Origin of the sequence: Compostibacter hankyongensis (assembly GCF_039541075.1) — a bacterium.
Taxonomy (GTDB): domain Bacteria; phylum Bacteroidota; class Bacteroidia; order Chitinophagales; family Chitinophagaceae; genus Compostibacter; species Compostibacter hankyongensis.
The window spans coordinates 1-57,671 of record NZ_BAABFN010000006.1 but is presented as its reverse complement, the minus strand read 5'-3'; the positions used below and the strand labels follow the sequence as shown (position 1 = coordinate 57,671).

General features: G+C 55.7%; 41 protein-coding genes and 1 tRNA gene (1 of these 42 running past the window's edge). 28 read left to right on the top strand and 14 right to left on the bottom strand.

All coding sequences use genetic code 11. From position 1 onward, the window contains the following. The 8 genes from ABD851_RS12680 to ABD851_RS12645 all read left to right on the top strand — a co-directional run. Nucleotides 1-136: the end of a hypothetical protein gene (locus ABD851_RS12680; protein WP_344979832.1), read on the top strand. 356 nt of this gene lie to the left of the window's left edge; the window shows 136 of its 492 coding nt (coding positions 357-492); its start codon lies beyond the left edge, outside the window; it ends in the stop codon at nt 134-136. Nucleotides 137-277: 141 nt separating this feature from the next. Next, nucleotides 278-724 (top strand): hypothetical protein, encoded by a 447-nt coding sequence (locus tag ABD851_RS12675; RefSeq protein ID WP_344979830.1) that lies wholly within the window; start codon nt 278-280, stop codon nt 722-724. A 401-nt stretch (nt 725-1,125) separates the two neighbouring features. Beyond that, entirely contained in the window at nt 1,126-1,824 is a 699-nt protein-coding gene (locus tag ABD851_RS12670; RefSeq protein WP_344979828.1) for an SGNH/GDSL hydrolase family protein, read from the top strand. Between the two features lie 250 nt (nt 1,825-2,074). Continuing rightward, nucleotides 2,075-2,869: an SDR family NAD(P)-dependent oxidoreductase gene (locus ABD851_RS12665; protein WP_344979826.1), complete on the top strand. Its 795-nt coding sequence runs from the start codon at nt 2,075-2,077 to the stop codon at nt 2,867-2,869. Between the two features lie 2 nt (nt 2,870-2,871). Next, complete coding sequence (locus ABD851_RS12660; RefSeq protein WP_344979824.1) at nt 2,872-3,798, top strand: ROK family protein; 927 nt, start codon at nt 2,872-2,874, stop codon at nt 3,796-3,798. Nucleotides 3,799-3,823: 25 nt separating this feature from the next. Then, on the top strand, nt 3,824-4,630 hold the full coding sequence (locus ABD851_RS12655) for a sugar isomerase domain-containing protein (protein ID WP_344979822.1): 807 nt from the start codon (nt 3,824-3,826) through the stop codon (nt 4,628-4,630). Nucleotides 4,631-4,680: 50 nt separating this feature from the next. Beyond that, nucleotides 4,681-6,060 (top strand): FAD-dependent oxidoreductase, encoded by a 1,380-nt coding sequence (locus tag ABD851_RS12650; protein WP_344979820.1) that lies wholly within the window; start codon nt 4,681-4,683, stop codon nt 6,058-6,060. A 12-nt stretch (nt 6,061-6,072) separates the two neighbouring features. Further along, a complete protein-coding gene (locus tag ABD851_RS12645; RefSeq protein ID WP_344979818.1) occupies nt 6,073-7,035 on the top strand; it encodes a phosphotriesterase family protein in 963 nt (320 codons plus the stop codon). On the opposite strand, the gene ABD851_RS12640 is transcribed toward ABD851_RS12645, so the two are convergent. After that, entirely contained in the window at nt 7,020-7,913 is an 894-nt protein-coding gene (locus tag ABD851_RS12640; protein WP_344979816.1) for an AraC family transcriptional regulator, read from the bottom strand. The two genes, ABD851_RS12645 and ABD851_RS12640, sit on opposite strands and share 16 nt — an antisense overlap. 281 nt (nt 7,914-8,194) lie before the next feature. Here ABD851_RS12640 and ABD851_RS12635 point away from each other — a divergent pair, with 281 nt between their 5' ends. The 5 genes from ABD851_RS12635 to ABD851_RS12615 all read left to right on the top strand — a co-directional run bounded on the left by ABD851_RS12635 (nt 8,195) and on the right by ABD851_RS12615 (nt 17,800). After that, on the top strand, nt 8,195-9,079 hold the full coding sequence (locus tag ABD851_RS12635; RefSeq protein WP_344979814.1) for a sugar phosphate isomerase/epimerase family protein: 885 nt from the start codon (nt 8,195-8,197) through the stop codon (nt 9,077-9,079). 51 nt (nt 9,080-9,130) lie between these two features. Beyond that, complete coding sequence (locus ABD851_RS12630; RefSeq protein WP_344979812.1) at nt 9,131-12,019, top strand: PVC-type heme-binding CxxCH protein; 2,889 nt, start codon at nt 9,131-9,133, stop codon at nt 12,017-12,019. Nucleotides 12,020-12,187: 168 nt separating this feature from the next. Beyond that, a complete protein-coding gene (locus ABD851_RS12625; protein ID WP_344979811.1) occupies nt 12,188-15,250 on the top strand; it encodes a SusC/RagA family TonB-linked outer membrane protein in 3,063 nt (1,020 codons plus the stop codon). A gap of 18 nt (nt 15,251-15,268) precedes the next feature. Next, nucleotides 15,269-16,942 (top strand): RagB/SusD family nutrient uptake outer membrane protein, encoded by a 1,674-nt coding sequence (locus ABD851_RS12620; protein WP_344979809.1) that lies wholly within the window; start codon nt 15,269-15,271, stop codon nt 16,940-16,942. A gap of 96 nt (nt 16,943-17,038) precedes the next feature. Further along, entirely contained in the window at nt 17,039-17,800 is a 762-nt protein-coding gene (locus tag ABD851_RS12615) for a 3-keto-disaccharide hydrolase (RefSeq protein ID WP_344979807.1), read from the top strand. 94 nt (nt 17,801-17,894) lie between these two features. Here the strand turns inward: ABD851_RS12615 and lgt are convergent, their stop codons facing one another. Continuing rightward, on the bottom strand, nt 17,895-18,752 hold the full coding sequence (lgt, locus tag ABD851_RS12610; protein ID WP_344979805.1) for a prolipoprotein diacylglyceryl transferase: 858 nt from the start codon (nt 18,750-18,752) through the stop codon (nt 17,895-17,897). A gap of 26 nt (nt 18,753-18,778) precedes the next feature. Next, nucleotides 18,779-19,981: a GTP-binding protein gene (locus ABD851_RS12605; protein ID WP_344979803.1), complete on the bottom strand. Its 1,203-nt coding sequence runs from the start codon at nt 19,979-19,981 to the stop codon at nt 18,779-18,781. 147 nt (nt 19,982-20,128) lie between these two features. Here ABD851_RS12605 and ABD851_RS12600 point away from each other — a divergent pair, with 147 nt between their 5' ends. The 5 genes from ABD851_RS12600 (at nt 20,129) to ABD851_RS12580 (ending at nt 25,214) form a co-directional block, all read left to right on the top strand. After that, nucleotides 20,129-20,569 (top strand): Fur family transcriptional regulator, encoded by a 441-nt coding sequence (locus tag ABD851_RS12600; protein ID WP_344979801.1) that lies wholly within the window; start codon nt 20,129-20,131, stop codon nt 20,567-20,569. Between the two features lie 87 nt (nt 20,570-20,656). Further along, nucleotides 20,657-21,793: a glycoside hydrolase family 5 protein gene (locus ABD851_RS12595; protein WP_344979799.1), complete on the top strand. Its 1,137-nt coding sequence runs from the start codon at nt 20,657-20,659 to the stop codon at nt 21,791-21,793. Between the two features lie 54 nt (nt 21,794-21,847). Continuing rightward, nucleotides 21,848-22,903 carry an NAD(P)/FAD-dependent oxidoreductase gene (locus ABD851_RS12590; protein ID WP_344979797.1) on the top strand — a complete coding sequence of 352 codons (1,056 nt, stop codon included), beginning with the start codon at nt 21,848-21,850 and terminating at the stop codon, nt 22,901-22,903. A gap of 13 nt (nt 22,904-22,916) precedes the next feature. Next, entirely contained in the window at nt 22,917-23,582 is a 666-nt protein-coding gene (gene mnmC2 / locus ABD851_RS12585; RefSeq protein ID WP_344979795.1) for a tRNA (5-methylaminomethyl-2-thiouridine)(34)-methyltransferase MnmC2, read from the top strand. Nucleotides 23,583-23,693: 111 nt separating this feature from the next. After that, nucleotides 23,694-25,214 carry a gluconokinase gene (locus ABD851_RS12580; RefSeq protein WP_344979793.1) on the top strand — a complete coding sequence of 507 codons (1,521 nt, stop codon included), beginning with the start codon at nt 23,694-23,696 and terminating at the stop codon, nt 25,212-25,214. A gap of 52 nt (nt 25,215-25,266) precedes the next feature. Here ABD851_RS12580 and ABD851_RS12575 read toward each other — a convergent pair whose 3' ends face one another. Both ABD851_RS12575 and ABD851_RS12570 read right to left on the bottom strand, forming a co-directional pair. Then, complete coding sequence (locus ABD851_RS12575) at nt 25,267-26,694, bottom strand: Gfo/Idh/MocA family protein (protein WP_344979791.1); 1,428 nt, start codon at nt 26,692-26,694, stop codon at nt 25,267-25,269. Nucleotides 26,695-26,780: 86 nt separating this feature from the next. Next, entirely contained in the window at nt 26,781-29,150 is a 2,370-nt protein-coding gene (locus ABD851_RS12570; protein ID WP_344979789.1) for a TonB-dependent siderophore receptor, read from the bottom strand. 215 nt (nt 29,151-29,365) lie between these two features. Between ABD851_RS12570 and ABD851_RS12565 the strand changes: the two genes are divergently transcribed. Together ABD851_RS12565 and ABD851_RS12560 are read left to right on the top strand one after the other, a co-directional pair. Beyond that, nucleotides 29,366-30,430: a winged helix DNA-binding domain-containing protein gene (locus tag ABD851_RS12565; RefSeq protein WP_344979786.1), complete on the top strand. Its 1,065-nt coding sequence runs from the start codon at nt 29,366-29,368 to the stop codon at nt 30,428-30,430. A 57-nt stretch (nt 30,431-30,487) separates the two neighbouring features. Further along, entirely contained in the window at nt 30,488-31,531 is a 1,044-nt protein-coding gene (locus ABD851_RS12560; RefSeq protein ID WP_344979784.1) for a hypothetical protein, read from the top strand. Between the two features lie 28 nt (nt 31,532-31,559). Here ABD851_RS12560 and ABD851_RS12555 read toward each other — a convergent pair whose 3' ends face one another. Together ABD851_RS12555 and ABD851_RS12550 are read right to left on the bottom strand one after the other, a co-directional pair. After that, entirely contained in the window at nt 31,560-32,678 is a 1,119-nt protein-coding gene (locus ABD851_RS12555; RefSeq protein WP_344979782.1) for a Gfo/Idh/MocA family protein, read from the bottom strand. Nucleotides 32,679-32,740: 62 nt separating this feature from the next. Further along, nucleotides 32,741-35,740, bottom strand: a complete 3,000-nt coding sequence (locus ABD851_RS12550; protein ID WP_344979780.1) for a PVC-type heme-binding CxxCH protein — start codon at nt 35,738-35,740, stop codon at nt 32,741-32,743. Nucleotides 35,741-35,871: 131 nt separating this feature from the next. Here ABD851_RS12550 and ABD851_RS12545 point away from each other — a divergent pair, with 131 nt between their 5' ends. Beyond that, nucleotides 35,872-36,750: an AraC family transcriptional regulator gene (locus ABD851_RS12545; protein ID WP_344979778.1), complete on the top strand. Its 879-nt coding sequence runs from the start codon at nt 35,872-35,874 to the stop codon at nt 36,748-36,750. Nucleotides 36,751-36,755: 5 nt separating this feature from the next. On the opposite strand, the gene ABD851_RS12540 is transcribed toward ABD851_RS12545, so the two are convergent. The 4 genes from ABD851_RS12540 to ABD851_RS12525 form a co-directional block, all read right to left on the bottom strand. Next, nucleotides 36,756-38,189 (bottom strand): DUF1501 domain-containing protein, encoded by a 1,434-nt coding sequence (locus ABD851_RS12540; protein ID WP_344979776.1) that lies wholly within the window; start codon nt 38,187-38,189, stop codon nt 36,756-36,758. A gap of 18 nt (nt 38,190-38,207) precedes the next feature. Continuing rightward, nucleotides 38,208-40,625, bottom strand: coding sequence for a DUF1549 domain-containing protein (locus ABD851_RS12535; protein WP_344979774.1), 2,418 nt, complete (start codon nt 40,623-40,625; stop codon nt 38,208-38,210). Between the two features lie 243 nt (nt 40,626-40,868). Beyond that, a complete protein-coding gene (locus ABD851_RS12530) occupies nt 40,869-42,806 on the bottom strand; it encodes a glycoside hydrolase family 172 protein (RefSeq protein WP_344979772.1) in 1,938 nt (645 codons plus the stop codon). A 158-nt stretch (nt 42,807-42,964) separates the two neighbouring features. Then, on the bottom strand, nt 42,965-43,828 hold the full coding sequence (locus ABD851_RS12525; RefSeq protein WP_344979770.1) for an alpha/beta hydrolase: 864 nt from the start codon (nt 43,826-43,828) through the stop codon (nt 42,965-42,967). A 424-nt stretch (nt 43,829-44,252) separates the two neighbouring features. On the opposite strand from ABD851_RS12525, the gene ABD851_RS12520 reads away from it, so the two are divergent. The 7 genes from ABD851_RS12520 to ABD851_RS12490 all read left to right on the top strand — a co-directional run bounded on the left by ABD851_RS12520 (nt 44,253) and on the right by ABD851_RS12490 (nt 53,277). Then, a tRNA-Cys gene (locus ABD851_RS12520) sits at nt 44,253-44,323 on the top strand. Between the two features lie 33 nt (nt 44,324-44,356). Next, nucleotides 44,357-44,683, top strand: coding sequence for a hypothetical protein (locus ABD851_RS12515; protein ID WP_344979768.1), 327 nt, complete (start codon nt 44,357-44,359; stop codon nt 44,681-44,683). A 125-nt stretch (nt 44,684-44,808) separates the two neighbouring features. Next, nucleotides 44,809-45,402, top strand: coding sequence for an RNA polymerase sigma factor (locus ABD851_RS12510; protein ID WP_344979766.1), 594 nt, complete (start codon nt 44,809-44,811; stop codon nt 45,400-45,402). 121 nt (nt 45,403-45,523) lie between these two features. Then, a complete protein-coding gene (locus tag ABD851_RS12505) occupies nt 45,524-46,705 on the top strand; it encodes a FecR family protein (RefSeq protein WP_344979764.1) in 1,182 nt (393 codons plus the stop codon). 95 nt (nt 46,706-46,800) lie between these two features. Further along, the gene (locus tag ABD851_RS12500) at nt 46,801-50,259 is read left to right on the top strand and encodes a TonB-dependent receptor (protein ID WP_344979762.1); all 3,459 of its coding nucleotides are present in this window, start codon (nt 46,801-46,803) and stop codon (nt 50,257-50,259) included. Between the two features lie 26 nt (nt 50,260-50,285). Continuing rightward, nucleotides 50,286-51,803, top strand: a complete 1,518-nt coding sequence (locus tag ABD851_RS12495) for a RagB/SusD family nutrient uptake outer membrane protein (RefSeq protein ID WP_344979759.1) — start codon at nt 50,286-50,288, stop codon at nt 51,801-51,803. A gap of 40 nt (nt 51,804-51,843) precedes the next feature. Then, complete coding sequence (locus ABD851_RS12490; protein WP_344979757.1) at nt 51,844-53,277, top strand: sulfatase family protein; 1,434 nt, start codon at nt 51,844-51,846, stop codon at nt 53,275-53,277. Between the two features lie 81 nt (nt 53,278-53,358). Here the strand turns inward: ABD851_RS12490 and ABD851_RS12485 are convergent, their stop codons facing one another. From ABD851_RS12485 to ABD851_RS12475, 3 genes are read right to left on the bottom strand one after another with little or no spacing between them, the layout of a single operon-like run. After that, nucleotides 53,359-55,773: a glycoside hydrolase family 95 protein gene (locus tag ABD851_RS12485; protein ID WP_344979755.1), complete on the bottom strand. Its 2,415-nt coding sequence runs from the start codon at nt 55,771-55,773 to the stop codon at nt 53,359-53,361. Between the two features lie 22 nt (nt 55,774-55,795). Next, nucleotides 55,796-57,004, bottom strand: coding sequence for a hypothetical protein (locus ABD851_RS12480; protein ID WP_344979753.1), 1,209 nt, complete (start codon nt 57,002-57,004; stop codon nt 55,796-55,798). Then, nucleotides 57,004-57,552: an NADPH-dependent FMN reductase gene (locus ABD851_RS12475; RefSeq protein WP_344979751.1), complete on the bottom strand. Its 549-nt coding sequence runs from the start codon at nt 57,550-57,552 to the stop codon at nt 57,004-57,006. The genes ABD851_RS12480 and ABD851_RS12475 overlap by 1 nt, the downstream gene beginning before the upstream one ends. Between the last annotated feature and the right edge of the window lie 119 nt (nt 57,553-57,671).

Here is a 57,671-nt window from a genome sequence, read left to right as displayed (position 1 = left end):
GATAATTTTTATTCAAAAAGACGGAACAGAACAAACCCTGTGTGTAGGTCGGCTTGTAAGTTCTTATAAAGGAATAAATTTTATCAATACGAAAAATTTTATTCCTGATATTTTGAAAGGATTGAATAAGAAATGAGATGGTTTCATTTAACTAAATTGGATGTGGGATTAAAAAACGATTTTTAAGCTTTAGCCTGCCTTGTTAGTAATGGCCCGATTCTATAGTTTAGCCTGCTTCAAAATATGGGAGGAGGTCAGATTTTAAATTTAAATAATCATGAAAGTTCGTTGTTTATATGATAAAGGAGGGGCTTTAAGACCTTACGAATATGAACCATTAAGTAAAGATATGATGGGGAGATTTGGTGTTACAGGGTATTCTGAATATGGCGGTTTGACCATTGGTCAGGAATATTTGGTAATGGGTTTGATAATTTTTCAAATCTACCAAGCCTATTTGATAGATGACAACGGGTTCATTTCTGCGTGCCCGTGTCAATTGTTCGAAATTACTGATAGCAAATTAGATTCAAATTGGCATTTTAGATTAATCGAAAGAGATGAAGATATTTATCCTTTTGTACAAGCTGTTTTCGGTTATTATGAACTATGCTTTGATAAAAAAACATATGAAAATCTCATTGTAGAAAAAGACGAAGAATCTCAACGAATTTATTTCAGGCGAAAGATAGAATTGGAAAAAGAATTAAAAGAACAGCAATAACCTATAGTCCGGGCTTTTTTCAGCGGTTTTTGGGGGAAAGGATAAAATTTATGTGATTAATAGGCCCCTCACCATACGGATTATTAGTATTTTCTATCTCCACCTTGTTTATATAAGTGATAAAAGTGGCAGGAGCCGTGTTGGCATATTCCCGGTGAATGGTAAGATTAGTAGCGATTTTTCCGAATATATAGTCGGTCATCATAGCGTTTTAAATTGTTTATCCCAGCCAACGCATCTATCTTCTTTACCTAGCAGCAGAGCTACAGCGAGGATTTTAATCACTTCTTAAACTGACCTCCACAATAGACCAGACACCCCCCTCACCAAATTTGCAAAAGCAGCCGATTATTTATATTATTGTTGGGAATTCCTGTATTTTCAGCGCTATTGTAAAACGTATGTCCAGACACATCATTCTCCCGGCTGTATTTGCCCTTGCCGCGCTTACCTTTTGCCAGACCGCCGGAGCCCAAAGTAAAAGCATAAACGAAGATATCGAATGGTCGCACACCTGGATAACCAGCACCGGGAAGACCGATCTGCCCCATGTGCTGGTGATCGGCGACTCGCATGTGGAAGCCTATTACCCTTCCGTCGCGAAAGCGCTGGAAGGAAAAGCGTATCCCTGTAAGTTCACGACCTCAAAAAGCATGGGCGACCCGGTGCTGCTGGAGCAGCTTGAGCAGGTGCTCAAACATTACCGGTTCGACGTGATCAGCTTTAACAACGGCCTGCATGGACGGGAATACACCGCCGAGCAATATGCCGCCTATATCCCCAAGGTGTATAAGCTGCTGCGCAAATACGGTCATCCCAGGATACAATGGGTGAACACCACGGCCGAACGAAATAAGGACGACCTGCAGCAAGTGGATGACTTTAACGCCAATGTCGTAAAGCGCAACCGCTACGTAAAAGACTTCACCACGAAGGAACATATTCCCATGATTGATAATTATGCGCTGTCCGAGGCCCATCCCGAATTTTACCGGGAGGACGGCGTGCATTTTAAACCGGACGGCGTGGCCGCGGAAAGCAAAAGCGTAACGGAAGGCATCCTGTCGCTGCTGAAGGTCGCTCTCGGGGAAGCGCCCTGACTTATCCCTGCAATCTTATTTTCAGCTGATCAGCATGCGCGCCGCTGTTCAGGAAACGATCTCATAGAGAAGCAACCCTGCCCGACTGCGGCAGGGTTAATTTTTTTGTATGAACTGATCAGAAAGTATCAAATAACGGATGATGATCTTTTAAGTTTGCGCTGTATGACTGCTCTCCAAAATGGCAGTTTGAATGGCGATTGTATTATGCAAGAAATGAACCCTGAACAGTGATGAAAACTCGGTTTTGATGTTACGCAACAAGCATATCGTAGTTATGGGCGGAACAGCTGGTATCGGGCTGTCGGCAGCCCGGGCTTTTATCCGCCAGGGGGCCAGGGTGGTGGTCGTGGGGCGCAGTGCCGCTTCGGCCGGAAAAGCCCGGCAGGAGCTGGGCGGATCGGCGCTGGTCCTCGAAGGGGATGCAGCCCGGGAAGGTACTGCCGAACAGGCCATAGCGCTGTGCTGTGAGCAATGGGGCAGCTTCGATGGTCTTTATCATGTGGCCGGCGGCAGCGGCAGGAAGATGGGCGACGGGCCTTTGCATGAGATCACGCTGGAAGGATGGCAGCAAACGCTGGAGCTGAACCTGACCTCGGTCATGCTGTCCAACCGGGCGGCGGTAAGGGTGTTCCTAAAGGTGGGAAAAGGAGGCGTTATCCTGAACACCGGATCGGCGCTCGGCAATTCACCGGTCCCGCAGTATTTCTCCACGCATGCTTATGCGGCCGCCAAGGCGGCCATCGTCGGGTTTTCCCGGTCGCTCGCCGCCTGCTATGCCCGGGACAATATCCGCGTCAATGTGCTTGCCCCGGCTTTGGTGGAGACAGCCATGTCCCGCCGGGCGGCAGGCGACGCCGCTATTATGGATTATATCAGGACCAAACAACCGCTGGATGGCGGCAGGATCGGCAGCCCCGGAGATCTGGACGGAGCGGCCTGCTATTTCATGTCCGATCTTTCGGCCTTTACCACCGGCCAGGTGCTGTCGGTGGATGGCGGCTGGGCAGTGAGCGAAGGCACGGTACAGGCAAAGGTTAAATGAATATGATGACAGCTATCGGTATTGATCTGGGCGGCACCAATATCAAAGGGGTGCTGCTGGATGCAGCAGGCAGGATCATTGATCAATGTATGGAAACCACAAAACCGGAGCAGGGGGGAGGCGACCGTAACGGAGCGCATTGGAAACAAGCCGTCTCCCATATGATCGGGAGATTAAGATCGAAGAGCGCCGGTACCGTAACCGCTATCGGGCTGGCCGCGCCCGGTCTTCCGGATGAATCCAATACGGCGATCCGGGTAATGCCCGGACGGCTGAACGGCCTGGAAGACCTCAGATGGTCCGATTATCTGCATGAAAAAACAGTGTGGGTGCTGAATGACGCGCATGCCGCTTTAACGGCAGAAGCTAAGTTCGGGGCCGGGCAGGAGGTAAAGAACATTGTCATGCTGACCTGGGGTACCGGCGTGGGAGGAGGGATACTGATCAACGGGGAGCTGTACGCGGGCAATGGCCAGAAGGCGGGCCATCTCGGGCATATGGTGCTGGATATCGACAGGGAGGAGCGGGGTATTACCGGTATGCCGGGGACGCTGGAGAACGCCATTGGAGACGCCACTATCCTGCAACGGTCTTTCGGCCGGTTCGCATCGACGCATGACCTGGTAAAAGGGTATAAACAGGGCGATGTCTTTGCTACCTATATATGGCTCAACACCGTAAGGAAGCTTGCGCTGGGGCTTTGCTCTCTTTGTAACCTCCTCTCTCCCGATCTGATCATCCTGGGCGGGGGTATCACAAAAGCGGGAGATGCGCTGTATAAGCCCCTGTCCGATTTTATCGCCCTGTATGAGTGGAAGATCGCCGGTAAGACAACGCCGATACGGCAGGCGCATTACAGCGATATGGCCGGCGCGGTGGGCGCTGCGGGATTTGCGCTGGGCAGGACCCTGTCGGCGCAAAGGGCATGACCCATAATACCATAACGATTTTAACATGATAGATGTAACCCGTGATTACCTGGATAAATGCCGCCGGATGATAGCGACGGTAGAAAAACAGTCGGAAGATATCAGGAAGGCTGCAGGATGGTTTGCCGCCAGTATTCTCGCCGGCCGCATGGTGCATGTCTTCGGCTCGGGGCACAGCCGGATCATGGTGGAGGAAATGTGGCCGCGCTACGGTTCGTTCCCCGGATTCAATCCAATCGTGGAGCTGTCGCTCACCTTTCATAACCTGGTGGTCGGGGCCAATGGGCAGCGGCAGGCGATGTTTCTGGAAAATGTCCCGGGACTGGCCGCAAGGATACTGCGCAACTTCGATCTGTCGGCCCGGGATACGGCGTTTATCATTTCATCCAGCGGCTGTAATGTAGTGCCCATAGAGATGGCGGAACGCTTCCGGCAACAGGGCATCAGGGTAGTGGCATTGCTGACCCGTGAACATGCCGCACAGAGCATCAGCAAGAGACAGGATGGGAAAAAGCTGGGCGACTTCGCCGACCTTATCCTGGATACCGGTGCGCCCGCAGGGGATGCCATGATAAGGATACCCGGTCTGGATACGCCGGTATCTCCCGGTTCCACGGTAGGGGGCGCCATGGTCGTCAACGCGGTCAAGGCCGAAGTGGCCCGGCTGCTGACCGAAGCCGGGCATCCGCCCAAGGTGCTGAGCGGGGCTGCTGTGGTGGGGGAGGAAAGGGCCGCCCAACTGTTCGAGCAGGCTTACGACGAGCATGCGCATCGCCTGGCTGAGCTGTACCGCCGGGTGGGAGACTCTCCGGCAGCAGCGGCCGGGAGATAACATAGCCGCATATCATGGATTAATTATACCATCGTATTAACTGTGCCGTCATGTGGGATTTTATCAATCATCACCGGATACCGTTGCTGGCCGAAACCGATATCCTTGTGGTAGGCGCCGGTTCTGCCGGCTGCATAGCGGCCATAGCCGCCGCCGGCTCCGGCCGGTACCGGGTCATGCTGGCGGAGCGGTACGGGTTCCCGGGTGGCACATCCACCCAGATGCTGGATACGTTTTATGGTTTCTTCACGCCCGGAGAAAGCCCCCGGAAGATCGTGGCAGGCTTGCCCGATACCATCGTGGACGCGCTGCAGCAAACCGGGGACATCTTTTTACGACCCAACACCTACGGGGCGGGGACCGGGGTCAACTATAATCCCGAACGGCTGAAATATGTCTGGGATCAGCAGATCCTGGCCGCAGGGGTGCAGCTGCTGCTGCATACCGTCCTTGTGGATGTGATCATGGAGGCGACAGGACAGGTTATCTGCGTCTTCTGGAATAAAGGTGGATTCTGCAAGGTCACCGCCAGGCGGGTTATCGATGCATCGGGGGATGCCGATCTCTGTCATCTGGCCGGGTTCCGCTATGAAGTGGCCGGCGAATCGGACCCGGCCCAGAGCATGACCACGACTTTCCGTATGAGCAATGTGGACCTGGAAAAGTTCAAACGTGCCGGCGGGAAGCAGATGCTGAAGGAAAAGATGAGCAGGGCCTATGAAACGGGGAGTCACCCGCTGCCCCGCAGGGAAGGATCGGCGCATGAAATGTGCCAGCAGGGATGTATCTCCACGGTAGCCGTGAAGGTGGCGGACCGGCGGGCCCTGGATCCCATGGAGCTGACGATGGCCGAAGTGGAAGGTCGGAAGCAGGCGTTCATCTTTGAACGGTTCTTCCGCGAGGAGATACCCGGCTACGAGGGATCGAAGATTATCGGGCTTTCCCACCAGATCGGGGTAAGGGAAACCCGCCGCGTATACGGGATGTCCCGGCTTACCAAAGAAGACTGCCTGTCCGGGCATATCCCGTCCGGCAGCGTGCTGCTCTGCGGAGCGCCTATTGAGGACCACCGGAAAGGGTCGGCGGGTGAGACGGAGACCTTCTGGCAATATATTCCGGATAACGGCGTATATGGGGTACCGTATGGTACCCTTGTCCCGGAAGGCAGCGCCGTTGTGTGGGTAGTGGGTCGCTGTTTTTCCGCTACCCACGATGCTCATGCTTCCTGCCGCTCGATGGCCCAGACCATGGCCATGGGGCAGGCTGCGGGTCTGGCGGCGGTGCAATCGCTGGATAGTGATACCGCTGCTGCGGAGCTGGATGTCGCCGCGCTGCAGTCGAAGCTGGTGGAGACCGGCGCCATACTGGAGGTTCCGGTTGCCGCGGCGGATACTTCCAGAGACGGATGGGAAAATAACCGAGCGCACTAAAACATTTACATTATGGAAAAACCTTCCGGCAGCCGCTTTGTCCGTACCGTCCTGGGCGATCTTGCCCCGGAGGAGATCGGGCTCACTTATGCTCATGAGCATATCATCATTGAAGAAAGTTATCCTACGCTGGGGAATCCTTTGTTCCTGCTCAACGATGTGGACCGGGCCGTTGAGGAGCTGCGCCGGTTTTATGAAGCGGGGGGAAGGACCATGGTCGATACCATGCCCGCCGATTGCGGCCGGAATATCCTGAAGCTGGCGGAGGTGTCGCGCAGGAGCGGGGTGAATATTGTGGCGCCCACAGGGATCCACCTCGAGATGTATTATCTGCCCAATCACTGGCGTTATGCCTATACGGAAGAACAGCTGACCCGGTTGTTTATAGCGGATGTGACGACCGGCATTGACGCCAATGACTATAACGGTCCTTTTGTGGACCGGACTCCCCATAAGGCGGGAATGGTGAAGCTGGCCACAGGCGATGAAAAGATCACCCCGCACCAGGAAAAGATCTTCCATGCCGTGGTCAATACGCACCGGGAAACAGGCGTCCCGATACTGACCCATACCAATTCCGGCCTACAGGCCATTGAACAGGTAAAGCGGTTCGAAAAGCTGGGTGCCGATCTGCGGCATGTGGTCATTTCTCATGTAGACCGTTACCAGGATATCGGTTATAACCGGGAACTCCTGCAGACAGGGGTGAACGTGGAATATGACAGCGCATTCCGTTGGAAGGAGAAGGAAAACTGGACCTATAAGCTGCTGGCGGCATTGTTGCCCGACTTCCCCGATCAGATCACCATGGGTATGGATGCCGCAAAGCATGTATACTGGAAATCCTACGGCGGGGAGCCCGGGCTCAATTTTTTACTGACCACCTTTAAGGAAGACCTCCGGAAAATGGGCCTGGAGCATTACTATGAGAATATCTTTTTTAAGAACCCTGCCCGGCTTTATACATTTGCCTGAAGCCCTTCCGCTTTTTTAAGCAGTTTTTGCCGGTACTGGATGGGGGATTTTCCTTTTATTTTTTTGAACTGCCGGTTGAAGTTCGACACATTGTTGAACCCGCTCTCATAACAGATCTGCGAGATGTTGCGTCTGTCTTCCAACAGCAGCCTGCAGGCATAGCCGACCCTTATCTCATTGAGGAAATGGGAAAAGCCTTTACGGGTACAGGCCTTGAAGAACCGGCAAAAAGAAGGTACGGACATGTTGGCTACCCCGGCTACCTCAGACAGCGGGATATCCCTTTTGAAGTTCTTTACGATATAGGCATGGACCCTGGCGATCGGGTCGTTATGGGGCACGGTGTGGTGCTGAACAAAGCCGGGACTGGCCAGGGGCTGCAGCTCTCCCGATAAAGAAAGCATCCCCAGGATGGACAGCAACTGGGTGATCCGGCTGTGGTCATTCATGTGCAGCATGTCCAGCATCATATCCGAAACCTGTTGCCGTGTGTTTCCCAGTATTTTCAATCCGAATTTTGCCTGTTCAAAAAGCTGGCTGATATGGATCATTTCGGGCAGGCTGAAGAAAGTTTTGCCCAGGAAATCTTCCCTGAAATGGATAACGATGGCTTCCGCCGTCAAGGTGGTATCCCCCCGGTAATAAGCGGGATCGTTCTGGTAGGCATGCGGCAGGTTGGGGCCCAGGAACACCAGGTCTCCGTCCGAAAAGCGGGCCACGTGGTCTCCTACCGTCCGTTCCCCCGAACTCTTTACCACCAGCACCAGTTCATATTCGGGATGATAATGCCAGGGAGTGGGATAGTAAGGATATACATCTTTCTGAAGTACAAAGGAACATTTGGGCTCCAGCGTAAGCTTTTCATGGCGAGGTTTCATCTGTTAATAATTTGATTTTTAAATGGCCAGATGCAACCTCGCACATCAACAGACCGCGGTGTGACAGGAATGATCATGCTCGGTTTCATAAAAGGCCTGTTTGATAACGAGAGGATACGGTAACCATCTGCAATGATTTATGTTCTAAATTAGAAATATTTTAAGAAGTTTTGGAACCTGCTTTGGTTAAAGTCAAAATATTTGTACGAACTGATAAGAAAGTATCAAATATGTGTCTGTGATCTTTTATGTTTGCTTATGCTAAATCCCCATCCATCCCGATGACGACAGAAGCCAGCTTTTATTCCCGCCGCCGGATGCTGAAACAGTCGGCCTCTCTTTTTGGTCTCGCGGCTTTCGGACCCATGTTAAATATGTTCTCTGTGCCGGAACGGCCCGGGTACCGGATCGGTGTGTGCGACTGGTCCATCGGCAAGGGGGGCGATATTACGGCCCTGACCTTTGCCCAAAAGCTTGGGCTGGACGGGGTGATGGTGAGTCTCGGCAGCGTGAAGGACAACATGCACCTGCGGCAGAAGGAAGTACAGGAAGCCTATCTCTCGGCTTCCCGGAAGTCCGGCGTACAGATCTCCAGCCTGGCGATCGGAGAAATGAACAATGTACCTTACAAATCGTCGCCGCTTGCCGAAGAGTGGGTGAAGGACAGCATTGACGTAGCGAAGGCCCTGGGCTGCAAGGTCATCCTGCTGGCGTTTTTTAACAACGGAGACCTGAGGGGCGATGAGGCCGGAATAAAAGAGGTCATCCGCCGTCTGAAAAAAGTGGCGCCGAAGGCCGAAAAGGCAGGCGTCATACTGGGCATTGAATCCTGGCTCAGCGCCAAGGAGCACCTGAAGATCATCGAAGCCATAGGGTCGCCGAATGTGCGGGTGTATTTTGATGTGGCCAATTCACATCAGATGGGCCATGATATTTACAGCGAGATGGCCCTGCTCGGCACCAAATATATCTGTGAGGTGCATCTCAAAGAGAACGGCGCATTGCTCGGAAAGGGGGTGATAGATTTTAAAAGGGTGAAAAAGGTACTTGATCATATAGGATACCAGGGCTGGGTCATCATGGAAGGGGGCATACCGCCCGGCGCTACGGTTGCCGATGCTTATGCTTCCAATACGGCGTATATACGTTCGGTATTTAGCCTGTGACGCTTGCGGTCCCTGATCCTTACTCATCCATGCTCAATAAATAGATTCAACATGCATACTTTACGCCGAACCGGCCCGTACTTCCTCCTGCTCTTCGGCATGTTTCTCTTTTCATGTCAAGAGAAGCGTGACAGCTCCGGACAGGAGCCCCTGCTCTACGTTCCGGACGATCTGGAAGCCACCCTGTGGGCGGAGTCTCCGATGTTTTACAACCCCACCAATATCGACGTGGATATCCGGGGCCGTATATGGGTGACCGAAGCGGTCAACTACCGCGACTTCAACAATGATACCAGCGAGCACCTGAACCACCCGGAGGGCGACCGGGTCATGATCCTGGAAGATACGGACGGAGACGGAAAGGCGGATTCTTCCAAGGTATTTGTACAGGATAAGGATCTCGTCTCCCCGCTGGGCATAGCCGTGATCGGGAAGAAGGTCATCGTTTCCTGCTCTCCTTCCGTGATCGTCTATACGGATGAGGACGGCGACGATCACCCGGATAAAAAAGAGGTCTTCCTGACCGGCTTTGGCGGTAAAGATCATGATCATGGTTTGCATTCCGGGATTGCAGGGCCCGACGGGAGATGGTATTTCAGTGCGGGTAACGCAGGGCCGCATATCGTGACGGACAAGTCGGGATGGACGCTCCGGGCCGGAAGCGTTTATGCCGGTGGAACGCCCTACAACAAGGAGAACAAACCCGCCATGAAAAGCGACGACGGCAGAATATGGACGGGTGGCGTGCTGTTCAGCGTCAACCCGGACGGGACGGGACTGAAAGTGATCGCGCATAACTTCCGCAATTCCTACGAGACCGCTGCGGACTCCTATGGCAATTTCTGGCAGAACGATAACGACGATGAAGTAGAATCCTGCCGTACAAGCTGGGTCATGGAAGGCGGCAGCGCGGGATATTTCAGTAAAACGGGGATACGTACCTGGCGGGCAGACCGCAGGCCCGGTCAAAGCATACAGACGGCGCACTGGCACCAGGAAGATCCGGGTGTAATGCCGGTCGGGGACGTGTATGGGGCGGGCGCTCCCACCGGAATAGTAGTGAATGAAAGCGATGCGCTGGGTAAGACGTACCGCGGGCTGCTGCTGAGCGCCGATGCAGGCCGCAATACGATCTTCGGTTATCGCCCCAGGCCCAGCGGCGCCGGTTATGACCTCTCAGACAGGACCCCTTTCATTGCTTCTACCGATACCGATGATGTGCACTATCGCTGGAACGCAATGGACGAGCGAAAGAGCAAATGGTTTCGTCCCAGCGATGTGGCGGTCGGTACCGACGGGGCCATCTATGTGGCGGACTGGTATGATCCCATTGTAGGCGGACATCAGATGGTCGATAAAAAAGGATATGGGCGTATATACCGCATTGTACCCAAAGACGGTAAGCTGAAAAGCCCGGTCATTGACCTGGGCAGCATTCAGGGTCAGATACAGGCCTTGCTGAGCCCGGCGATCAATGTCCGGAACCAGGGTTTTGTGTTGTTAAAGGCCGGGGGCGACAAGGTATTGCCGGACGTAAAGAAGATACTGTCCTCGGACAATCCGTATCACCGGGCCCGTGCGGTCTGGCTGCTGTCGCAGCTGGGAAGCGCCGGTATCGGAGAAACGGAAAAGTTGCTGCAGGATGCGAACGCCGATATCCGGGTCACGGCTTTCCGCGCCCTGCGCCAGGCCCAGCCCGCTCAGCTGCTGCGTTATGCAAAGCAGCTGTCCGGCGACAAATCCCCCGCCGTCCGGCGCGAGGTGGCCATAGCCCTGCGGGACGTGCCCCTGGATCAGTGCCAGGATATTTTGCTGTCGCTGGCCGACGGCTTTGACGGTAAGGATCCTGCCTATCTCAATGCGCTCGGTATTGCCCTGCAGGGAAAAGAAGCGGCTTTTTATCCCTTGCTGTTATCCCATCTCCATGCCGGAGCGCCTGAAAGCTGGTCGCCCCGGCTGTCCGGACTGGTGTGGGAACTGCATCCGGATGCTGCCGCGCAGGCCTTGCAAAGCCGGGCAACGGACAAGCAACTGCCGGAAAAGGACAGAAAAAGGGCGCTGACGGCATTGGCCTTTATTCCTGACCGGGAAGCCGCAGATGACATGCGCACGATAGCCGGAGACAAGGACGGGCGCATAGCCGGTCTGGCGCAGTGGTGGCTGAAATTCCGCAAGACGAACGACTGGCAGGCCTATCTCAAAGACTGGAAATCGCCCCCGGGCGATCTGCCGGAGGCGCATCCAGAAATGCTGAAGCTCCGGCGGCAGGTGGCCGATACTGCATTGCCCATGAAGGTAAGGATGGCTGTGGCAAACCAGCTTGCGCTTAGCCCGGACGGCAGGCTCCACCTGGTCGCCCTGATGGACGGGAAACAACTACCCGACGCCGTTATAGAACAGATCGGCCCGAAGATGCTGAAAGCCGATGACCGTAATATACACGCGTTGATGGACCGCTATTTTAATACATCGGATACCGCTTCCTACACCGTAGAGGCCATTGACAAATTATCCGCCGACGCCGGAAAGGGTAAGCTGTTGTTCATGAGCAACTGTCTTGTCTGCCACAAGATCGGCACCACCGGTAATGAGATCGGTCCCGACCTGACCACCATACAGACCCGGTACGACAAATCGGGTATACTGGAGTCGATCGTACATCCGGACGCGGCCGTGGCCTTCGGCTCCGAGCCGTATATCATTACCCTGAAAAACGGGGCGGCCCTGTACGGACTGCTCCTGTCTGACGGACCCGTGGTAACGGCAATGGATACCTATGGAAAACAATATATCATGGAAAGCGCACAGATCGAGAGCAAGAGACGGCTCAATACCACCATTATGCCTTCGCCCAGGCACATGTCTCTTAGCCAGAATGATGTAGCCAACATAGCCGCTTTCCTGCTGCAAAACAATAAGGATGTTACCGTAAACAAATGACCGGACACGGATTGCCTTAAACAAGGCCTGGATGCTCTGAAAAACGGGGCGTCAAGGCAGGGCAATGACTGTAACGGACCCGGCGCAGCCCGGTTTCGTTGCGGAAGGCGGCCTATTGCCCGGATGGCTCCGCCGCCAAAAAGATGAATGAACCAAACCGAAGTAATCATGAAAAATAAATTACAAGCACTTGCCCGTATCATCACGATAGCTGCGATGCTGTGGTGCTGCTCCCTGTACGCCGAGGCGCAGGAAAGCGGCCGGACCCTTACGGGAAAAGTGACCAGCGAAGAACACGGCGAACCCCTTGCGGGAGTGAACGTCGTGGCCAAAGGCACTACCACCGGAACGGTGACGGATGCCGAAGGGAAGTACCGGCTTACCGTCCCGGAGGGTACTGACAGCCTGTCCTTCTCTTCCATCAGTTATATCACCCGTGACGTGGGCATCTCCGGCCGGACGACCATCGATATAAAAATGAAGACCAATATCCGATCTATTTCGGAAGCGGTAGTAGTGGGCTATATCGAAAAGGCCAAAGGAGAACTAACGGGATCGGTATCCAATATCGACGGAAAGGTGCTGCAGCGGACCTCCCAGATGAACCTTACACAAGCCCTTCAAGGCAAGATCCCCGGCCTGGTGGTCAACAACCGGGGAGGGATCCCCGGCAGCGATAATGCCGCCATCTTTATCCGGGGAAAGGCTACACTCGGAGATAACTCCCCACTGATCATCATTGACGGCGTACCCAGGGAAAGCTTTGCGCATCTGTCGCCGAACGATATCGAAAGCATCAGCGTGCTGAAAGATGCCGCCGCAGCGATCTATGGCGCCCAGGCGGCCAACGGCGTGATCGTGATCAAGACGAAGCGGGGCAAGCCGGGGAAGAGCGTTATCCAGTTGTCCTCCGATTACGCGATCTCCGCCTTTACAAAGCTGCCCACGTACATGGATGCTTTTCAATATGCCACCTGGGAAAACGAGATCGCAGACCGATACGGAATGGTAAAGCAATGGTCGGACGAAGACCTGCAGAAGTTTAAGACAGGATCCGATCCTTTAACGCATCCCAACACCGATTTCTATGACGAAGTATTCAGGCAATGGGCTCCTTCGTGGCACCACAATATCTCTGCTTCCGGCGGAAGCGAGAAAGTACAGTATTTTGTCAGCGGGGACTATCTGCAGCAAAAGGGGCTCTACCGTTCCGATGCGCTCCGGTACAACCAATACCAGATAAGATCCAATATCAATGCCGCCATTACGAAAGACCTGAGCATAGGGTTCGACCTGTCCGGGAGGCTCGAGAAGCAGCACAGCACCTCCCGGGACGTATCCTCCCTGATCCCCTTTATCGCCAGCTGGGCCTATCCGTATAACGTGGCCTACTATCCGAACAGCCTGCCCGGGGTCGGCGGCCCGGAAGGTCAGAACCCGGTGATCATCTCCAGCGACAAGGCCGGATGGGTAGAGCACAACAACAAGATATTCCAGTCCAAATTGTCCCTTAACCTGAACATGGACTGGCTGACACGCGGGCTGTCGCTCACCGGTTACGGGGTATTCGATTTCAACATCAACAGCGAGAAGATATTTAACAACACCTGGACCGTTTACCAGTATAATGAGACCACCGGGGAATACGATCCCCAGCCGGGCGATAACCAGGATGTGGGAAATACCAGGACCCTGAACCAGTCCGATGAGATGACGCAGACCCAGTTCTACCACTTCAGGATAAGCTACGACAGGAGCTTTGGCGATCATAACGTCAGCGGATTTGTAGCCTATGAACAGCAGCGGGGCAACTGGCATACACTGAGCGGCTACCGGAGGGACCTGATCAGCGACCGGAAGGTAGACCTGTTCACCGGCGGCACCTCCAAGATCACCAACAACGGATCTTCCAGCGAAACGGGCCGGGTCAATTATTTCGGCTCTTTCAGCTACAATTTCAAAAGGACCTACCTGCTCGACTTCACCCTGCGGCGCGACGGATCCTTCAACTTCCCCGAAGAGAAACGCTTCGGTATATTCCCGGGGATCGCCGTGGCCTGGAATATGGCCAATGAACCGTTCCTGAGCCCGGCGCACGACTGGCTGAATGAGCTGAAGATCCGTGCCTCCTGGGCCAAGATGGGCAACGACCGGATCCCTGCCTTTCAGTACCTGACACAATACCAGCTGAACAGCTACTATATTTTTGGCATCAATCCCAGGAGGGAGGACGGATTCACTGTGGCGAATACCGCAAACCCCAACATCACCTGGGAAGTATCGAACAACAGCAACCTGGGCATCGACGGCGTTTTATGGAACGGGGCGCTCGCTTTCAGCCTGGATTATTTCCGGGCGAAGAGGAGACAGATCCTGATCACCCGCAGTGAATCCGTGCCCCAGTATACCGCGCTGGAGCTGCCGCTGGAGAACCTGGGCAAGGTGAATAACGAGGGCCTGGAGATGATTGTAAGCCACAAAGGAAGTATCGGTAAACTGAATTATACCGTAGGTGGTAACCTGACCTACAACCATAATGAGATTGTATTCATGGACGAGCCCAAAGGGGTACCTTCTTACATGAGACAGGAAGGACATCCCATGGATTCCTGGGTCGTTTATGAGACCGACGGTCTGTACGAGTCCCAGGAAGAAATTGACCAATCCCCGCATATCCAGGGTACCAAGCCCGGGGATATCAAATACAGGGATGTGAATGACGACGGGCAGATCACGGGCGATGACCAGGTCAGGAAGTATACCTCTCCGATACCGCAGCTCCAGTTCGGGATGAACCTGGGCCTCAGCTACAGAGGATTTGAGCTGAATGCGTTTTTCAGCGGGCAGGCGAAAGCGCAGACCATGCTGCTCTTCCTGGACGGCGGCAACAAACCGATATACCTGTTTAATGACCGGTGGACGGAAGCCAACAAGAATGCCCGCTATCCCCGCGCTTATCAACGCACGGATATATACAATACCAAGTCATCCGATTTCTGGCTGTACAACGCCTCCTTTATCCGGCTGAATAACCTGGAGCTGGCCTATAATTTCCCGGCGGACTGGCTGTCTGCGGCGCATATAGCGGGGTTAAGGTTGTATGTCCGGGGCGTCAACCTGATGACCACCAATAAGATCGAGGGGGTATTTGATCCGGAGATCAATACTTCCAATGCGGGATATTATCCCCAGCAAAAAACCATTGATTTCGGGCTGAGTTTAAGTTTTTAATCCTAAAACCGAAGCGATATGAAAACGAAAATAAATGTATGGCTCATCGGCGTAACGCTCCTTCTTGCCTTTTCCGGCTGTGAGAAGGAGGTGCTGAACCGCGAGTCCAAGTCTACTTTTACGGAAGAGGATGTATGGAGCGATATCAGCCTGGCGCAGCGGCTGGTATTTTCGAGCTACAACGACCTGGGCGGCTGGGGCTGGCCGCAGACCGGAGCGGGCGGATTCCTCTCCACGGCCAGCGACGAGGCCTTCATGCTGTTTGATTACGGGTTCTGGCCCATCAGCTCGGGAACCATTGATGCGAGCAACATGGGCGTCTTCTCCGATAGCTGGGCACAGGCCTACAAAAGCATAAGGAATATCAACATATTTCTCAGCCGCATAGATGAGGTCGAGGGAGCAGACGAAGAAACAGTCAACCGGCTGAAAGGGGAAATGAGGTTCATCCGGGCCAAGGCCTATGCCGACCTGATCGCGCTGTTCGGCGGCGTTCCCCTGGTGACAAAGGAGTACGGACTGACCGACGAGTTCGATGCCAAAAGGGACAGCTATGCGGACTGTGTGGACTTTATCGTAAAGGAGCTGGACGAGGCCGCGGAGATGGTGCCGCTGACCGTAAGCGACGACGACTGGGGACGGGTCACGCGGGGAGCCTGTCTGGCCCTGAAGGCCCAGGTGCTGCTTTATGCCGCCAGCAAACTGCATGATCCTGCTTCAACGCCCAACGGCCCGCTTTTTGAATACGACCGGAATGACAAGTGGCAGCAGGCCGCCGATGCCGCTAAGGCGGTGATAGACCTGAACCAGTATTCCCTGATGCCGGCAGAGACCTGGGAGGATTATACCCGGATCTTCCTGAGCGCAAACCCGGAGATCATCTTTGCCCGTCCTTATTCCGCGGAATTCGACCATCCGAATATCGACAAGGTCAATACCCCGAACGGCTATCACGGATGGTCCGGAAACGTGCCGGCGCAGGCCCTCGTGAACGATTTTCAAATGGACAACGGCAAAGGGATCGATGCGCCCTCATCCGGTTACGATCAGAAAAACCCTTATGAACACAGGGAACTGCGTTTTTATGCGGACATCGTATACCAGGGGGCTACCTACAGGGGCCGCGAAACCGAATTCTATCTGCCCGGTGGCCTCGATTCCAGGGACGGGCCCGAATCCTGGAACTATGCCGTCACCGGTTATACCATGCGCAAATTCATGGACGAAAGCCTGGACTTCAACAAGGGACTGGGTACCCAGCCTTATATCTTCTTCAGGCTGGCGGAGATCTACCTGGATTATGCCGAGGCCGAATATCACCTGGGCCATGAGGATGTGGCCAGGGAATATGTCAATAAGATCCGCGGCAGGGTGAAGCTACCGCCGGTCAACACATCCGGGCAGGCGCTGCTTGAGGATATCCGGCACGAAAGAAGAATAGAACTGTGTTTTGAAGATCATCGCTTTTTTGATGTGCGCAGGTGGATGATCGCAGAAGAGACGGACGGTAAGAACGCTCAGGGAGTGGAATGGAAAAAGGTCGACGCTAACGGAAACCTTTCTCCCAACGGGAAGCTCCAGTATAACGTGGTTTCCGTGCAGGAAAGGAAATTTAATCCCCGGGAATATTACCTGCCCATCCCCTTGCTGGAGATCAACAAGACCGGACTGGAACAGAACCCCGGCTATTAACAGCTTCAACCGGTATGGCCTGCCCGGTGCCGGAAGGGTATTGGATGGCCTGAAAATTTATCGGTATCTTGTACATGACTTGTCAATATGAACATTATGAAAAAATTTCTCTTTTTCCTGCCGGCGCTGGGCTTTTGCGCCGCCGCCCATGGTCAGGATGTTTTCAAAAAGGATTTTACCAAACCCGAGGCGACGGAGGTATGGGAGCCGAAGCCCAAGATCGTTACGCCGGGCGTCAACGGGGCTCCCCCTTCCGACGCTGTCGTGCTCTTCGACGGGAAAAGCCTCGGCAACTGGGTCATGGCCGAAGACGGAAAGCCCTGTCAGTGGATCCTGAAGGACGGCGCCATGACGGTGAAGCCGGGAACCGGCGATATCCGGACCAAACAGAAGTTCGGCGACTGCCAGCTGCATGTGGAGTTCCGTATACCCGCCGATGCCAAGAGCAGTCCGGATCATAACAATGCCGGCAACAGCGGCGTGTATTTACAGGAACGTTATGAAGTGCAGATATTCGATTCCTATCACAATGAGACGCCCCTCTACTCCAACGGTCAGATCGGAAGCGTCTATAAGCAGGCCATCCCCATGGCCAATGCCTCCAGCAAACCCGGCGAATGGAATACCTTCGATATTTATTATACCGCTCCGCGTTTCCGGTATAACGGCTCCGTCGAACAGCCCGCCTATATCACGGTGGTGCACAATGGCGTGCTGACCCTGAACCATTTTGAGATACAGGGTACCATACAGTATATCGGTATGCCCCGTTATGAGCTGCATGATAAGGCCCCGCTCCGGCTGCAGGGGCATGGCAGCGCGGTCAGCTTCCGGAATATCTGGATCCGGGAATTGTAGTTTGCAGCCGCATTCCCCGGTCTCGGAACTGCAATCTAACGCGGGAGGGAGGAGATGCGAAACATACAACAGACGGTGTGGGATGGAAGGCTCCTTAAAGCGCCGCTGGTTCATTTTCAGTATGCTGACGGGGTTTTAATATCAGCTTCTTATACAATAGGATAACCCCCGCAATAATAAAAGGAATACTCAGCAGCTGCCCCATATCCAGCGGCAGCGCGTTCTCAAAAGCCTCCTGATTGGCTTTGAAAAATTCTACAAAAAAGCGGATGAGAAAAAGGCCGGTCAGGAACCATCCGAACAGGATACCGTCAACGCTCCGGCTTTTGGTTTTCTTATAAAGGCGGTATAGAACACAGAACAACGAAAGATACAACAGGGCCTCATATAATTGCGAAGGATGCCGCGGAAGGTTATCGACCCGCTCAAAGACAAAAGCCCAGGGCAATTCAGACGGACTGCCGATGATCTCCGAATTCATCAGGTTGCCCAGCCGGATCATGGCGCCCGCTACCGGCACGACCAGGGACAGCCGGTCCAGTAGCCACAGGATCCTGACAGGATATTTTCTGGAGAAAAGACAGACCGCCAGGAATATGCCCAACGCTCCGCCGTGACTTGCCAGGCCCTGATAGCCGGTAAAACGGAAGTCCGCCGTCCACGGCATACCCTGCCACGGAAGAATGATCTCCAGCGGATGGCGCAGGAAATACCCCGGTTCATAAAAAAGACAATGTCCCAGCCGCGCCCCAGCCACGGTGCCGGCAACGATGTATATGGCGAATTTTTCAAAGACACGGCTGTCCATCCCTTCCTGCCGGAAGATCTTTTGTAAAAAGAGATAAGAGAACACAATACCGCCGGCAAACAAAACGGAATAATACCGTAAGGAAAAGGCCCCCAACCGGAAAATGACCGGATCGGCCCTCCAATGGACATACATTAAATTCATTGGCACTCAGGAATTTAAACCCTTTTTTATGCGATCGGAAAATCATCCGGAAAGCGAATGCCGTTCTCCATGGCCGCTATTTCTGCTTCAGTACACAGACATTGTTTCAGGCCGGCGATCATTTTTTCTTTTTCAATGTCTTGCCCGATAAACACGATCTCATTCATCCTGTCCCCCCATCGCCGGCTCCACCTGCTTTCGATATGATCCCTGTTATATACGTAATCTGCGTAGCGGATCCTTTTGAAATAAGGTATGCTGCACCACCATACGCCTGCACGTTCGAGCTGGGAGGAGCCGCCTGCCTGGCTGAAGTTAATGGCGTCGTCCGGTCTTGAGGCAAGCCAGAACAAGCCTTTGGACCTGATGATGTTGGCCGGAAAGGCTTTGTTCAGGTATTCCCAGAACCGACCGGGATGAAAGGGCCTTTGATCCCGGAACACAAAGGAACTGATGCCGTATTCCTCCGTTTCAGGCGTATGACGCTCCTCCTCCAGCTCTTTTTGCCATCCGGCAGCATATTGCGCTTCTTCAAAGTTGAACAGTCCGGTATTGATTATTTCTCCGGGATCTACCTTGCCGCACACGGATTCAATAATTTTGGCGCCCGGGTTGAGCTTGTGAATGGCGGCTTTCAATATGCCTACCGCCTCCCTGCCTGCCAGGTCCGTTTTGTTCAGGACAATGACATTGGCGAATTCGATCTGATCGGTCAGCAGGTTCACGATCGTGCGATTATCGCCTTCCGTATCGGTCAGGTTACGGTCTTTCAGCAGTTCGTCTGTGCCGAAATCCTTAAAGAAATTAAAGCAATCCACCACGGTGACCATCGTATCAATATAGCTGAACCGGGAAAGGTCCATGCCATTCTCTTCGTCCATATAATTGAACGTCTGCGCAACAGGTACCGGTTCGCTGATACCCGTGCTTTCGATGAGCAGGTAATCAAACCGGTTTTCTTTGGCCAGCCGTTCTACCTCCAGCATCAGGTCTTCCCGCAGTGTACAGCAGATGCAGCCGTTGCTCATCTCCACCAGCCTTTCTTCTGTCCGGGAGAGTGTATTTTCCTTTTCCACCAGGCGGGCGTCAATATTCACCTCGCTCATATCATTGACAATAACGGCCACTTTGAGCTGCGCTTTATTATGCAGGATGTGGTTGAGCAAGGTTGTCTTCCCTGCTCCAAGAAAGCCGCTGAGCACGGTAACAGGCAATTTTTTAACAGCCATATAAGTGAATTAAGGAACAAATGTAGGGAATAATCCACATAAATGCAACAATGTTGCAAATAATTGAACAGAAGCAAAGAAATTGTAATTTTGCAGACATAATAAGGGATACGGATTATAAGGGTATGCTTATGCAAGGAGAATCATATGATGAAAGAAGTTAGGAGCAAATACGCCGAGCTATTGGAGAAGCACGGGTTGTCGAAAACCCCGCCGCGGCTCAATATATTGTCTATTCTTACTTCCCGGAAGGTGGCTACTCCTGAGTCTTACCTGGAAAAGAAATTGGGAGACCGGGTAGATCGGGTAACCTTATACCGGACATTGAAGACCTTTGAAGAAAAAGGTATTCTTCACAAGGTGCTGGATCAGAAGGGGACCGCCAATTATGCGGTATGTTCGGAAAAATGCAGTGAGCACAGGCATTATGACGAGCATATGCATTTCAACTGCCTGGTGTGTAACAGGGTATATTGTATGGACGAAATTGAATTCGCTCCGGTGAAATTGCCCAGGGGCTTTAAGGCCAAATCCATCAATCTGACGATTACGGGTATCTGCCGGCAATGTGAAGGGAAAAGCAGGTAGTATACGTCCCGGAGATCCTTAAACTTGGAGCTATACCGGGTATCGCAGAAATTTATGATCTTTACGCAGGATTCAAACTCCGGCATCATGCAAATCCTCCGTCTCCTTATCTTCTGCTGCGCAGCAGCGCTGCTCAACCTTCCCGTCAGCGCCCAGTCGCCCGCCTGGAAGCGGGCCGGCGCCATGGGCATGGGCATCAACCTCTCCTGGCTGGAGAACTACTGGAACGGTACGCCGGAAAAGGATTACCGGGATTACCTCGATATGGGCAGCATTGCCGGAAAAAAGCAGGATCTGGCGCTGATGCGGCAGCTGGGTTTTACCACGGTCCGGTTGCCGGTATCGTTTGATCACTGGACCAGCCGCAAGGCGCCGTATGTTATTGAAGAGCGCCGGTATTTTGCCGCCATAGACTCCATCCTGTCCTGGGCCGGCGAGTACGGGCTGAAGGTGATCATTGACGATCATCACGGGGCGCTGGACGACTCCGCCAGGGTCATGCAGGAGCTGCCCCGCCTGGAAGCCATATGGCGGCAGGTGGCCACCCGCTACAAGGATACCGATCCGGAACGGGTATTTTTTGAATTGTACAACGAACCCCACCAGATCAGCAGCGAGGCCTGGAAAACATGCGCGCTGCAGCTGCTGAAAACGGTGCGCGATATCGCTCCGCATCATACCCTCATCATCGGCGGGGAAAGCTGGAACAGCATCGACGGGCTGCTGAAGATGGGCGTGCTGCCCGATGACAATATCATCTATACCTTTCATTTTTACGATCCCTTCCTTTTTACGCACCAGGGGGCAAGCTGGGCCGGGAAAAAAGAGACCGCGAATACGGGCATCCCCTTTCCGTATGATGCTTCGGCCATGCCGCCGCTGAACCCGCTTTCCAAAGGCACCTGGGGCGAGCATAACTATAATGCCTATTCGGTGGAAGGGCAGGCGGCAAGCCTGCGGAAGAAGCTGGAAGCGGCAAAAGCTTTCTCGGATAAATTTAAGGTGCCCGTTTTCTGCGGAGAATGGGGCAGCTATAAAAAATATCCCGATCCGGCCAGCCGCGTCCGCTATATGGCGACCATAAAAGGGCTGCTCGAAGCGCTGCATATCCCCTTTGCCTACTGGGAGTGGGACCAGAGCTTTAGCTTTTTTGACGGGGAGCCTTCCCTGAAAAATATTCCTGCGCCTGTCCGCAAAACCTGGGGCTTTCGGATAGGTGGCTGAAAACGAAGTTGGAAAGTCAAGCCGGATTTCCTGTAAAAGGGTTTTCTTTGCATCATGCAGCCGGATTACCTCATCATAGGGCAAGGCATCTGCGGTACCCTGCTGAGCTATTACCTGCTGAAAGCCGGCGCCTCCGTGCTGGTGATCGACGAAAGCAGGCCGTTTACCGCCAGCAAAGTCGCCAGCGGGCTGATCAATCCCGTCACAGGGAAACGTTATGTGACGTCCTGGATGACGGAAGAGCTGCTGCCGGCTGCCGACGAGACTTACCGGGAGCTGGAAGCACATTTGTCCCTGTCCCTGCTGTCGACCTGCGAGATACTGGATTTTTTCCCTGCTGCGGAAGCAAAAGACAGCTTTACCCGGCGCGTTGCCGAAAGTCCCTATCTGCAGCTGGCAGACAATGAGCAGCCCTGTCAGGAATATTTCCGTTTCGATCACGGCCTGGGCAGGATAGCTTCCTGCCGGCTGTTGGACCTGCGTGCGCTGCTGCAGGCCTGGCGAAAATATCTGAAGAAAGAAAACCTGCTGCGGGAGACGGCTTTTGAGTGGGAAGACTGTACTGTACAACCCGGTGAAGTGATCTATAAAGATATCCGCGCCCGCAAGATCATCTGCTGCGAGGGCACGGCGGGCTATGATAATCCCTACTTTTCCCGTTTGCCTTACAGCCAAAGCAAGGGGGAGGCGTTGATCGCCTCCATCCCGGAGCTGCCCCGCACTCAGGTATACCGGCAGGGGATAAAGATATTGCCCTGGGGGGACGACAGCTTCTGGATCGGTTCATCGTATGCGTGGACCTTCAGCGATACGCATCCGACCCCGGCTTTCCGGCAGCAGGTGGAAAGACAGCTGCAGCACTGGCTGAAGCTGCCCTACCGGATTACGGACCACCTCGCGGGCACGCGGCCGGCCACAGCGGAATACCGTCCCTTTGCCGGACTTCATCCCCGTGCTCCTGAAGTGGGCATCCTGAACGGCATGGGCAGCAAAGGCTGCTCCCTGGCCCCGTGGTTGGCCCGCAAGTTCAGCGACCGTCTGCTGCAGGAGCAACCCTTGCCTCCGGCTGCGGACATCGCCAGATTTTCCCGTATTCTGAGTAAGTCGTAATGCTTCTCCCGGTATGGAAAGAAAGATCATCATAACAGCCGACGGCTCCGCCACCGTTTCCGACGCCCGGTATGATGCCACGTATCACAGCCGGTTCGGGGCGCTGCAGGAGAGCCGCCATGTATTCATAGCAGCGGGGATGGATTATTGCTGCAGCCGGCGGCCGGCGGGTCACCTGCGTGTTTTTGAAATGGGTCTGGGGACGGGGCTGAATGCCCTGCTCACCCGCCGGTATGCAAAAGCACATCACTGTTCCGTTTACTACGAAGCGCTGGAATGCTTCCCCCTGAGTTTGGCCGAAACGGAATTGCTGAATTATGCGGAGCTGCTGCCGGATGAGGCGCCGTCGTTCCGGCAGCTCCATGCCGCAGCCTGGGACCGTGCGGAAGATTTAGGCGATGGGTTTATCCTGAAAAAAGTCCGTGCCGATCTGCTGCAATATGTCTTCGGTGAGAAGTTTGATCTGATCTATTACGATGCCTTTGCCCCGGATGTTCAGCCGGAGCTGTGGAGCGTTGCGGTATTCCGGAAGCTATACGATGCCCTGGGGCATCCCGGCGTGCTGGCCACCTACTGCAGCAAAGGCGATGTACGCAGGGCTATGCAGCAGGTTGGATTTAGGGTAGAAAAGCTTCCGGGCCCTCCCGGTAAACGGGAGATCCTCCGGGCGCTGAAATGAAGGACAGTTGAGAGGCCAGCTTATTATAGTCAAGCTTTCAAATTGCATAAATATTTTTCTGTATCTTAACTGAGCGCGGCTTTTATTTCAAAAATGTATCAAAACCGTTCTATGGATTATATCATGGGTGTGGATATCGGCACCTCCGGCTGCAAGGCCCTGGCCTGGTCGCTGCAGGGGAAGGTATCCGCACAAGCGCAGCAGGGCTACGAAACCCGGCATCCCCGCTCGGGGTACAGCGAGCAGGATCCCGATGCGGTGCTGCAGGCCGTGATGAAGGTGATCAGGGCGGTGCGTCAAAAGGTAAAACATTCCCCGCGCTGCATCAGCTTCAGCGCCGCTATGCACAGCCTGATGGCGGTGGACGGGGAAGGAGATCCGTTGACGCCCCTGCTGCTGTGGTCGGATTCCCGGGCGGTTGAACAGGCCGAAGCGCTGCGTCGCCGGGCCGGCGGGAAGAACATTTACCGGCATACCGGTACACCCATCCATGCCATGTCGCCCCTCTGCAAACTGATCTGGTGGAAGGCGCATGAACCGCGTCTTTTCAAAAAAGCCGCCCGCTTTATCTCCATAAAAGAGTATATCCTTTACCGTTTTACCGGACAGTATGTAGTGGATTACGGTATTGCCTCCGCCACCGGATTGTTTGATCATGAAAAGCTGCGCTGGTACCCGCCGGCCCTGAAGGCCGCTGGCATTGCCGCTGACCGGTTGTCGAAGCCGGTCAGCGGTCTGCATGTGCTGAGCGCATGGCGGAAATCCTACGCTTCAAAGCTCGGGCTGCCGGCGGATACGCCCCTGGTAACGGGAGGCAGCGACGGTTGCCTGGCCAATCTGGGCTCGGGCGCTGTTGTGCCCGGAAGGCTGGTCATCACCATCGGTACCAGCGCTGCCGTACGGATGACCGCCGGTAAACCGTCTGCCGATGCCCGGCAACGGCTTTTTTGTTATCTGCTGGATGGCAAGACCTATGTAACCGGCGGCGCCATGAATAACGGCGGCGTGCTGCTCGACTGGTTTACCCGGCAATTTGAGGGAGAGGCGGCGGAGCGTGCAACGTATGCTGATTTTGTAAAAACAGCCTGTGCGGCGCCTGCCGGCAGCGAGGGGCTTTTGTTTCTGCCTTACCTGCTCGGAGAGCGCTCACCCATGTGGGATGGCCGCGCCAGGGGAGCTTTTGTCGGCATCGGCATCCGGCACACCCGGGCGCATTTTATGCGCGCTGTGCTGGAAGGCATCTGCTATACCGTATACGAGGTCGGCAGGATCGTGGAGGAGCAGGCCGCCCCGGCAAAGCGGATCTATGTAAGCGGGGGCTTTACCCACTCGCCGCAATGGGTGCAGCTGCTTGCGGACGTGATGGGGAAGCCGGTCTATGTAGGCGGTCATGCCGATGCTTCCACCATGGGCGCGGCCATGATGGGCGGGGTGGCCATGGGCATCTGGAAAGGCTGGAAGGAGGCCGCGGCACTGCTCCCGGCCGGCAAAAGCTACCGGCCCCGCGCGGTTCAGCACCGGATTCACAAGCAGCATTTTGAAATGTTTACCTCCCTGTACGCCCCGCTGAAGGAAACATTTCACCGCATCGCAGCGATACAGGAAGGCACTCCCCCGCAAACACTGAAATAATATCGAATGCGGTAAGAAAATGCTTTCCGCAGATCGATAGCTTAAGCGTATCTCAGCGCTCGGTATGCTTTACCTGGGTATTCCCTCCCTGCTCGAGCAGGATATCCACGGGCTTGTTGGCAGCCCATGATCCGGCGGTAAAATCAGGAACATCTATGGGTTTTGAGCGATTGGCGACCGACCACTCGCTCAGCGGAGAGATGCAGCTCCACAGCGCCGCGTCGTAGACGTCCTGGTCGAGCGGCAGGCCGTTGCGCAGACAGTCGATCACCCGCCAGTCCATCAGAAAGTCCATACCGCCGTGACCGCCTACCTTTTTGGCCAGCTCGCCTACCTTTCTGACAATAGGGGGCTGGTATTTTTCTTCGACAGCTTTCATCTCCTCATCCTTCAGCCAGTCTTCGCCGCCATTCGAGATACGCCCCTCCAGCGGATACTGGAGGGCAGTCCCTTTCGTACCCACTACCCTGTGGATGCGTGAATAGACATTCGGAGAGGTGACGTCGTGCTGAACCATGATGGTGCGGCCCTTGTGGGTGCGGATGCAGCTGGTATTGGCATTTCCCCGGTAGGTCTTGCCGGCGAAAGGCTTGAAGAAATCATCCTTGGCCGCCAGCTCGTCGGCTTTTTCCCGCATCATAAAGTCGATGCCCGACATGGAGGTCAGGTATTCCATTTGGTCGCCCCGGTTGATGTTCATGATCTGGCAGATGGGCCCCAGGCCGTGGGTAGGATAGAGATTCCCGTTTCTATGCATGTTTTCTTTCAGCCGCCACATCTCCCAGTATCCGTTCTTATCGAAGTTAAGATGAAGCAGGTTATGGTTATAGGCGCCTTCCCCATGTATGATTTCTCCGAAATATCCCTGCCGGGTCATGTTCAGGGTAAGCTGCTCAAAGAAGCCATAACAGCAATTTTCCAACATCATACAATGCTTGCGGGTACGCTCGGAGGTCTCCACCAGCTGCCAGCATTCGTCGATCGTAAGGGCGGCCGGCACTTCGGTGAAGGCGTGCTTGCCGTGCTCCATGGCGTAGATGCAGATGGGAGTATGCAGGGCCCAGGGTGTGGCAATATAGATGATATCGATATCGTTCCGGTCGCACATTTTTTTCCAGGCATCTTTATCTCCGGTATAGACGTCGGGGTTATGTCCGAGGGACTGTACACGGCTCTTGGCGCGGTTGGCATATTCGGGCCGGATATCGCACACGGCTTTGATCTCAACGCCTTCGAGCCGGGTCATGTTCATCAGGTGCCCGGGTCCGCGCTGTCCCAGTCCGACGAATCCGACACGGACGGTGTTTAGCTTCGGTGCGGCATGGCCGCACATGTTAAAGCGCTGCTTATGGGGCCGGCGGATATTTTCGGGAAGACGGTCGCCGGGCGTTGCGGCAAAGCTCTTGAGCAGGCCTCCGCCGGTAAGGCCGATGCCGGCAAGACCGGTAAATTTCAGGAAATTTCTGCGGTTGCTTTTCATAAGAAGGATGTTGGCTGGTTTTAAAACAGTTCACGGGCATTGGATTGCTCCATGCTCAAAGCTACATCCAAATAACGAAAAATTTTTCAGAACCGGTAAGCCACGCTGAACCGCAGGTTCCTGGGCGCTTCCGCCTGCCAGTAATAATAATTGCCGTAATCGGCGCCGCTATAGAGGTAGGTGTTCAGGATATTGAATACGTTGGCGGTCAGCGTCAGCTGCCGGTGCTCCCAGGAAAGACCGGCATCCAGCTTGAAGTAGTCGGGCAGGTTTTCGCGGCTGGGCTCCGTGGTCCAGCTCCAGGTGCTCCGGCCGGCCTGGTAATTGAAGCCGGCGGAAATGCCGAGTCCTTTCAATACGCTGCTATGCAGCCGGTATACCAGCCAGGCATTGGCGTCATGCTTGGCAAAGCCGGCGATGCGGGTGCCTTTTTTGACGATGTTGCCATAGTCTTCCGTTTCCTTGCTGACATAGGAATCGGTATAGGCATAATTGGCCACGATACTCAGCCCCGCAGCGATCTCGCCCCTGGCTTCAAACTCGACACCCTCGGCGGTGCTTTGCCCCAGCTGCAGCGAGTAAGGTTCTGCCGGCGTGCTGGTGGGGTCGGGCGACAGCTCGTTGTTCTTGATGATCCGGTATAGCGAAAGGGTGGTGCTCAGCCGTGAGCCGAACCAGTCCTTTTTCAACCCCAGCTCAATATTGTTTCCCGTAATGGGCTTTGGTGTTTTCCCGCCTCTGAGCACGCCGGTCTGCGGAAGGAACGACTGGTCGTAGAGGGCATAGACGGAGGCCTGCTTGCCCAGGGAAACGCTCAGCCCTGCACGGGGTGTGAATTTTTTTGCCGTGATCTGTTCTCCGTCTGAAGACTGCCTCACAAAAGTATAGCGGCCCGCCAGGGTAAGCCGTACCTTGTTGTCCCAGAAGCCCAGCTCATCCTGGAAGTACAGGCCGGTGTATGACTGGTTGATGCGGGATACGGCCCGCTGGTCCAGGCTGCTGCTGCGGTCAATCTGCGGATAGCCGTAAGCGGGAGACCCGTATACCGGGTGTTTGCTGTCGAATTCGGCCCCGGCGGAATCCAGCGGAAATATCTGTCCCCAGTCGTACAGCTCTTTTTTGGTGCCCATGTCCACTCCCGTCAGGATACGGTGATGCACCTTTCCCGTCTGTACATTGCCGTTCAGGAACACCTGGCCGAAGCTGTTTTTCAGCGCGGCGTCGAAGCTGTACAGGTCGCGGATCGCCTTTCCGTCGGGCAGTACGGCTTCCGGCCAGATGTCGCTGGCCACCTGCTTGTCGTCGAAATGCGCCGCCTGGGCGGTTAATTTCCAATGGGTGTTGAAACGATGCTGCAGGTTCAGGAATGCGCTGTGTTCGCCTACATGGTTGGGTTCGAGCCCCGGCTCCGAAAAGGTAAAATCCCGCGGCAGGGTGGCATAGCCTTCTGTGGAAAAGACGTAGGCGGATCCGAGATCGGACATGCGGACATGCTGGTAGGTGTATTCGGCGGTCAGCAGGGTTTTGTCGTCCAGCTGATAGCTGATCACGGGAGCGATGCTGAAGCGGTTGTTGAACTCATAATCCCGGAACGAATTCTTGTTCTGCCCCATCAGGTTGAGGCGGTACAGCAACCTGCCGTCCCGGCTTAGCCTGCCGTCCAGGTCCAGCGTGGCGCGGTACAGGTCGAAGCTGCCGAGGGTCAGTGTAGCTGTTCCCCGGGTAACGCCGGTCGGCTTTTTGGTGACGACATTATAAATGCCGCTGGGTTCGCCGTTGGACATCATAAAGCCTGCCGGGCCCTTTACAAATTCGATATGGTCCACAAAGCTCATGTCCTCATCCAGCGGCCCCCAGTCGGAGGTGATGTTTACGCCGTTGCGAAAGGCCGAAAGACGGCTGCCCCTGGCGTTTACACGGGTGTACAGATCGCCCCAGTGCTCCAGTCGCGTGGCGCCGCTTACATTGCGGATCACCCCGTCACTCATCGAGAGGACCTGCTGGCTGGTCAGCACCTGGCCGGTCACCACCTGGATATTTTGCGGGATATCCCGCAGCGGGCCCTCGATACGCAGCGAGGGAGAGGTTTTGCCGGCTTTGAAGCCGTTCCGGCTTCCGGTGACCGTGACCCCTTCCAGCGTGGCGGCCGGTACCGCCAGCCGCATGTCCGCATGCGCCGTCTCTCCGGCCGTGACGGTCACGGTTTTCCGCGCATCCCGGTGCCGGGGCAGGCTGATCCGGAGCGTATGGACACCGGGGGGTACGCCCTTCAGCACGAAGATGCCGTTTTCACCGGTCACCGCTGTTTTGCCGGAAGCTTCCAGCAAAACCGTAATGCCTGCGGCCGGGTTATTTCCGGCATCCATAACCGTGCCCGTGATCCTCCCGGTCTGCTCCTGGGCGAAGCTATGAGCGGCAAATAACAGGAGCGCAGGCAGGGCGATAAGAAATTTCATATCTTTTTTTTGATTTAAAAATTTAATTTCAGTTTTTCGGAATGCCCTTCGGAGCCGGAAAAAAACAGTACCGGGACAGGAAAGCCGGATTTTCGCGCAAGGTATAAAGGGTGAAAAGGGTGGACTTGTCCGATCCGGAAATTTGTTTATGCGATCGGGAAATTTACGCGGGGCTGAACCGGAAAGCCCGTTTGCAGCAGCTAAATATTTTTCAGATGAATACCAGAGATATCGCCCGCATGCGACTGTACAGCCAGCAGATCGCGGAAACGAATGACAAGCGGGTAATGGAAACGGTATACCGGATGGGCGCCATGCAGGCCCAGGATTATGCCATGGCAAAATGGGCGATAGGGCTGCGGCTTCCCGGCGCTACGGACCGGACGGTAGAGGAGGCCATAGCCGGCGGTACGATCATCCGCACGCATGTGCTGCGGCCCACCTGGCATTTTGTGGCGGCTGAGGATATCCGCTGGATGCTCGCGCTGACGGCTCCCCGTCTGAAGGCCTCGCTGGCCGGCCGGCACCGGCGGCTGGAGCTGAGCCCCACCGTCATTCGCAAGAGCCACAGGATCTTGGAGAAAGCGCTTTCAGAAGGCGAACATCTCACCCGTGAAGCGCTGCTGTCCCGCCTTGAAAAGGCGAAGATCGCTACCACAGACGTCAGGGGATCGCACCTGCTGCTGTCGGCCGAGCTGGAGGGCATCCTCTGCAGCGGGGCCACGAAAGATAAAAAGATCACCTATGCTTTGCTGGCGGAAAGGGTGCCGGAGACGAGGGCCTTGGACCGCGATGAAGCCCTGGCCATGCTGGCGGAGCGATATTTTTCCAGCCACGGACCGGCTACTGTGGCGGATTTTTCCTGGTGGTCGGGGCTCAGCGGCACGGAAGCCAGAAAAGGACTGGACTTCGTGCAGCATAGTTTCCTTTCGGAAAAGGTCGGCGACGATACCTACTGGTTTCCGCCGGAGGTGGTTGCGCCGGCAAAAAAAGCCAAACCGTCCGTATATCTGTTGCCGGCGTTTGACGAATATATCATCGGCTATAAAGACCGGAAGGCGGTGCTGCCGTCCGGGCACCAGCGCCGGGCAATTTCGAACAACGGCATCTTTTGGCCTGTGGTTGTCGTCAACGGGCAGGTGACGGGCATATGGAAACGGACGCTGAAAAAAAACGGGGTCGACATTTTGCCGGAATTTTTCGATCCTGATGCGCGGATAGATCCCCGTCGCCTGAAAGCAGCGAAGGAGGCTTTTGTCCGTTTTCTGATGACAGCTTGACACAAGGACAATTCGCGCATGCACGATACCTGACTATTCAACAGACAAACCATAAAAATGAAAAAACTATTTACGATCGTATTTGCCGTTTCCCTTTGTAGCTGCGCTTCGCTGAGAAAAAGTACCACGGACACGCCTATGCCGGAAGCGATCAGGATATGGGATCGTGCGCCGCATAACGCCTTTACGGATCTGCTCCGCTTCCGGAATGCCTTTTATTGCGTATTCAGAGAGGCCTCCGCGCACGTGTATGGAACCGATGGCAAGATACAGGTATTGCGTTCGGCCGACGGAAAAAGCTGGCATAGCATCGCCGTACTGGAAAAAGCCGGCACGGATCTCAGGGATCCCAAGATATCGGTGACGCCGCAGGGAAAGCTGATGATCCTGATGGGCGGTTCGGTATACCGGGGTAAGGTGCTGGTAGACGGGCAGACGCACGTCTCCTTTTCCGATGAAACGGGCAGCCGTTTTTCTGCGCCCCGCCCGGTAAAGCTGGGCCCTGGTCTCCCGCCTTCCGGCAACTGGATATGGCGGGTGACCTGGCATAAAGGAACCGGCTACGCCATCGACTACCAGGCCGGCACCGGCGACCGGAAAGACCGGACCGCCTGCTATCTTTTGCGCACTACCGACGGGCAGACCTTTGAACGGATGAGCCGGCTCGAGGTCGACGGCTTCCCGAATGAATCCACTATCCGGTTTGATCAGCATGACGAAATGTATGTCCTGATCAGAAGAGATCTGGGCGATCAGAAAGGGGTGCTGGCGCGCAGCCGGCCGCCTTACCGGGACTGGGCGTATCAGAAGCTGGACATCCGCCTGGGCGGCCCTAACTTTATCTTCCTGGGCAAAGATCGTATCTGCATGGCATCGCGGCTGTATGCTTCCGAAGGGGGAAAAGATCATTTCTATACCGCCCTTTTTGTAACGGATACCCTGGGCCGTGTCCGGAAAACCGTCCGCCTGCCCAGCGGGGGCGACAACAGTTATCCCGGACTGGTCAGCTATCGCGGCAAGCTCTGGGTTTCCTATTATTCTTCGCATGAAAAGAACACGGCCATTTATCTGGCCAGGGTGCCTTTGAAGGAACTCCGGTAGGCATCGTTGTTAAATAGCCGCAACGGGGCTACCCTGCCGCAAAGGTAAAGGCGGGCAGGGGTATCAGCTTCCCGTCTGCCATGGCAGACATATGGGCCAGGATGCCGACGCAGGTGATGTTGGCGGAGCGGCGTACATCGGGATAAGGCTTTCGGCCTTCCTGCAGCGCGCTGATAAATTCATGGACAAGATGCGGGTGCGATCCGCCGTGGCCGGAGCCCTGGATAAAGGAGAGGTGCTGATGCGCTTCCGCGTCGTATACCCCCTGCCGTGTGAACGGCCGGATGTCTTCAGGCAGCCGGTCGGCGAAGTCGGGCGCCTCCGTAGCAGCCGGTTCCTCGCCGGTATGAAGGATGTGCGTACCTGCTTCGGTCAGCGACCATTCAAAAGACTTTTTGGAACCATATACGTCGAAGCTTTCCCGGTATTGACGTGCGGTGTTGAAAAGAGAACGGGTGACTTCGGCGGAAAGGTCGGAATCCCTCAGCCGGATATGACAGGTCTCGATGGCAAACGGTGAACCGTATTTGTCGATCAGGTTTTCGTCGATACGCCCGGAGCCGAAGCAGGACACATAGGCGGCGTCGCGGTCCGGCAGGGACAGTACGGGGGCTACACAGTGCGTGGCATAGTGCATCGGCGGAAGTCCTTCCCAATAACCGGGCCAGCCGGCCATTTCCTGCTGATGCGAGCCCCGGAGGAATTGCAGCTTCCCGAGCTCGCCCTGCTCGTAAAGTGTTTTGACATACAGGTACTCGCGGCTGTAGACCACGGTTTCCATCATCATATAGGTCAGGCCGGTTTCCTGTACCGCCTCCACCAGCTGCCGGCATTCTTCCACAGTGGTGGCCATGGGTACGGTGCAGGCCACGTGCTTACCGGCCCGCAGGGCGGCCAGCGACTGCGCGGCATGGTTGGCGATCGGCGAATTGATGTGTACGGCATCGATATCCGGGTCTTTCAGCAGCTCGTCAAAATCGGTATACCGCTTTTCCACGTCAAAGGCATCCCCGATCTCATCGAGCTTGCTGCGGGTGCGCTGGCAGATGGCATACATATGCGCGCCGGGGTGGCGCTGGTAGATCGGGATGAACTCCGCGCCGAAACCAAGTCCTACGATGGCGACGTTAATCTTTTTCTGGGGCATGTGCTGCGGTTTTGGGTGTACAGAAGGCCGGCAACCCTGTTGCCGCCGGCCGGGGAACAGGTTCAGGGCTCTACCTTCAGGATACCGTTCATGACGCGCCAGTGTCCCGGGAAGGTACAGGCAAACGGGTAATCGCCCGGCTTTTCCGGGGCGGTGAAGACCAGCACAAAAGATCCGCCCGGATTGACCAGCGGTGTGGCGGCCAGCACTTCCGGTATATCCGGCACATAGTTTTTTTCCGCCCCTTTCGGATCGCGGGCCAGCTCGTCGGCGGCCGCGCCCACCTTCTCCAGCGAACCCGGCTGCAGGATCAGCAGGTTATGCTGCATGAAATCGGGATTTTCAAAGACAAGCGCTATCTTTTTGCCGGCCTTTACATAGAGCGTTTTCCGGTCGTATTTCATATCGTGCTGTACGACCTTCAGTTGGATGGTCATGTCGGCATGAACGGCGGCGGCAATGCTGTCGCCGGCTTCCGGCCCCAGTCTTTCGCGGATATTTTCAGCCAGGGAATCTGCCGGGGAGCGGGAAGCTGCGCCGGCTTTGAAGGCCCGGATAAAGCCTTCCCGCTGGGTAATGGCGGCGGCCAGCAGGGCATCGGGCAGCCAGGGGTCGCCGGCATTGACGGGTTGGAGGACCGACTTATAAACCGCTTCCCCGACTCCCGGGGATGCGGGCATGTCTGCCAGCGCCAGGAAGGCGGCCAGCCGGGTATGAAGATCCGGGTCCTGCAGGATACCGGATTTTTCGATCTGTTCCAGCATAGCGCCGGTACGCGGAAGCACCTGTACCGCAGCCTTGCGTACGCCCGCCGCCGGGTGACGCAGCGCTTTTACGGCGGCATCCAGGGCTTCGGGGTGCTGGCTGTCCAGCACGCCAAGTCCTTTAAGGGTCCAGAGGGCATGGACGGCGGGACTGTTCAGCCCGATGGCATCCGTATCGGTGTTGTTGACGAGGCGGTACAGTCCGTTCAGCACCCGGCTGCTTTTATTGCCCGAGGAAACGAGCAGCCGCTGGGCGGTCATACGCCAGAACATGTTATCGTTCTCCAACCCTTTCAGCAGGCCTTCGGGGTCGGAGGCGCTCAGCTCCATGCGGGCAGGAGGGGTGGCAAATTTGTAAACGATACGATAGATGCGTCCGTGCGAATGATCCCGCCAGGGGTTGATATAGGCGTTGCCTTTACCGGTTTCAAAGCCCTCGGGAGTAGGGTTGTGCTGTACGATAAAGTTATACCAGTCCAGGAACCAGACGGCTCCGTCCGGCCCTACGGATGCCTGCACGGGCGCTACCCAGTCGTCTGCGCTGGCCAGCAGGTTGCCCCCGTTGTGCTCGGCAAAACCCGATCCTTTGGGTTCGAGGACGGCCCGGTGGATCAGCCGGCCGGTCGGTTCGCAGACAAAGGCGATACGGTTCCAGTATTCCTGCGGAAAGCTGCGGGCGGTATAAAGATTATGCCCCGCCGCCGCGGTAAAGCCGCCGTGCACATCCACCTGCCGCAGGTTGGGCGTGATGGGCTGCATTTCATAATGTCCGTCTATTTTGGTGACGCCCTGTCCGAAGCGGCGGTGGTTTTTAAAATAATGGTCCGGAACGGAATAATAGGCGCTGTGCGTGTTGTTGGCGGTAGACAGCAGCACGTCGAAGGTTTCGGAAAAGCCCAGCCCCCAGGTGTTGTTGCTGGTACCGGCCAGAAAATCCAGCTGCCGGCCGTCCGGCGTAAAGCGGTAAACGCCCTGGCTGAATTTCAGGTGCTGTCCGTCGACGGTGCCGTCGAACCCCGAATAGCCCACGGTGCCCCAGAGATGATTATCCAGTCCGTACCGCAGGTTGGAGGGCCCGGCATGGGTATCGAAGGTGCCCCAGCCGTGAAAGATCGTATCGCAGACATCGGCCCGGTCGTCCCCGTTGGTATCTTTAAAAAAGAGAAAATCGGGGGCCTGGGACACCACTACGCCGCCGTTGGCAAAGGTGAGGCTGGTGGGGATATTAAGCTTGTCGGCAAATACGGTAAACTTATCCGCACGGCCGTCGCCGTCGGTATCTTCGCAGATCTTGATGCGGTCGTCGCCCGGCGATTTGTCGTCCAGCTTGTTGTTGGGATAATCGGTGGTTTCGATGACCCAGAGCCGTCCTTTTTCATCCCAGGCCATGGCAATGGGGTTGATAATATCCGGCTCGGCGGCAAAGAGCTTTATTTCGAAATCCACCGGTACCTGCATGAGCTGTCGCGACGAGTCCCAGGGCAGGGGTTTTTGCAGCTGCGGCGGCGGGTCCCGTTTTTCGTAATTGGGGATAGGCGCTTTTACATGTTCGGTGCGGGGCAGGTGTACACGTGCGGCCTTTTCCCGGGCTTCGTCGCTCAGCGCCCAGAAGATACCCCGTTCCAATAGCTGCAGGAAGCCCGGGTTTTGCCAGGTGCGCTCGTCGTGCCCGTAAGCCGTGTAGAATACGCGGCCTTTGCCATAGTTGCGCACCCAGGTATAAGGTTCGTGATGAGCGCCCTCCACGCGCTCGGTGAGCACGATGTTCTCCGGGTTGAGCTTGTCGTGCACATAGGTCTCATCCCAGGTTTCAAAGGGGCGGAATCCTTGCATGACGGGGTGGTCCGGCTTTACGATCGTCATGGCAAAGGTGCCGGTGTCGTGCGATTTGAACTGGCCGCCGACCATTCTGATGTATTCGGGCGAATTCTGAAAGCAGAACGATGCGCAATGTATGGGAATAAAAGCCTTGCCGCCTTTTACAAAACCTGTCAGGGCTTTTTCCTGGGCGGGGGTGATGGAATCATGGTTGGCATAGATGATCAGTCCGTCGTATTTGCTGAGGTTGTCCTCGTTCAGGTCGCCGGGGTCTTCGGTATAGGTGATATTGATTCCCTTCGGGAATAGATAAGAGGCCAGGATGGGCTCATAGGCGCTGGAATTGTGGTGGATGCTCTGGTGGCCCAGGAAGAGCAGCTCTACCCGGTCCGAGTGATGGCTGCGTTTGCCGGAGCAGGCCCAGCAGCATACAGCCATCAACCCAAAAAGGACCAGACGGGACAGAGGGATATTTTTCATAGAGAATGTCTGCGTTTGAATGGCTAAGTTCCCCCGGCCGGCCGCAGTAATCTTGCTGTTTTTTTTCCAAAGCCGACTGTATTTTGTCAAGTTATGAACTTTTTTTACTTTGAGAGGATAAATAGGTGGAAATGATACAGCGCGCTGTACGTAAGTCGCCCATCCCGGAGAGCCGGGCATTTGTGATCAGGGATCTGCATGAAAAATTCTTTGATCCCAACTGGCATTTCCATGCGGAGTACCAGCTTTTTGTGGTGCTGGAGGGCAGGGGTACCCGCTTTATCGGCGACAGCATACATCCCTACAAGGAAGGGGATATGGTGCTGACGGGGCCTTACATCCCCCACCTCTGGCGTTGTGAAGATGCCTATTATGAGCGGAACAATGATCTGAAGACGCGCGGCGTCGTCATTTATTTCCCGGAAGACTTTATGGGGGGAGCGCTGACGGGCAAGGAGGAGCTGTCTGCCATCCGGCAGCTTTTTCAGAAAGCGGCGCGGGGTGTTGCCTACAAGGGCGCCACGCGGGATACCGTCACGCGGCTGATGCTGGAGCTGCTCAGCATGCACGGCACGGGCAGCATTGTCCGCCTGCTGGAGATACTGGACCTGCTGGCCCATTCGCGGCAATATGAATATCTGAACCCCGACGGCTATACGAATGTCTTCAAGGAGTCGGAAGCGGCGAGGATGACGCGGGTATACGAGTACGTGATATCCCGGTTCCGGCAGGAGATCAGCCTGAAGGAGGTAGCGGCGCTGACCTGTATGACACCTTCTTCTTTCAGCCGGTATTTCCGCACGCGGGCCAATAAATCCTTTTCCGGCTTTATCAGCGAGCTGCGTATCGGCTATGCCTGCAAGCTGCTCCAGGAAAGCGATCATACCATCGCGCAGATATGCTATGCTTCCGGCTACCCGACGCTTTCCAACTTCAACAAGCAGTTCCGTACCCTTACGGGGCAGTCGCCCTCCGCCTACCGGAAGGAGTACAGCGAGCTGAATCAATAGGTGTGTCAGGCCAGCAGTTCCATCACCGGCTTGCCTTTGCCGTCCGGCGTGGTATAGAAGGGCCGTTTTTCCACTTCGTACTGCGTATCTTCGGGAATGCCGAGCGTATGATAGATGGTCTGGTGGATCTGGTCTATCCGCACCGGCTTCTCGATGGTTTTACAGGGCCGTTCATCGGCTGTTTTTCCGTAGACAAATCCTTTTTTGATACCGCCGCCGAACATGAGAATGGAGCAGCCGTCGGTAAAGTGGCGGTGCATACCATAGAATTTCATATCGGATAAAATATCGGGTTGCTTTACCTGTTCTTTTACCTTGGCGTCCGGGCGTCCTTCCACCATCATGTCCCGGCTGAATTCGCTGGCCAGGATGATCAGGGTGCGGTCGAGGTGACCGCTCTTATCCAGGTCTTTGATGAGCTGGGCCACGGGTTTGTCGATCATCTTCTTCATACCGATCATGCGCGTATGCCCGTTCTCGTGCGTGTCAAATCCTTTGAAGGGCTCATATTCGCTGGTGACGCTGATAAAGCGGGCTCCCTGTTCGGTCAGGCGTTTGGCCAGCAGACAACCCAGGCCGAAGCGGCCTCCGGTCTTATAGATATCGTAAGAAGCCTTGGGTTCCTGGTTCAGGTCAAAAGCCTTGGCTTCCGGAGAATTGAGCAGCATATAGGCCTGCTCCATGGAGCGCTTCAGCGATTCTTTCTGGTAACCGCTGCCAAATTCCCCGAGGGGACTGTTTTGGATGAGCTGGTTGTACAATTGGTTTCGTTTTTCGAAACGTTTGGCGCTCATGCCCACGGGAGGACGTACGCTCTCCAGGCCTTCGCTGGGATCGGGTATGATAAAAGGAGCAAACTCGTTGCCCAGAAAGCCGGAGGTATGAAAAGCTTTCAGCTCTTCTCCTTCGCCGAGGGTAAAGCGCTGGCCGATATCGATAAAGGCGGGGATAACGGGATTCTTTGGTCCCAGCTCCTTGGCGATCCATGCTCCGATATGCGGTACGGCAAGCGTCTGCGGCGGTTCGTAGCAGGTATGCCAGTGAAACTGGTGCCGGGAGTGGAGGATATGACCCATATCCGCGGCTACATACGAACGGATGACGGTGCCTTTGTCCATCACGCTGCCGATGGACTCGAGGCCTTCCGAGAAATGGATGCCGTCTACCGCTGTCGGCACCGACTTGAAGGTGCTCAGCACGCGGTTGCCTTCCATTCCTTTTTCAAAAGGATCGTACCGTTTGGGGTCAAAGGTTTCGGTATGGGCCATACCGCCGGCCATCCATAGCAGGATGACGGTATCTGCGGTGGAGGCGATCTTCTTTTTACCGCTGCCGCAGCTGCTCAGCAAGCTGGCCACGGGAACGCCCGCCGCCATGGCAGCCAGGGTGGCTGCGCTTGTGTTTCTGATGAAATCCCTTCTGTTCCAGGTGGGTTTCATGGTTGTTTATTTTTGTGTTTAATAGATTAGCTGAAATTCAGGAAGCAGGGTCACCGACCACATGAAGTCCTGTATGTTTGCCACAGTAGGCGCATCGCCCAGCACGCCCATCGCCACAGTTTGCTCCTTATCGGTGGGCGCGCGGCCCAGCGTGCTCCGGAACACTTCTTTTACCATCTCTTCCGGATCCGGATACGCTTTTTTCCATTTGTCCGCCCCCAGCTTCATGGCCGTGTTGAACAAGGTGCCGTTGGTGAGCTCCAGCGCCTGCAGCAAGCTGGACTGGGAAGGGCGGCTGGTGGCCACCGTTTCCCGGTTGGGGCGGCCCAGCGCGGTCTGGAAGGCGTCGTTCTTCACCAGCGAAGCGCGCGTAAACGGAACTTTATCGGTTCTGACGTCTTCAGGCAGCAGCCGGTACACCTTGGCGCTGTCCGTATACACGGGATAGATCGTTTCGCTTACGGCGTCGCTGAACTGCTCGGCGGTAAGTCTTCTGCGCAGCATACCCCGGAAAACGAAGTTCTCCGCCACGATCGCATTTTCATTTTCCATCGTTACCGAAGGCAGCTGGTAGGTTTGCGAGGTAAGAATGGTATAGAGCAGCTTTTTGATATCATATCCCGAGGCGGTAAAGTCGGAGGCCAGCCAGTCCAGCAGGTCCTGGCTCCAGGGCACATTGTCCATCATGTCCACGGGGGCAACGATGCCGCGGCCCATCACCTGGGCCCAGATCCTGTTGACCAGGGTGCGGTACAGCCTTCCGTCCTTGGGTTCAGTCATAAACTCGGCAAGCTGCTTCAGCCGCTCTTTTGTGCCGGCGGAAGAGTCGATGGTGCCCAGTTCCTGGAAAAGGATGCGGCGGCCGGCCATCTTACCGGTAGGCTTGTCGCAGCGGTTGATCTCGAGGGTGGAATCGCAGAACAGGTTGGCAAAGGCGTAGGCGTCGGCCAGCTTCCAGTCGCTGATGAAGCTGTCGTGGCAGGAGGCGCACTTCAGGTTCAGCCCGAGGAATATCTGGGAAACGTTTTGTGCCGCCTGCATCTCGGTGCTCTGGCTGGAATTGATGGTGCCCCGCCAGCGGATCCCTTTTATAAAGCCCTGGGAGGTCTTGTCCGGGCTGATGAGCTCTTTTACGAAGATGTTATAGGGCTTGTTGTCCCGCAGCGAAGTATACAGCCATTTGGTGATATCCCAGCGGCCGCCGGTAATATAGCCGGTACCGGTATAGTCATTCCGCAGGGCGTCGTTCCAGAAGGTAAGCCAGTGCTCGGCATACGCTTCATCGCGGGCCAGCAGGCGGGATACCAGCTTTCCGCGTTTATCCGGACGGGTATCTTTTACAAAGGCGTCCACGCTGTCTGCAGGAGGCAGCAGGCCGATCACATCCAGGTATACCCTCCGGATATAGGTACGGTCGTCTACGGGTTTTTTCCAGCTGATCTTGTGTTGCTGGAAATAAGTATTCACGAAGCGGTCCACCGGAGAGGTCAGCTTGTCCGTAGCTACCGGAACGGGCGGATTGCGGGGCTCGAGCTCGGCCAGCCGGAAAAGGCTTTTCTGCGGTCCGTCCGGCCAGGGAGCGCCCTGTTTGATCCAGAACTGCAGCACGGCGATTTCCTCTTTGGTGAGGCCTTTTCCTTTGGCCGGCATGGCCTTTTTGTCGGTACGGGACAGCAGCACGCGCCGGATGAGCTCGCTTTTTTCCGGGTGCCCGGCCACCAGCACCGGGCCGTTTTTGCCGCCTTTCATCACCATAGCCTTGGAATCCAGGCGAAGCTCGCCCTTTACCTTAGCGGAGCCGTGACAGCTGGTGCAGTTGTGCGCGAGTATGGTCCGGACCTGCAGGTTCAGCTCCTGTACCTGGGTGTCGTTGAGCGGCACGTTCTGGCTCATCATGGCCAGGGTCTTTCCCGCTGCGGGAGCGGCGTTGCCTCCGGGCAGCACGCTGCTGAGATAGCCTTCTCCGTGGGTGAGCGTAGCCCCGAAATGGCCGGCTACGGTAACGCCTATCACCGTTATGCAGAGGAGTACCCTGCGGAGACGGGGGGAATGCCGGATGCAGGCCCAGGTGGTGAGCAGGGCCAGCACCATGGTGGCGATCCCGGACCACTGGTGGAGCGACAATGTAGTACCGCCATATTCGTCGGTATTGGACAAAAGCAGGCCGAATACCACCGAAGCTACCGCGGAAAGGGCCCCGGCAAATACCAGCACCCGGATAGCGGCGCGGAACTGATCCGATTTTTGCTTACCGCCGAGGAGGTCCAGCAACAGGGCTACAAACAGCAGTCCGATCGGGAAATGAACAATCATGGGATGCAGCCTTCCCAGGAAGGACCATAGCCAGAAATGCCCGCCGGCCGCGGCTTTTGCTCCGGGGCCGGCCGCAGGAGATACGATTACAAGTGAAACAAATAACGAGATCAGACCGCTCATAGCCAGGATTTCGGAGTCAATATAAATTATTTCGGAATGTGCTACCGGAGGTCCCGTAGCAGGATACCGGGCTAAAATAGGGGAAAAAAAGCAATTTACTGTCCTGTTCTATCCTGCTTTTAGCATAATCTGCCCTGCGGATGCCGGCGCTTTGCGCTAATCCGGTACGCTGCAGGTAAATTCCGGTTGGAATGGCGGCGCTCCTTACATTCTTTATCTTATTGTTACCGGCTTTCCTTTCCCCTATTCTTCCTTCTGCCGGATCAGGATAAGCCGGTTGATGCGGATGCGGTTGCGGGTGTCGTCTTGTTTGAATGCCAGCGTCACCGTGTTCCGGAAATCATCCAGCTGCAGGTCGCAGAGATAAAACCGGGGTTGGGAGCGTTTCCCGGAGGAATAAAAGGAGATGGGGCCGCTCATCGCCGTCTGCCGTTGCCAGCAGGTGATCTCCGCTCCCTGGGGCTCCGTCTCCGTGTCGGCATACAGCTTATAATGCCCGTGGGGTAGCTCGGAAAGGTCGATACGCATCCGGCCGCCGTGGGGGGCCGTAAAGCGGCTGCCGTCTACAGTAACCGCTCCGGCAAAATTGAAGGACATCAGCTGGGGATAGAGCATCAGCGTGTCCGGCAGGAATACGGCGGTCTGCCCGTTCGCCGGCTGCGGGTTCACCGCCAGCGGCGCATTGGCATAGTACAGGGCTACCGAGGTATAATCCACCGGGAAGGCGTTTCCTTCCGGCCCGTGCTCGATGGCGTGATAAATGCTTTTGGAGAAAGAAAGCTTGTCGCCCAGGAAGAGGCGGTATCCGCCGGTACGGCTGTAGGGCAGCGAATAATCCAGCGCGCCGTGCAGGGGCAGGCTCATCTTGCGGTCCCAGCGGTCCAGCAGCGCATACCATCCCCCGTTGAAATAATCCTCCGATCCTGTGCCGTGGAGGGTAGGAATGCCGTCTATGGCGGTGGTGTCGTCCCCTTCGAAAAACAGGGTCATTCCCGGGCGGAGCCCCTGTGCCTGGAGAATGGTGCCGACATAATGTCCTTTCCCTTTCCCCTGCAGAAAAACGTGCGGATGTCCTTCGGGCGGCCTGATATCCTTGTTCCAGTAGGCATAGAACCGGCCTTCGGTTTGCGGATCCCTCGGCTTTGCGGCGAGGAAGACGTCGGCCTTTATGCGGATGGGATCGGCAGCCTGTCCGGGCAGGGCGCGGTAGATCAGCTCGATGCGGGCGCTATGATCAAAAGGCATGGGAAAATAACAGTAGGCGGTATCCCCGGCGGCGCCCATCAGCAGGCTTTGCATGGACGGTTTTCCGAAGGCAAAGCCGAAGAAGTCGGCGACGGGGGCATATACAGCGGGTTCGGCTGCGCCGTCCCAGGTGATTTTCAGATCCACCTGCTTGTGCAGCCCGCCGAGGGGGGCTGCCGGCCCGAGCCGTATGCCCAGGATACGTCCGCCGTGATCCGGCTGTGCCAGGGTAATGCTGTGACCCGGAACCAGCAGGGTATCGGTATGCAATATCCCGGAGGGTTGCTGCGTATAGACGCTGCCGATACCTCCGCCGTTCTGCGCCCAGCTTGCCGCAATGCTTTTCAGCAATGCGCTTTCTTCCGGTCCCGGATGGGGATTGAAATCTTCTACGGGGCGGTTTGCGGGATAGCTGCGGTACTGTATCTGATAGAATTGCATCTTTTTTCCCCGGAAGACGATCTTACAGCCGTTATGGTAAGGAATCGGAACATAGCAGAAATAGCCGCCCACCTGGTTGCCGCAAAGGGGAGCCACAAAGGGAAATACCTTACCCGAGAAAAGGTCGGAGAAGCGGATGGAAAAGCCGGGCTTTTGCCGGTCCCCGAAATAAAAATCGAGCGTGTCGTCATTCGGTGTCGGTGTCCATATCCGGTTGATGACGCCATTGCCTTTTGCTTCGAAGATGACGGAGCTGCCGTCGGGATTTTTGCGGATAAACGAATATTTTCCGCTGAAACCGTCGTCGTTTCCCCCCGTGGTATCGTAGGAGGAGAACTGCCGTTCGGGTCCATCCGGATAGCTGGGCAGGTTCCCGATATCGGCTATCTTTTTCAGCTCGCTTGCCGTGCTGACGGTCTGCTGGGCCGACAGGGGGATTGCGAAAAGCAGTGATGCAGTAAGGGCGGTCAGCGAGAGGGCGTGTAATCTTTTCATCCGTTAATATCTGTTTTTTTGTGGTCGGATGACTGCGAAGCAGCATCGAGACCTATCATAAATTATTTGTGAGCGAGATAAATCTCGCATATTAACATATCCCTGTGTGAGAAGTATTAGCATGCTCGATTTCATTCGGGTTGGGATATGGGTAACGGTTAGTATTGATGAAATCCTTGTGACACGAAGGCCAGCACTTCGGGCAGGGAGCTGCGCCAGTAGGTCCAGGTATGCCCGCCGTCCCGGATGCGGAACTCGTGCGGGATGTCGTGTTTGCGCATGGCGATGTGCACCAGGCAGTTGCCTTCATACAGGAAGTCGTCGTCCCCGTCGTCGATATACCAGCGCACGGCTTTTTTGTGGTCTTCCGGCATATGCTCCATGAGATACAGCACGCTTTGGCGCTGGTAATAAGCCGTGACGGCGGCATCGGAGATGCCGGGGTCTGTCTTTTTAAGACGTTCCGCGGCCTCCTCGCGGGAGAGCGGTCCGGTGGCGGCGCTGAGGGGGCAGGCGGAAGAAAACAGTTCGGGATGATGCAGAGCATAGATAAAGGTACCGCCGCCGCCCATGGACAGTCCGGCTATGGCCCGGTACCGTTTTTCTTTGCGGATGCGGTAGGTCTTTTCGATATACGGAAGGAATTCCTGAAAGAAAAAGTCTTCGTACCGCCAGTCGCCTTTTACGTCATTGAAATAGCCTTTGCGGCCGGTGTTGGCGTCGGGCATCACGATGATCATGGGCGTGGCCTTTCCCTCCCGTATGGCCTTGTCGGCGATATTCAGCACTTCGCCGAACTGTATCCAGCCGGTCTGATCGTCCCCTGAGCCATGCAGCAGGTACAGCACCGGGTAGCTGCGCTGCGAGGTTTCATAATCCGGGGGAAGATATACGGCATATTTGCGGTCGCTTTTCAGGATATCGCTCTTCAGGGTGCGGCTGTCAAAGACCTTCCCGGTCTGCGCCGGCAGCAGCAGGGGCAGCAGCAGCCCTGCAAGGAGGAGAAGACTATGCTTTTTCATACACAGTGGGTTTGAACGATCATTCGGGTCTCTAATGTAAAGCAATATTTATTTTCCTGCAATCCGGCGCATATCAGCTTTGTACACGAAGCCGACCGCCGGTTTCCGCTCATCGCCCCAAAACATCATTTTGCCTATGATTCCACAGACGACCGGAGCCGGTTGAACGGGTTTGAGCCTTTTTAATATAATTTACTCTATAGATTTTGTAGATTAGAAAATGCGTCCTATATTTGCCTTCATGAACAGCAGGCGAATGTATCGTTTATCCTCCCTTCCGCACCGCATACGATGTACCCGTATGTATGGCGGCGTCTGTTGCTGATCCTGCCAGCTCTTTCTTTGCTCACCCGTTACAGACACGCTTCTCTTTTTTAAGGCAGAAATGACGGACAGTTCCATGGATAAGACAACATAAAATAGCGGTTACGTGGCCGAGTGGGTAGGCGGGGGACTGCAAATCCCCTTACGGCGGTTCGATCCCGCCCGTAACCTCAGTATAATGACCGGATGAAAAATTCAGGTGAAATGTATAAGCGCCGTGTTGATAAACAACTCAAACCGGTTTATGATCAGTATGCCGACAGGGTTTACTTTTTGTTTTACCGCATCACCGGCTCCCGTATCCAGGCCGGGGATATGACCGTCGCTTTTTTTGGCGATCTCGGAAGTAAGCTGAACGGGATTTCCGGGGAAGCGCTGGAAGCTTTTATCGCAGGAGAAATAAAACGTCATATCCTCTTTGCGCTGAAGGAGAACCCTGCTCATCCGGTGCAGGAATACGCCTTGCAGCTGCTGCGGGAAGAAGCGCATTGCGGATCGCCTGAAATTATTTCGGAACTTGTATGTCGATAATTTGATTATTTTAGCTGTCCGACATCTGTGAAAGACCGGCTCATAAAAACAGCTTGTCATTGGCATACTGCAGCAAATTTTTCCTTCACCATACCTGACCCGGGCTTGCCCGACAACTGCAGGAGATGAACCGACAGAACACCATCCCCGGTTTTCATATCACGGCGCTGCAAAACGGCGACGAACATTCCTTTGAGCTGCTTTTCCGGGAATGTTACCCCGCGCTTTGTTATTTCGGATTGAGGATCACCGGCAACCACGGCGTTTCGGAAGAGATCGCCACCGACAGTCTTTTGAAGGTATGGGACCGCCGCCGGAACTTTAAGAGCCTGCCGGCCATCAGATCCTTTTTATATACCACCGCACGAAATGCTGCGCTGAACCAGCTGAAATACGAAAGCCGCCAGGAACGGCATCTTCATCTTTTCAGCAGCCATACTTCCGGCATCTCCGAACATACCGTGCTGAACATCATTACCGAGACGGAAGTGCTCAGGGAAATACAGCAGGCCATTGCACGGCTGCCGCAGCACTACAGCAGCGTGATCCGTCTGGCCTATAACGAGGGGCTGAAAAGCAAGGAGATCGCGGCCCGTCTCGGCATTCCCCTGAGCACGGTGGACAACCGGAAGGCAAGAGGACTCGCGTTGCTGAAAAAGCTGCTGGATGCGCGGTCGTTTCTTGCCCTGCTCATGCTGCTGCACCACCACGGTGCATGAACGTTTAGCGGACTTTCTTTTGAAATCTTAAAAAAAGACAGCCCTTTTTGAGAGAAAGGGGAGGGAACAGTTGTTCTTAATAAGGAGCTGTTTTTGAAAAAAGTATGCCGAGCCGGCAAACATGCAGGAAGGAAGCGAATTATCTGGTCTTTTTGAAATAGCGGAGCTGCTGAGGCGCTCTATAGATGGCGTTTTGACCCCTGCCGAAACCCGGGTGCTGCAGCAGTGGATCGGAGAGTGGGAAGAAAATGCGAGGCTCTATGACAATATCCGGAACACCGCCTACCGGGAAGAACAGCTGTTGAAAATGCAGCAATTCGATGTGGAGCAGGGCTGGCGGAAGGCCGCGTCGCGTTTGGCTGTCCGCTCCTCGCCGAAGCGGTATTTCCGTCGTGCAGCGGCCATATTGCTGTTGCTCGGTGCATCCGTCACCGCCCTGTTGTTGCGTCATCACAACGATGCTCGGCAGACTGCGGCGCTTATTGAAAATGATGTGCCGGCAGGAACGACCCGGGCTTATCTGTCGGTGGCCGGGGGGAAAAGCGTGATACTGAACCAGGCGGGAGATACGGCTTTTCTGGCCGGGAACCTCCGGGTCAGACAGCAGCATGGCATGCTCCGCCTGCCGCCGGAACCTGCGGATAAAAACCGGCCGGTACAGTACCTGGACCTGCACACGCCCCGGGCAGGCGAATACCAGCTCCTGCTGGAGGATGGCACGCGGGTATGGCTGAATGCGGCCAGCACTCTGCATTTCCCGGATCATTTTTCGGGTCCGGAAAGGATGGTCAGCCTGAGCGGGGAGGCTTATTTTGAAGTAGCTCACGATGCCCGGAAGCCGTTTACGGTATTGGTGAACGGCGTAAAGATACGGGCGCTGGGTACGGCCTTCAACATACACGCCTATCCGGAGGAAGGCGCCTTGCAGACTGCGCTGGTTTCCGGCGTGGTAGAGGTCCGCAACCGGCAGGAGAGAGTCCGGCTGTCCCCCGGAGAGATGGCTACCGTTACGCCGGAGGGAACAGCCGTAGCGCTGACCGATATTACCATGGCTACCGCCTGGAAAGACGGCTTGTTTTTATTCCGCAATGTGGACCTGTCAGCGGTCATGCTGCAGCTGGCGCGATGGTATGATGTAGAGGTGACCTATGCTCCCGGCTTTAAAGCAGACAGCCGGTTCAGCGCGCGGATCAGCCGGCAGGTACCGCTCAGCCGGCTGCTACAGCTGATGGAGCAGACCAGCATTGCCCGTTTCAGCCTGAGCGGGAAAAAGGTTACCGTTTTGCCTTATGAGGATCTTTAGTCCGGACGTTGTCCGGTAAAATAAGAAGACTGTCTTATGCGCTCCCGTAAAACCAGGAAAAGGCCGTAGGGCCGTTAACAGGAAATTCATCTTTTATGAGAAAGGTATTACTCCTTCGCCCTTCAGGGGTGCTGCAGCGCTATTGCCATTTGGGAAGCCGTTTTATACCGCTATGCTTCGTATGGCTGTTGCTGAATATATGCCGTTCGCATGCGGCTGCGCAGGAAACGCGCTTTTCCTTTTCCTTTAGGGAGGCCTCCCTGGAGCAGGTGCTGCATTATATCGAGCGCAGCAGCAGCTACAGCTTTATGTACAAAAGCAGCCTGATCGAGAAAGCGGGGAAGATCACGCTTTCGGTCCGGGATGCACCGATAGACCAGGTGCTGGACCTGCTGTTCAAAGACCGGGGATTGCGTTATACGCTGCAGGGTAATCAGATTATCCTTTCTCCCAAACGTATGTTCCTGCCCGTTACCACCCCCGCCTCCCCGCCCGCCGATACTACCATTACCGTTTCGGGCCGGATAAAAGAGGCGGAATCAGGAATGCCCATGCCGGGCGTCACCATCGTGGAACGTGGTACGCACAACGGAACGACCAGCGATGCCAACGGCGCCTTCTCCCTGCGTGCCGGACCGCACAGCACGCTCGTTATTTCTTTTATCGGCTACCAGACCAAAGCGGTTCCGGCGAGCGGAAGCGGGCCGTTGACGGTTATGCTCCAGCCCTCGGCCTCCGACCTGAATGAGGTAGTGGTGGTGGGATACGGGCAGCAGCAAAAGAGCAATATTACTTCAGCCATTTCGGAGATCAACACCTCCAAGCTGAAGGACCTGCCTGCGCCCACTTCGGGGCAGCTGCTGCTGGGCCGCTCCTCCGGGGTCAGCGTCAACGAAAACTCCGGCGCGCCGGGCTCGCCTCCCAGCATCCAGATACATGGCATCAGCTCCATCAACGCCGGTATCGAGCCGCTGGTGGTGATCGATGGCTTTCCCGTCGGCAACGGCATTCCCCAAAGCCTGAATCCCAACGATATTGAGAAGATCACGATCCTGAAAGATGCCGCCTCCACTTCCATCTATGGTGCGAGGGGCTCCAACGGCGTTATCCTGATCCAGACCACCCACGCTGCAGCGGAGCATGCCACCATTGAATACAATACGTATGCAGGGTTCCAGTATGTTCCTCATGGCTGGCGGCCCAAGGTGCTCAATGCGCTGGAGTATGCCGGGTACAACAAGGAAAGGATCGAGGAAACGGATGCCGCCAACCATACCACTACCCCCATACCCAAGGTATTTCAGGACGTGCTGGATAACCCGGATAAGCTCGGCAAGGGCACCGACTGGCTGGATGCCTTCCTCCGGGAAGGGAAGGATGCCTATTTTCAAAATCACAGTCTTACGTTCTCCGCGGGAAACAAAAACCTCAAAGGGGTGATGTCCGGAGGGTATCTCAGCCAGAAAGGCGTGCTGCCCAATACCGATTTCAAGCGCTATTCCCTGCGGACCAACCTGGAAGGAACATTTACGGACTGGTTCCATGCCGGCGCCCACCTGGCGGTGGCGCGTACAGAAGACAATTCACTCCCGGTAACGGATATGTGGGGGGTAATGATGCAGGCGGTGGTGGCCAGCCCCCTGCAGTCGCCATACGATGAAGAGGGCCGGCTGGTGCCTTACCTGCCCGCCGATGCGCCGGGATATTTTGCTTTTCCCAACCCGCTCTACCGGGCCGACGTGGTCAGGAACAATACGGTCGGAAGAGATGTCCACGCCGCCATGAACGTGGATATCGAGATCATAAAAGGGCTGCATTATAAGCCACAGGTCTATACACGATTGTTTACCCAGGAGGTCAACACCTTTATACCCACCACCCTGGGTAAGCCCGCCATAGGTTCGGCCGCCGACCTTTCCCCCGCTGCACCGCCGTTTGTCAACTCGGCCACCAACCAGAAATTTGATATCACCAACTGGGGCGTGGACAATCTTTTGAGCTACGACCGGCAGATCGGCCCGCATGCGCTGAGCGCGCTGCTGGGCTATACGGTACAGAAGCAGACCGGTGAGCTGTCCCAGATCACGGCCAGCGGTTTCCCGGCAGACGATCACCTCAACTATCTGGAAGCTTCGGAGGTATCCGCCCAGGTTTCGGATTATACCAACTGGTCCTTACTGGCCTTCTTCGGACGTCTGAATTATAACTATAAAGGGAAGTACCTGGCCGAGCTGAACTTCCGGCGGGAAGGCTCCTCGAAGTTCGGGCTGAATAACAAGTACGGCAATTTTCCATCCGGTTCCCTGGGATGGCGCATCTCGGAAGAGAGATTTTATCCGCGTAATTTCTGGATCAACGAACTCAAGCTGAGGGCCAGCTACGGGATAACGGGCAACAGCGCCATCGGGGATTTTGACCGCTTCGGCACGGTGGTTTCCATTCCCAACCTCTCCAACCTCGATAACAACTTTAATTATGTGCTGGGAAATGCGGTTACGGTCGGGAAAGCGCTGACCTCGCTGGGCAACCAGGACCTCAAGTGGGAGACCGCCAGGCAGCTTGACATCGGGCTGAGCCTGGGTATACTGAAGGGCAGGATCGCCGTACAGGCAGACTACTACCGGAAAGTCACCGAAGACATGTTGTTTGATGTGTCCCTGCCGCTGGCCTCCGGCTTTTCTTCCACGCGTACCAACGTCGGCAAGATGCTGAACTACGGGTGGGATTTTGAAGTGAGCAGCGTCACCACCGCCGGCAAGTTTACCTGGAACAGCAACCTGAACCTGTCTCTGCTGAACAACAAGGTAACGGATATGCCGGATCAGATCAAGAAGATCATCAGCGACTATAATACCACCGAAGAAGGCGCTGCCGTAGGCTCGCTGTATGGCTACGTGCTGGAGGGCATCTTCAATACGGAAAAGCAGGTAAATGATCCCGACCTGTTCGGCTGGCCGGGCGCCAAAAGCCTGGGTGCATTTATTTACAAGGATGTCAACGGGGATAAAAAGATAGATGCCCAGGATAAGACGATCATCGGGAACCCGCATCCCCATGTTATGCTGGGCTTTAATAACACCTTCGCCTATAAGAATTTCTCGCTGTCCGTTCTGGCTACCGGCGCCTTCGGTTACCAGATCGTTTCCGAGCTGAACGAATGGCTGTATAACGAAAAGGGCCGGTGGAATGTGAGCACGAGGTTCCTGAACCGGTGGCGGTCGCCGGAAGACCCGGGCGATGGGCTTATCCCGGCGCTTAACTATCCCGGACAACACAATGCCAGCGACGACTGGGTGGAAAGCGGCAATCATGTATGGATAAAGAATATTACGCTGGGGTATACGCTGCCGCAGGAGATGCTGGAACGAACCGGTTATATTTCCGGTCTTCGTTTTTATATGAGCGTTCAGAATGCGTTCCGGTTTACCCGGTTCTCCGGGTGGAATCCGCAGGTAAGCACCCGGGGCGGCGATAATCCCCAGACCCTTGGTATCGATAATTTTTCCTATCCCGTTGCCCGTACCTATACCGTGGGCGCGGCCATCAGCTTTTAACGACTTGTCTGAAAAATTATAAAGATATGAACGCAGTTATCTTCAAGCAGCGCTTAAGAGCCGGAATGGGAGCGGCCTTCCTGATGTTGTGCAGCTCCTGCAGCCAGGACTTTCTGGAAATAACGCCCAACCATTACCTGACGGAAAACAGTTTTTACAAGACCGGTGATGACTATATCCAGGCGGTGAATGCGGTATACGGGGACCTGCAAAAATATGCCCTGCAGGCGCATTTCCTGGAGGAAGGCCGCTCCGATAATACTACTTATGACACCTACCTCGACCAGGGCTCCCTGATCGGGGACCGGGAATTTTCGTACCTGGACCAGTTTAAGCTTACCTCCAATGCCGGTATCGTAGCGGACGCCTGGACGGTAAACTTCAATGCCGTAAAGGACTGTAACCTGCCTTTGTCCTCGCTTCCTAATGCCGGTATCGATCCGGACCTGACTGCCAGGCTGGCGGGAGAGCTCCGGTTTCTGCGCGCCTATTTTAATTTTGCCTCGGTTCGTTACTGGGGCGATATTCCCCTTCTCCTGAAGCCGGTTACCACCGCCGAGGAAGCCTTTGCAATTGCCCGGAGCCCGCAGGAAGAAGCGTACCAGGCCATTATCCGGGACGCACAATATGCAGACTCCGTATTACCGGCTGCGTACAGTGGTGCGGACATAGGCAGAGTCACCCGCGGCGCGGCCGAGATGCTGCTGGCGAAGGTTTACCTGACGCGGAAGGCCTTTCCGGAGGCGGAAAAAATGCTGCGGCAGATTATGAGCGGGGGCCGGTATGCCCTGCTCCCCGACTATGCCGCCCTTTTTGATCCCGCCAATAAGAACAATAAGGAATCTATATTTGAGGTACAGTTCAAAGAAGGTCCGGAAGGAGAATCCAGTAATTTTATCTACCAGTTTGCGCCGGTAGGTACGCACGGAACCGTTTTTGTAGGACCGGGAACGGGCGGAGGAAGAAATCTTCCCACGCGCGATATGGCGGCGGCTTATGAAGACGGCGATCTCCGGAAAGCCGTGTCCCTCGGGTCGGTCGAGCGCGACGGCGCCATGGTGTATTACATCAAAAAGTATGACCACGACAGCGATCCAGATTATGCCCGTACGCCGGATAACTGGCCCATATACCGGTATGCGGATGTATTGCTGATGCTGGCCGAGGTGATCAATGAGCAGGGTTACCGTACGGGAGAACCCTTTGACCTGCTGAACGAGGTGAGGAGCCGGGCGGGGCTGCCTTCGCTGCAGCCCGCCGATCTTCCGGACCAGGAGGCCTTCCGCAAGGCCCTCGCTCATGAGAGAAGGGTGGAGCTGGCTTTTGAGAACCATCGTTGGTTTGATCTCGTGCGTACAGGCAAAGCCGTTGAGGTAATGACGGCATACGGGAAAAAGGAAATAGCCGATCCGACCACCCCGCCGCCGGCCTTTCTGCCGTTCGACGGCAATTCGTTTGCCGTGAAGCCCTATATGCTGCTGTACCCGGTTCCGGGCGACGAGCTGAACAAGGACCCCAATATCAAACAAAACGAAGGATACTGAAACCGGGACAGGATAACCTTACCCTATAAAAAACATTACGATGAAAAAACACCTTCTCTACGGCGCTGCCGTTTTTGCCGCCTTGTTTTTTTTGTTTTCCTGCGCAAAGGAGCCCTCGCGCAAAAGACCGAACATATTGGTGCTGCATGCCGACCAGTGGAGGGCCCAGGCTTTCGGTTATGCGGGAGATAAAAATGTAAAAACGCCGCACATCGATTCCTTTGCCGCTACCTGTGCAGACTTCCAGTATGCCGTTTCCGGCCTGCCCGTATGCACCCCTTACCGGGCTTCTTTCATGACAGGGCAGCGGCCCCTGACCAACGGTGTGTTCATGAACGATGTCCGGCTGGATACCAATGCAGTCACCATCGCCGAAGTGCTGGCGCGGAACGGCTACCAGACCGGTTATATCGGCAAATGGCACCTGGATGGCCAGGCCCGGCTGAGCTATACGCCGCCCGGCGGACGTCGACAGGGGTTCCAGTATTGGAAGGCGGTGAACTGTACCCATGATTATAACCATTCCATGTATTATGAAGGCGATGATCCGGCCCCGCATTACTGGCCGGGCTATGACGCCATTGCTGAAACGGAGGATGCCGTGCAGTATATAAAAGGTCATTCCGGGGACGAGCAGCCTTTCTTCCTGATGCTGGCCTGGGGGACGCCCCATGCGCCCTATCAGACGGCCCCTGCGCGGTACAGGGCCCTCTATGATTCATCTGCGTTTGAGCTGCGGCCCAATGTGCCGGACAGCATGGAGAAGCAGGTGCGGCACGACCTGGCCGGCTATTACGCCCACATGAGCGTGCTCGACGACATGGTAGGGCAGCTGCTGAATACCCTGAAAGAAGAACATATTCTGGACAATACCATTGTGCTGTTTGTTTCGGATCACGGCGATCTGCTGGGCTCGCACGGGTATTACAAAAAACAACGTCCCTATGATGAATCCATCCGTGTTCCGTTCCTGCTGCATTACAGCGGAGGGGCGGACAGCATCAGAAGCGGCACCTATGATGCCATGATCAATGCGGAAGATGTCATGCCGACCCTCCTCGGCCTTTGCGGCGTAGCTGTCCCGGGCAGTGTGGAGGGGAAGGATTTCAGCGGATATCTGCACGGGGGGAAAAGCCCGAAAGATTCGGTAGCCGTCATCACCTGCATACAGCCGTTCGGGCAGTGGACCCGGGCCGAAGGCGGAAAGGAATGCCGGGGCATCCGTACTCCGCGTTATACCTATGTCCGCGATCTGCAGGGACCTTGGCTGCTCTTTGATAACCTCAGCGACCCCTACCAGATGAACAACCTCACCGGCAATCCGCAGTATGCGGCGCTGCAGAAGCGGCTTGACGGCATACTGTCGGAGAAGCTCCGGGTAGAACACGATGCATTTCTCCCCGGCCTGGAATATGTACGGAAGTTCAACTATCCTCCGCTGGACTCCAGCGAAACGGTGCCCTATCATCCCTGAGAAAAGGACTTCGCCGTTCATATCCGGCGGTATCCATGCCCTATTATCGCTGAAGGATGGCGGTTGACAGTGGCTACGGCGTCATTTAAAAATAAGTACGGCAGTGTCCTCCTTTTTCAGGGGCAGCTCGAGTATCCCATTCCGGGATGTGGCGGGAAACGGACGGTCGTTCACGGTAACGGATATATTTTTCTGAGCGGGAGGAAGGACTATTCTGAACACGTGGTGAATGTTGGCCTGCACAGAAACCCAGCGCGGTCTTTTATCCTTCCAGGCCATGCTGACTACGCCGCCGCCCCGTACGCAGAGTCCCCGGAAGCTGCCCGCCGGCCATTGATCCGGCAAGGCCGGCAGCAGCCGGATATATCCGTCATGGCTCTGCAGCAGCATCTCGGCGATCCCCGCGCTGGCGCCGAAATTGCCGTCGATCTGGAAAGGAGGATGCGCGTCGAAAAGATTGGGATAGCTGCCGCCGCCGTTGACCATATTATAGCCGGTCTGGGAGGTGGGGCGCAACAGGTTTTGCAACAGCCGGAAGGCATGGTTCCCGTCGCCCAGCCGGGCCCAGAGGTTCATCTTAAAAGCCAGGGACCAGCCGGTGCCGGCATCCCCCCGGCCGATCAGCGACGCTTTGGCCGCAGCTGCCAGCCGGGGTGTTCCTGCGGCGGTGATCTCCGTGCCGGGGTACAACCCCCAAAGATGGGATTCATGGCGGTGATGCGGCTCCGTCTCCGGATATTCTTCCAGCCATTCCATCAGCCGCCCGTCTTTGCCGATCTGATTGGGCGGCAGCTGCCGGGCTGCAGCGGCCACCTGCTGCCGGAAGGAAGGATCGGCGCCCAGGGTGCGGGCCGCTTCGCCTACATGGGCAAACAGCTCCCGGATGATCTGGTTGTCTATCGTAGGGGAGGCGCATACGTGCGCCGTTTTCCCGTTGGGCAGGCGGAAGCCGTTCTCCGGTGAATTGGAGGGAGCGGTGACCAGCCAGCCGTTATGCGGGTCTCTCACGAGGGTGCTGAGGTAAAAGGCAGCTGCCCCTTTGATAACCGGATATAGCTGCCGCAGGTAGGCCGTATCCCGGGTAAAGGCATAATGCCGCCATAACATTTCGCACAGCCACCCGGATCCCGAGTTGGTTGCGCCCCAGGAAGCTTCTTCCCCGGGAGACGTATATCCCCAGACGTTAGTGATCACATGCGCTACCCACCCTTTGCCCCCGTAGTAGGTGCGGGCCGTTTTCTCTCCCGGCGCTACCAGGCCTTTTACCAACGTAAAAAAGGGCTCGTTCAGCATCGGGAGGTTGGTGACCTCCAGGGGCCAGTGGTTCATCTGGATATTGACGTCGAGATGATAATCGCCGTTCCAGGGTGTCTGTATGGTATTGGCCCATAATCCCTGCAGGTTGGGCGGGAGCAGGCCCGGGCGTGTGCTGCTGATCAGCAGGTAACGGCCGTACTGGAAATAGAGCGCCGGCAAACCGTTGTCCGAAGGGTCCCGGGTAAAGGCGGCCAGCCGCTCGTCGGTAGGCAGCGTCGCTGCTGTGTTGCTGTTTGAAAGGGTAAGCCGGGTCCGCTCAAAGAGCTTCCGGTAGGCCCTGATGTGCGCTGTCTTTGCAGCGGCATAATCTTTATGAAGCGCAGCCTGCAGCAGGGAGTCTGCCTGCCGGGCAAAGCCGGCGTTACGAAAGCTGGTGGCGGCAGAAATACAGAGGGTGGCCGCGTCGGCCTTCCGGAGCTGCAGGGTACTGTCGCCCGCCGACAGCTGCCCCCCTTCGGGGATGACGGCTACCCCGGCCAGGTAGCGCATGCCCTTGCCGTCGGTGCCGTTGTTCAGCTGTCCGCTCATCTCCAGCATCCCGTTTCGCACCGTGGTCCGGTATCTTTCGGGCCGGTCGATGGAAAGCCGGAAGCCTATCTTTCCCGGGCGATTTGCGCTGAGCCGGATAAAGATCACATCGCCGGTGAAGCTGGTAAAATATTCACGGCGGTAGGTTACGCCGCCGACCGTGTAGCTGCAGGAAGCTATGGCGCTGTCCAGCGATAATGCACGTACATAATGCTGCGGATGGGTAGCGTCGGTGTCATAATCGTAATCCAGGTGCAGGTTGCCCAGCACCTGGTAGCTGCCATAAGGTACATTGGCCCCATCCCCATGTCCGGAGCCTTCGCCCCGGCATACAAAAACCTTATTGATGAGCGCTTCCGCCTCGTCGTTTCTTCCGGCGAACAGCAGCTTCCTGATCTCCGGAAGATATTTCGTAGCTCCCGGCCGGTCCGCATCCTGCGGGCCGCCGGACCACAGCGTGATGTCGTTCAGCACGATGTTCTCCCGGAGCACGCCGCCGTCCGGCATGGCGCCCAGCCGGCCGTTGCCCAGCGGCAGGGTGGCTTCCCAGGTCTGCGCCGGCTGCCGGTACCAGAGGCGCAGCGGCTCCTGACCCAGCGCGCCGCCGAAAAAGCAGGCAGTCAGCAAAAGAATAAAAGCGGTTCTTTTCATAAGCTTGAAAGATACTTTAGGGTCAGCGTTGCCCCGGATAATCTATGCGGTAAATATGTACATCCCAGGGTTTAAAGGTGTCGGTGAAGATGCCGTTACGGGCCTCAAGGGTACGTCCTTCATCTATTACGGTAACGGTAGTACGTTGAGGTAGCCCTTTTATATGGAAAGCAGCGCTTCCGCCGAGCTTCCGCATCCCTACGGAGAAAAGATAGAGGCTGTTGCCGTATTGTTTCGCCATCATGTCCACCTGCATGCCGGGGACGGCCGTTTGTGCTGCTGCATGATCAGACAGGGAAGGGCGGTGGAGCACGGCGGCCAGCTCCGTGATCTGACGGTTGACCGAGGTCACGGCGGCGAGCATCTGCGGATCGTCCAGCAATGCCGACGCATTGAAGGCGGGACGGAACTCGTGTACAAACCAGATGAGCCCCGTCGAGCCGTGGATGAGGGACATCCAGGCTTCGGCCCTGACCTGCCGGGGCGTGGCTTTCTTGTCCGGTTCTCCGATATGGGTGCATTCCAGGCAGTTCCAGACCGGCTTTTTGCCCTGTCCCCATTTTACCAGCCGCTGTACGCCTTTTGCCACATACCACAGCTTGCCCGAGATGGCGGTGTCCGGATGAGCTACCGGGTAGATATCGAAAGAAATGATATCGCCGCCTTGCATGTATTGCGGATAATCTTCCGGGTGATTCCGGCGGACGCCACGGCCGACCCAGTCGTCCCAGGCCACGCCCTGTCCCAGGTTGAGCAGTACGGGGCGGGAAGGGTCCTTTGCTTTCAGCCGGCGGTACCGGCGGAATATCTCTGCCGGCGTAACGGGAGGCCCGTAGCCTTTGCCTTTGCCGAGGGGCTGTGCGTTATCCGGTTCGTCGCCATGCATCCAGCCGATGATAAGGGTGTCGCCGAGATGGCGCAGCCCTACCGCATTCTGTTCGCAGATGAGCTTCATGCCGGCTTCGCGCAGGATGTCCAGCTGGGCTTCCGTGGGGCCCTGCCACAATCCTATATACGTATTGATGCCTGCTTTTTTGTAACGCGGGGCGAGGGAGGGATCCTGCAGCCAGACGGCAATGGGAAAAAAGGCGGTATCGGACAGCGGGCTGTGCAACCGTTTTTCCACCGGCAGGGAATCGCATCGTCCGGCTGCTTTTGCCGTAAGGGGCAGCACCGGTGCGGAGACGAGCCAGAGCAGTATGATGCATGGGATTGTGGAGGGTAGTCTCATCAGGCTTCCTTGTTTGTATGCATCATTTCTTCAAGGGGTGCCATCAGGTTCTTTATTTCGGAGAGCAGCTTTTCGTCGGTTATCTTCCCGTTCTTATCGAGTTTGCCGCTTGCGCCCCTGATCAGCAGCGTTTCCGGGATGATCTTTGCAGAGAAGGTGCGCATAATCAGCAGCAGGGATTCCAGGGCCTTCTCTCCGGATGCGGCCGCCACGATAAGGGCCACCGGCTTGTTCTGGAACAAGGTGGTGGAAACCGTCCACTCCAGCGCATTCTTCAGTATGCCGGGAAGACTGAACACATATTCGGGCGTACAGATAATGATACCGTCGGCCGCTTCTATCGCCCTGCGGAACGTAGCCACGACAGCCGGCGCCTCTTCTTTATCCTGGTCCGGATCAAAATAGGGGAGTTCCCTAATCCCGCTGTAGATGTGCATGTCCGCAGTGCCGGCAGATAATGCTGCGATGGTCCTGAGAATACCTTCGTTGGCGGAGCCGTTTCTGGTACTTCCCGGGAGGGCCAGTATTTTCTTCTTGCTTTTTATCATGCTGTAAGCTGCTGCGGCCGTGACCGGAGATTAAAGATAACGCGTTGTGCTATTAACGGGTGATTATTTATGGGAATAACAAATATGTATATAGTTATGAAATAAAAAATGTTGTGCAG

Bases quoted from the DNA above. Each gene is read 5' to 3' on its own strand.
- ABD851_RS12675 (WP_344979830.1), top strand. From the start codon at position 278: ATGAAAGTTCGTTGTTTATATGATAAAGGAGGGGCTTTAAGACCTTAC.
- ABD851_RS12670 (WP_344979828.1), top strand. From the start codon at position 1,126: ATGTCCAGACACATCATTCTCCCGGCTGTATTTGCCCTTGCCGCGCTT.
- ABD851_RS12665 (WP_344979826.1), top strand. From the start codon at position 2,075: ATGTTACGCAACAAGCATATCGTAGTTATGGGCGGAACAGCTGGTATC.
- ABD851_RS12660 (WP_344979824.1), top strand. From the start codon at position 2,872: ATGATGACAGCTATCGGTATTGATCTGGGCGGCACCAATATCAAAGGG.
- ABD851_RS12655 (WP_344979822.1), top strand. From the start codon at position 3,824: ATGATAGATGTAACCCGTGATTACCTGGATAAATGCCGCCGGATGATA.
- ABD851_RS12650 (WP_344979820.1), top strand. From the start codon at position 4,681: ATGTGGGATTTTATCAATCATCACCGGATACCGTTGCTGGCCGAAACC.
- ABD851_RS12645 (WP_344979818.1), top strand. From the start codon at position 6,073: ATGGAAAAACCTTCCGGCAGCCGCTTTGTCCGTACCGTCCTGGGCGAT.
- ABD851_RS12640 (WP_344979816.1), bottom strand. From the start codon at position 7,913: ATGAAACCTCGCCATGAAAAGCTTACGCTGGAGCCCAAATGTTCCTTT.
- ABD851_RS12635 (WP_344979814.1), top strand. From the start codon at position 8,195: ATGACGACAGAAGCCAGCTTTTATTCCCGCCGCCGGATGCTGAAACAG.
- ABD851_RS12630 (WP_344979812.1), top strand. From the start codon at position 9,131: ATGCATACTTTACGCCGAACCGGCCCGTACTTCCTCCTGCTCTTCGGC.
- ABD851_RS12625 (WP_344979811.1), top strand. From the start codon at position 12,188: ATGAAAAATAAATTACAAGCACTTGCCCGTATCATCACGATAGCTGCG.
- ABD851_RS12620 (WP_344979809.1), top strand. From the start codon at position 15,269: ATGAAAACGAAAATAAATGTATGGCTCATCGGCGTAACGCTCCTTCTT.
- ABD851_RS12615 (WP_344979807.1), top strand. From the start codon at position 17,039: ATGAAAAAATTTCTCTTTTTCCTGCCGGCGCTGGGCTTTTGCGCCGCC.
- lgt (WP_344979805.1), bottom strand. From the start codon at position 18,752: ATGAATTTAATGTATGTCCATTGGAGGGCCGATCCGGTCATTTTCCGG.
- ABD851_RS12605 (WP_344979803.1), bottom strand. From the start codon at position 19,981: ATGGCTGTTAAAAAATTGCCTGTTACCGTGCTCAGCGGCTTTCTTGGA.
- ABD851_RS12600 (WP_344979801.1), top strand. From the start codon at position 20,129: ATGATGAAAGAAGTTAGGAGCAAATACGCCGAGCTATTGGAGAAGCAC.
- ABD851_RS12595 (WP_344979799.1), top strand. From the start codon at position 20,657: ATGCAAATCCTCCGTCTCCTTATCTTCTGCTGCGCAGCAGCGCTGCTC.
- ABD851_RS12590 (WP_344979797.1), top strand. From the start codon at position 21,848: ATGCAGCCGGATTACCTCATCATAGGGCAAGGCATCTGCGGTACCCTG.
- mnmC2 (WP_344979795.1), top strand. From the start codon at position 22,917: ATGGAAAGAAAGATCATCATAACAGCCGACGGCTCCGCCACCGTTTCC.
- ABD851_RS12580 (WP_344979793.1), top strand. From the start codon at position 23,694: ATGGATTATATCATGGGTGTGGATATCGGCACCTCCGGCTGCAAGGCC.
- ABD851_RS12575 (WP_344979791.1), bottom strand. From the start codon at position 26,694: ATGAAAAGCAACCGCAGAAATTTCCTGAAATTTACCGGTCTTGCCGGC.
- ABD851_RS12570 (WP_344979789.1), bottom strand. From the start codon at position 29,150: ATGAAATTTCTTATCGCCCTGCCTGCGCTCCTGTTATTTGCCGCTCAT.
- ABD851_RS12565 (WP_344979786.1), top strand. From the start codon at position 29,366: ATGAATACCAGAGATATCGCCCGCATGCGACTGTACAGCCAGCAGATC.
- ABD851_RS12560 (WP_344979784.1), top strand. From the start codon at position 30,488: ATGAAAAAACTATTTACGATCGTATTTGCCGTTTCCCTTTGTAGCTGC.
- ABD851_RS12555 (WP_344979782.1), bottom strand. From the start codon at position 32,678: ATGCCCCAGAAAAAGATTAACGTCGCCATCGTAGGACTTGGTTTCGGC.
- ABD851_RS12550 (WP_344979780.1), bottom strand. From the start codon at position 35,740: ATGAAAAATATCCCTCTGTCCCGTCTGGTCCTTTTTGGGTTGATGGCT.
- ABD851_RS12545 (WP_344979778.1), top strand. From the start codon at position 35,872: ATGATACAGCGCGCTGTACGTAAGTCGCCCATCCCGGAGAGCCGGGCA.
- ABD851_RS12540 (WP_344979776.1), bottom strand. From the start codon at position 38,189: ATGAAACCCACCTGGAACAGAAGGGATTTCATCAGAAACACAAGCGCA.
- ABD851_RS12535 (WP_344979774.1), bottom strand. From the start codon at position 40,625: ATGAGCGGTCTGATCTCGTTATTTGTTTCACTTGTAATCGTATCTCCT.
- ABD851_RS12530 (WP_344979772.1), bottom strand. From the start codon at position 42,806: ATGAAAAGATTACACGCCCTCTCGCTGACCGCCCTTACTGCATCACTG.
- ABD851_RS12525 (WP_344979770.1), bottom strand. From the start codon at position 43,828: ATGAAAAAGCATAGTCTTCTCCTCCTTGCAGGGCTGCTGCTGCCCCTG.
- ABD851_RS12515 (WP_344979768.1), top strand. From the start codon at position 44,357: ATGTATAAGCGCCGTGTTGATAAACAACTCAAACCGGTTTATGATCAG.
- ABD851_RS12510 (WP_344979766.1), top strand. From the start codon at position 44,809: ATGAACCGACAGAACACCATCCCCGGTTTTCATATCACGGCGCTGCAA.
- ABD851_RS12505 (WP_344979764.1), top strand. From the start codon at position 45,524: ATGCAGGAAGGAAGCGAATTATCTGGTCTTTTTGAAATAGCGGAGCTG.
- ABD851_RS12500 (WP_344979762.1), top strand. From the start codon at position 46,801: ATGAGAAAGGTATTACTCCTTCGCCCTTCAGGGGTGCTGCAGCGCTAT.
- ABD851_RS12495 (WP_344979759.1), top strand. From the start codon at position 50,286: ATGAACGCAGTTATCTTCAAGCAGCGCTTAAGAGCCGGAATGGGAGCG.
- ABD851_RS12490 (WP_344979757.1), top strand. From the start codon at position 51,844: ATGAAAAAACACCTTCTCTACGGCGCTGCCGTTTTTGCCGCCTTGTTT.
- ABD851_RS12485 (WP_344979755.1), bottom strand. From the start codon at position 55,773: ATGAAAAGAACCGCTTTTATTCTTTTGCTGACTGCCTGCTTTTTCGGC.
- ABD851_RS12480 (WP_344979753.1), bottom strand. From the start codon at position 57,004: ATGAGACTACCCTCCACAATCCCATGCATCATACTGCTCTGGCTCGTC.
- ABD851_RS12475 (WP_344979751.1), bottom strand. From the start codon at position 57,552: ATGATAAAAAGCAAGAAGAAAATACTGGCCCTCCCGGGAAGTACCAGA.